We start from the raw sequence: 50,270 nt of genomic DNA, 5'->3' as shown, positions 1-50,270 counted from the left end.
GACGCCGAGTTAGCCGCGGACTGATATCTACCTGATGTATGGAGATCAAATTGTGGGAGGGGGCTTGCCCCCGATAGTAGTGGGACAGCCACAGATGCATCAACTGACACACCGCCATCGGGGGCAAGCCCCCTCCCACATTTGAACCGCGATCGACAATCGCAATACCGGTCGGCTTTAAGGCCGCCGCGCCCTGCCTTGGCTTTTGACCTTCGGCGCCCCGTAAACCCACGCTGGCCGAACACAGGCTTTAGAGCGTGGGTAACCCGGCAGGACGCCGAGTTAGCCGCGGACTGATATCTACCTGATGTATGGAGATCAAATTGTGGGAGGGGGCTTGCCCCCGATAGTAGTGGGACAGCCACAGATGCATCAACTGACACACCGCCATCGGGGGCAAGCCCCCTCCCACATTTGGACCGCGATCGACAATCGCAATACCGGTCGGCTTTAAGGCCGCCGCGCCCTGCTTTGGCTTTTGATCTTCGGCGCCCCGTAAAACCACGCGGGCAGAACGCCGGGTTAGCCGCGCTGGGCCAAGGATGGCCCAGCGCGGCGGCCCACGCTCCAAAGCCGGAGTGAGGGCATGCCGAGCCTAGGCGAGGCACCGAGTGGTGGGGCGAAGGCCTTTGGGTTACTTTTGGGCCTTTCCAAAAGTGACCCGCTGTAAGAGCGAAACCATAAGCCGCCGTTACCGCAGCAACGGATATGTACCCCAAGCAAAACCTCAAGACACCACCTCCCCAACCACAACCCCACCCAACCACCACCGCGCCAACCCAAAAACATTCGGCGCCTTGAGCAACGTAAAGTGATTCCCCCCGCCATACCAAACCTGCAACCCACTCCCCTGTCGCCGCCACCCCTCAATCATCCCCCCCTGCTCCCGCTGATTCCCCGCCGCATCCAGCGCTGGGTCTTCAGCCAATACCAACCGCACCATCCCGTTAAAACGCTGAACAGGCCGATACGCCGTGCGCAAAGCCGCCGCATACGTCCGCCCCGGCCCATCCATCGCATCCACCGCCGCGCGCCCCGGCAACAACCCAACGCCGACCATCCCTGCGTGTAGCCGCTGGCGCTGCGTCACCTCATCACACCCGGCAAAGTCGACCCGATCAATCCCCAGCGATTTCCCGGCCGACAACTGCATCGCCTCAATCAAGCGCATCAACGCCGCCGTGGTGGTGTAAACCTTCGCGGCGCCCCCAGGCGACTCACTGTCGATCACCGTCAACGACGCCACCTCCCGCCCGGCCGCCTGCAACCGCAACGCCATCTCCAGCGCGACCCAACCACCAAATGAGTGCCCGACCAAATGCACCGGCCCCTGCGGACACGCCTGTTCCAGCGCCGCCAAGTAACACCGCGCCGCCGCTTCCACCTGGCTATGGGGCACCGCCTGACCCTCCAACCCGCGCGGCTGCAAGCCGAACAGCGGCCAGTCGCGCCCCAGCGCTTCGCCCAGGCCCACAAACCCGGTGACGCTATCTCCGGCCCCCGGCACGCAGAACACCGGCGCATACCCCGCCCGGCCACTCTGAATTCGCAGCAACGGTTGATGCTGCGCCTGAACCACCGGCGCACTCGTCGCCAAGGCCTCGGTCAGCGCCTGCCCCAGCGCCTGGATATGCGGCGCCTGCATCATGCTCTGGTGATCTCCCGGCACCTCCACCTGGCGCAATTGCCCTGGCGCCAAGGCATCGATCCAACCCAGCGAATCACTGCGTCGTGACAACTCGGTCGGACGCTCACTCGCGCTGAACAGATGCACCGCAACCGGCAACGGGAACACGCTGTAGTGCGCCAGCGCATGCCCGTGCCCGACTTCCCGTTCGATAAAGCTCAAGAGGTCCGCGTCCGCAGCCGCCGCCATTTGCGCGTATAGCAGACCTTGATCGCGACAGCGTCGCAGCAGGCCCGCAAAGTCCAGCTGTCCAATCTGCGACTCCAATTGCCCAAGGCTCGCCAGTTCATCCACACCTCCCTGTGCTTTCCAATACGCCGTGCACTGCAACAACAAGTGCCGCTTAAGCGCGTCCGGCCCGCTCCAGCGCGCCTTGCCCTGGTCGGTCATGCGCGGCACGTAGCTGTCGATCAAACCGAGGAATGCCACCGGTTCATCCAGCCCCAATAGTTGCATTGCCACTTCATAGGCCAGCACCCCGCCGAACGACCAGCCGGCGACCCGGTAAGGCCCATGGGGTTGAATGCCGCGAATCAACCCGACCAGCCGCGCCGCCAGGCCTTCCATGGTGTTCAGGTACGGCTCGCCCAGCGCTAAGCCCGGCAGCCCGTAAATCGGATAGTCACCGGGCAGATGCTGGCCCAGCGCCGGGAAATACACGTCCATGCCACTGAACTCATGGACCAGGAACAACGGCGCTTGCGTCCCGCTGCTGCGCACCGTGATCACCGAGGTGTCGCGCACCGGCGCATCCGTACGCTGGCGCAGCATCGCGGCCACCGAGGCCACGCTGGCGTGCTGGAACAGCTCGGCCAGCGACACCGCCAACCCCGCTTCGTCCATCAGGCTGACCAGCCGGATCGCCAGCAATGAATGCCCGCCCAACTCGAAGAAGCTGTCATGACGACCGACTTGCTCCACCTTCAACACCTCGGTCCACAGCGCCGCCAGGCTCTGCTCCAGTGCATCGGCTGGCGCCTCGAAATCGCGGCGGTTCAAGGCTTCCAGGGCAGGCACCGGCAAGGCTTTGCGGTCGACCTTGCCGTTGGCCGTCAACGGCAGGTGCGCCAGCGGCACAAAGGCCGACGGCAGCATGTATTCCGGCAGTTGGCCCTGCAGGTAGGCGCGCACACTGTCGATGGCGACGGGTTCATCGGCCCAGGTGAAATACGCCACCAGGCGCTTGTCTCCCGGCGCGTCCTCGCGGGCCAGCACCACCACATCCTGAATACCCGCGAAGGTCGTGAGGCGCGCTTCGATCTCGCCCAATTCAATGCGGAAACCACGGATTTTCACTTGGTCGTCATTGCGCCCGATGCATTCCAGCAGGCCGCCCGCCGTCCAGCGGCCGAGGTCGCCGGTGCGGTACATCAAGGCGTCTGCGTCGAATGGGTCGCGCACAAACTTTTCAGCCGTCAGCGCCGGTCGATTCAAGTACCCCTTGGCCACGCCATCCCCGCCGATGCAGATTTCACCGGTCACGCCCAATGGCACCGGCTGCAACTGCGCATCCAGCACATGGATCTGTGTATTGGAAATCGGTCGACCGATGGGCACGCTGTCGGCGTCCTCCGCAAGCGACCGGACTTCGTAGGCAGTGGCGTAAGTGGTGGTTTCAGTCGGTCCGTAGCAATGCACCACGCGCAACGCCGGCGCACGCGCCAACAGGCTGCGGAATGCCGCCGGGTCGGCACGCTCGCCGCCGCACAGCAGGATGCGCAAGCCCGCCAGGGCCTGGGGAATCAGTTGCACGTACTGGTTGAACAGCGCCGTGGTGACAAACAGCACCGTCACATCCGCCAAGGCCACCCCAAAGGCCGTCGGATCGAGCAAGGTGGCGTGGTCGATCACCTGCACCTGGCCGCCGTTGAGCAACGGCCCCCATACGTCCATGGTGCTGGCGTCGAACGCCGGGTTGGAGGCAAAGGCCACGCGGTCGCTGGCGTTGAAGTCGGCGTAGCCGTTGTTGAGCACCAGGCGCGTGATGCCGCGATGGGGCACCAATACGCCTTTGGGCGTGCCGGTAGAGCCAGAGGTGTACATGATGTACGCCACGCTGTCGGAGGACTGCGACAGGTCCGGGTTGTGGCTCGGTTGCGGATCGAGGACCAGAGTGTCCAGGTCCAGGCGCTGCGCCGGGTAGTCAACGGAGGCGTCGCTGCGGGTCAGCAGCCACGCCGCACCACTGTCCTGCAGCATGAAGCCCTGGCGCTCGGCGGGGGCGTTGATATCCAGCGGCACATACGCGGCAGCGCATTTGAGCACGGCCAACTGGCTGACCAGCAGGTCCAGCGAGCGCGGCAGCAGGATCGCCACATGATCGGCGGGACGCACCCCAAGGCCCATCAGATGATGAGCCAGGCGATTGGCGCGCGTGTTGAGTTCGCCGTAACTCATTGTCACGACGCCGTGTGACTGCTCGCCCTGCAGCGCCGCCAACGCAGCAGGACGGGCCTGGGCCTGGGCTTCGAACAGGCGTTGCACCGTGTGCTCGCGCGGAAAGGGCCGCGTGGTGGCATTGAAATCCAGCAGCTGCTGGCGTTCGGCGGCGGGCAGGATCGGCACGTGGCTGATGGCAGTCGTACCGCCCTGTTCTAACGCCTGCACCACCTGCTCCACGGCAACCTGCAGGTAATCGCACAAACGGCGGGCGCCCTGCCCCACGGCCTTGAGGGAGAACCCCTGACCCAGATCATCCACGCTCAACGACAGGCCGTAGTTGCTGTGCTCTTCGGCCTTGAGCAACTGGATACCCTGTAACGCCTCGGTTGCCGCTTGCGGCGCGCTGTGGCGATAGTTGAACAGCGTATTGAACAGTGGCGTCGTTGCGGGCACGCCACTGCAGCGCTGGGCCAATGCCAACGGCGCCTGCTCATGGCTGAGCAAGTGGGTCAGGCGCGTGTGAGTGGCCCGCAAGGCGTCGCGCACCGAGTGCTGGCCCAGGTCGACCCGCAGCGGCAGGGTGTTGATGAATACGCCCATGGCGCGCTCGGCGCCTTCACCGCCTTGCAGGCGGCCGAGCATCACAGTGCCGAACACCACCTGCTCGCGGCCCGAGACCTTGCCCAGCACCTGGGCCCAGGCCAGGTGCATCAGGCTGGCGGCGCTCACCCCGGACTGGCGCGCCTGAGTACGCAGGCGTTGGCTCAACGCCGGGTCGAGGGCCCGTTGCACTTGCTCCGTGCGGCCCAGGCTGTCGACTTGTGTCGGTTCATCGATCTCGCCGAGCATCTCACGAAAGAACGCCTCGTGATCGTCAACGCCCACGCGGGTCTGGGCCACATAGTTGCGGTACGGCACAGCCGCGCCCAACGTGTGCTGCGTGCCCGACAGGAACGCCTGCAGTTCGTGTTGCAGGATCTCCAGGGCGACGTGGTCCATCACCAAGTGGTGAAACAGCAACGTGGCAGTGTCCTCGGTGCACACCAGGCGCATCAGCGGTGCCTGGGCCACATCGAGCCGTTCCGGCACCGGCCCGTTTTCGACGCACAGCGGGGCTTCGCGCCATACCACCTGCACCGGCTCTTCCAGGCCGTCCCAATGGAACGACGAACGCAGGATGTCGTGACGCTGGATCACCGCCTGCAAGGCCAGGGCAAACGCGTGCATCCGCTGCGGGCTGTCGAACGCAAACTGCGCCCGCAGCACATAGTCGTCGCCGGTCTGCACCGCGCGATGGTGATAGAGCATGCCGGCCTGCAACGGCGCCAGCGGGTAGATGTCCTGCACATTCGCCGCACCGCCGGGGATGCAGGCGACGATACGCTCGATGGCCGGCTGATCCAGCGGTATCAACGGCAACATGTCCGGGGTGATATAAGCGCAATCGGCCGCAATGCCGTTGTCCGGCACCACGACTTCACGACCACCGCCCAGTGCCGCCGCCAAGGCCGACAACGTGGGCTGGCCGAACAACACCTTCACATCCGCTGACAACCCGAGGCGGCGCATGCGTCCCATCAGGCTGACCGCGAGCAGCGAGTGCCCGCCCAGCTCGAAGAAGTTGTCGTGACGGCCCACGCGCTCAACGTTGAGCAGTTCGGCCCAGAGGCTGGCCAAGGCAATTTCGGTATCGCCCTGGGGTGCTTCGTACTCACGCGCCACCACTGAATCCAGGCCCGGCGCGGGAAGTGCCTTGCGGTCGAGCTTGCCGTTGGGGCTCAGCGGCAAGGCGTCGAGATGCACGAAAATGGCCGGCACCATGAATTCCGGCAGATGGTTCAGCAGGTGAGCGCGCAACGCGTCGATGTCGCTGAACGTGCCTGTGTAGTAGGCAATCAGCCGATTGTCGCGGGCGATCACGGCGGCTTCGCTGACCGGCGGGTAGTCGGTGAGGCGTGCCTGGATCTCCCCCAATTCAATACGCAGGCCACGGATTTTCACCTGATCGTCATTGCGTCCCAGGTACTCCAGCGTGCCATCCGCCAAGTAGCGGCCGACGTCACCGGTGCGGTACAGGCGGCCATCGGTGAACGGGTCCTTGAGGAAACGCTCGGCGGTCAATTCAGGCCGGTTCAGGTAGCCGCGTGCCACTTGTACGCCGCCGATGAACAACTCGCCGACCACGCCCAATGGCACCGGCTGCAGGTGGGCATCCAACACGTACATACGGGTATTGGCGATCGGTTTGCCAATCGGTGTGTTGTCCGGCGTCACCGCACCGGCGCAGTTCCAGGCCGTCACATCGACGGCGGCTTCGGTCGGGCCATACAGGTTATGCAACTGGCTGCCTGGCAACTGCTGCTTGAAGCGCCGCACGAGGCTGCCGGGCAAGGCTTCGCCGCTGCACATCACGCGGACTAACCCTTCGGCCTGGCTCACATCGCCATGGGCCAGGAACACATCCAGCATCGACGGCACGAAGTGCAGCGTGGTGATGCGCTCAGCCGCAATCACCTCGCACAGATAGGCCGGGTCTCTGTGGCCGCCAGGGCGCGCCATCACCAGGCAGGCGCCGGTGAACAGCGGCCAGAAGAACTCCCACACCGACACATCGAAGCTGAACGGGGTTTTCTGCAGCACCCGGTCATGGGCTTGCAGGCCATAGGCGTCCTGCATCCACAGCAGGCGGTTGACCACGCCGGGGTGGTCGTTGATCACGCCCTTGGGCTGGCCGGTGGAGCCGGAGGTGTAGATCACGTAGGCGCTGACGCCAGCCACTGGCAGGTTGTCGACGGGTTGGTGCTGCCAGGTCGGTTGGTCCAGGTCGACCACCGCCACGTCCCCCAGCAATGCACGTGTCGCGCCTTGGGCCAGCACCGTGACAGGTGCGCTGTCTTCCAGCATGTAGGCGATACGCTCCAGCGGATACGCCGGGTCCAGCGGCACATAGGCGGCACCGGCCTTGAGGATCGCGTACAGGCCGATGACCATGTCCAGGCCCCGTTCGACGCAGATCGCCACCCGTGAATCCGGCTGTACGCCAAGCGCCAACAGGTGGTGAGCGAGCTGGTTGGCCCGCGCATTCAGCTCGGCATAGGTCAATACCTGGTCACCGGCCTTGACGGCCACGGCATCCGGCGTACGCATCGCCTGCCCTTCGAACAGGCCATGCAAGGTCTGGTCGAGGTTGTACGCCACATCGGTGGCATTGAAGTCGAACAGCAGATGCTGACGCTCCCGCTCGTCCACCAGCGGCACCTGCTCCAGCACCGCCTGGTCGTTATCGACCATGGCCTGCAGCACCCGGGTGAAGTAACCGATATACCGCTGCACTGTCGACTCATCGAACAGCGCTACCGCGTATTCCAAGGCACCGATGATCGTGCCCTGCACTTCCCCCAGGTCCAGGGACAGGTCGAACTTGGCAAAGTGGCTGTTCTCGACGATACCTTCCAAAGCCAGGTCGCCCAGGGCCAGGGTCGGCGCGCTGCTGTCCTGCCAGGTCAGCAGGGTCTGGAACAGCGGGCTGTGGGCCAGGCTGCGCGGCGGGCGGGTAACTTCCACCACTTGCTCGAACGGCAGGTCCTGGTGGGCCTGCGCCGCCAGGGCCTGGGCCTTGACCCGCGCCAGCAGCGCCTCGGTGCTCGGCTCGCCGGAGGTATCGATGCGCACCGCCAGGGTGTTGACGAACAGGCCGATCAGCCCTTCCACCTCGCTGCGCGTGCGATTGGCCACGGGTGAGCCGATCACCACATCCTGCTGCCCGGACAACCGCGCGAGCAACGAGGCCCAGGCGCTCATCAGGGTCATGTACAGCGTAGTGCCGTGACGTTGGCTCAACGCCTTGAGCCCGGCGGTGAGGCGTTCGTCCAGGCGCACGTCGACGCTGCTGCCGGCGTAGTCCTGCTCTGCCGGGCGCGGGCGGTCGGTGGGCAACGTGAGCAAGGCCGGCGCACCCGCCAGCGTCTGCTGCCAATAGGTGCTCTGGCGGTGCAGCACTTCACCGCTGAGCCACAGGCGCTGCCACACGGCGAAGTCGCCGTACTGGATCGGCAACGGCGGCAACGGGTCCGCCTGGCCGTGGCTGAACGCCTGGTACAGCGCCATCAGTTCACGGGTGAGCACGCCCATGGACCAGCCATCGGAGACGATGTGGTGCAGGGTCAGCAGCAACACATGGTGATCGTCAGCCATGACCACCAAACGCCCGCGCAGCAGCGGGCCGCGCTCCAGGTCGAAGGGTGCCGAGGCTTCGCCGTGGATCAACGCGTCCAGCGCCTGCTGGGGTTGCGGGTGACGGCGCAGGTCCTGCACTTGCAGGGGCAGCACGTCTTCGGCGGGTACGATTAATACCTGGGCGTCATCGCCGTGCTGGGCAAAGCGGCTGCGCAGGGTTTCGTGGCGCGCGACGATGCGGGCCAGCGCGCGTTGCAGCGCCTCCACGTGCAACTGCCCACGCAGACGCAGGCCGATAGGAATGTTGTAGGCGGTGTTGGCGCCTTCCATCAGCGCCAGGAACCACAGGCGCTGCTGGGCGAAAGACAGCGGCGTGTCTTCGTCACGATTGGCCGGGAGGATATCCGGCAAGGCGCTGCGACCGGACTGGGCCAACACCTCGGCGACCGCCGCGAGTTCGGCATTGGCAAACAAGTCGCCGAGCAGCAACTCCACTCCCAGGCGCTGGCGGATCTGCGAGACCATGCGCATGGCCAGCAGGGAATGCCCGCCCAGCTCGAAGAAATGATCGCGACGCCCCACCCGCTCCACTTGCAGCACATCGGCCCAGATCTGCGCCAGCACGTTTTCGATTTCACCTTCGGGGGCCACGTACTCGCGGGTAAACACGGCGGCCATGTCCGGCGCCGGCAGGGCCTTGCGGTCGAGCTTGCCGTTGGCGGTCAGGGGCAACGCGTCCAGCTTCACGTAGGCGACCGGCACCATGTAGTCCGGCAAATGCGCCACCAGGTGGGCGCGGAGTTCGGCCACCACCAGCGGGTCGAGTTGGCGGTTTTCGGTGAAATACGCCACCAGCCGCTCTTCACGCACCAGCACCACGGCTTCCTGGATACCCGCCAACTGGTTGAGTTGGGCTTCGATTTCGCCCAGTTCGATGCGCATGCCACGGATCTTCACCTGGTCATCATTGCGGCCCAGGTACTCAAGATTGCCGTCCGGCAGCCAGCGCGCCAGGTCGCCGGTGCGGTACATGCGCCCGGCGTTGAACGGGTCGTGCAGGAAGCGTTCGGCGGTCAGCTCCGGGCGGTTCAGATAGCCGCGCGCCACACCTTTGCCGCCGACGTACAACTCTCCCGCCACACCCAGCGGCACCGGCCGTTGCTGCTCATCCAGCAGGTACACCGTGGCATTGGCGATGGGTTTGCCGATGTGCAACGGCTGGCCGGCCTCGACCTTGCCGGAGGTGGCGACCACCGTGGCTTCGGTGGGGCCATAGTTGTTGATCAGGTCAAAGCGCTGCGCCCGGCCGAACTGGCGCAGGCGATCACCGCCGATCAACAGGGTGCGCAGCGTCGGGTGTTCGATCTGCTGGCTGAAGGCGTACTCGGCCACCGGCGTGGGCAGGAAGCACACGTCCAAGGGCTGCGCGCACCACCAGGCCAGCAGCGCGTCGACATCCTCGGCGCCGTCATGGGCCGGTGGCAGGTGCAGGGTCGCGCCGACGCAGAGCGCCGGCCAGACTTCCCAGGCCATCGCGTCAAAGCCGAACCCGGCAACACTGGCAGTGTGGCGCCCGGCGCACAGGTCAAAGGCGTTGCAATGCCAGTCCACCAGATTGGCGACGGTGTGGTGCTCCACCATCACGCCCTTGGGCAGGCCGGTGGAGCCGGAGGTGTAAATCACATAAGCGAGGTTGGACGGCGTGACCGCCACCTTGGGGTTGCTCGCCGAATGGTGCTGCCAGGTGTAGCGATCGAGGTTGATCACCGGCACATCCAGGGCCGGCAGGCGTTCCAGCAAGGCCTGCTGGGTCAACACCGCCACCGGGGCGCTGTCGCTGAGCAGGTAGTTGAGGCGCTCGGCCGGGTGCGACGGGTCCACCGGCACATAGCAGGCGCCGGCCTTGAGAATCGCCAACAGGCCGGCCAGGGTGTCCAGGCCACGGCGGGCAACGATGGCAACGCGGTCGTCGGGCATGACCCCCAACGCCAGCAAGTGATGGGCCAGCAGGTTGGCTTGCTGGTTGAGTTCGGCATACGTCTGCTGGCGGCCCTGGTGCACGGCGGCAATCGCATCAGGCGTCAGCGCGGCCTGGGCTTCGATGCGCCCGTGCAGCGTGGTGCCTCGGGGGAAATCCGTGTGGGTGGCGTTGAAGTGTTCCAACAACCACTGCTGCTCGGCGAACGGAAGCACTGGCACTTGGTTGAGCGCAGTGCCTGGCGCCTGCTCCAGCGCGGTCAACAGGTTCTCCAAGGCGGTTTGCACGTAGGCACACACGCGCTGCGGATCGACCAGGTTGCTGGCCAGCAGGCTCAGGGCAAAGTCATCGCCAAGGTCGTCGACACTCAGGGTCAAGGGGTAGTTGGTACGTTCCTCTGCGCTCAGCGCAGCGATCCCCTGCCAGGCCGAGATCGCTTCGTCACTGGCGGCCGAGGCACTGTGGCGATAATTGAGCAAGGCGCTGAACAACGGCGTCGGCGCCACCACGCCACTGCACCGCTGGGCCAGCGCCAACGGTGCGTGTTCATGCCGCAGCAACGTCGTCAGCCGCGCATGAGTCGCCTTGACCCCGGCGCGCACGTCCTCGCTGCCCACGTCCACGCGAAACGGCAAGGTGTTGATGAAGATACCCAGCGCCCGGTCTGTGTCATGACTGCCCTGCATGCGGCCCATCAACACCGTGCCGAACACCACCTGTTCCTTGCCGGCCAACACCCCCAGCACCTGCGCCCACCCCAAATGGAACAGGCTGGCTGCGCTGACCCCCAGGTGCCGTGCCTGTGCGCGCAGCCGTTGCGACAGCACCGCCGGCAGCGCCAGGTGTACCTCGTTAATGCCCCGCGCATCGCCCTGCACATCGCTCAAGCCAAACGGCAAGGTGGGTTCGCTGATGTCGCCAAGCATCTGGCGAAAGAAGTGTTCGTGTTCCTGCTCGCTGATCCCCAACCGCGCCTGAGCCACATAATTGCGAAACGGCACGGCCTGGCCCAACGCCGCGCCCTGCCCTAACAGGTAGGCCTGCAGCTCGTGGCACACCACCTCCAGGGCGCTGTGATCAAGGGCCATATGGTGGAACAGCAGGCTGGCAACGATACGTTGATTGGCCACGTCTTCGGCCCGCACCAGACGCAGCAGCGGCGCCTGGGACACGTCGAGGCGATAGTGGCGAGCATCGAACAGGGCGTGCAGTTGCGTGGCGATGTCGCCGTCGGCCGGGTCCAACGCCAAGGCCTGCACCGGCAGGCGCGCGCGGCGCCACACCACTTGCGACGGTTGCTGCACGCCCTCCCAGACCACCCCTGTGCGCAGGATGTCGTGACGGTCCATCACCGCTTGCAGCGCCTGGGCAAACGCCTCGAAACGTTCCAGGCTGTCGAAGGAAAATTGCGATTGCATCACGTACGGGTCGCCCCGCTCGGCACTGACGTGGTGGAACAGAATGCCTTCCTGCAACGGCGCCAGCGGGTAGATGTCCTGGATATTCGCCACGCCACCGTCGACGCTGGCGACGATACGGTCGATCTCGTCCTGGCTCAGCGTCGACAACGTCAACATCGCCGGCAGGATGCGTTCGGCGTCCGCCGGGATGCCATTGGCGGGCACGTCGACCACGCCCGCCTTCGTCGCCGAGTATTCACCGGCCTTGATCAGTTCGATCAACGCCGGTTTGTGCTCGCGCAAGGCGGCGAGGATTGCCGGGTCGCTCAAGGCTTGCTTGTTGCCCTGCACCGATAGCTGTTCGCCCTTGAGCGCCAGCTGGATGTCCTTGGTCTTTAGCGTCGCCAGCAGTTGGTTGATGCTCACAGGACGATCTCCATTCGTTCAGTCAATGCGGCGTAGCCAGCCAGGGTCGGCTGTTCGAACAACGCGCGCACGTCGGCTTCCATGCCTTCCTGGCGCAAGCGCCCGATCAGGCTGACGGCGAGCAGCGAGTGCCCACCCAGTTCAAAGAAATTGTCATGCCGCCCTACCCGCTCCACGTTGAGCAGTTCAACCCAGAGCCGGGCCAGCAGGATTTCGGTGTCCCCTTCGGGGGCTTCGAACGCGCGTACCCGCCGTGCGTCCATGCCCGGTGCCGGCAGGGCCTTGCGGTCGAGTTTGCCGTTGGGGCTCAAGGGCAGCGCGTCGAGGTGCACGAACAGCGCAGGCACCATAAAGTCCGGCAGGTGCAATAGCAGTTGGGCACGCAGGCTTTCGACGGGCGTGTGCTCGCCGGTGTAGTAGGCGACCAGGCGCTCGTCGCGGGCCACCACCACGGCGTCCTTGACCGATGCGTGTTCGCTCAAGCGCGCCTGGATTTCCCCCAGTTCGATACGCAGGCCACGGATTTTTACCTGGTCGTCGTTACGCCCCAGGTACTCGATATTGCCATCGGGCAGGTAACGGCCCACGTCCCCTGTGCGGTACAGGCGCCCGCCGGTGAACGGGTCCTTGAGGAAACGCTCGGCCGTCAGTTGCGCACGGTTCAAGTAACCCCGCGCCACCTGCACCCCGCCGATAAACAACTCGCCCACCACGCCCAATGGCACCGGTTGCAACTGTGCATCCAGTACGTACATGCGGGTATTGGCGATGGGTTTGCCAATCGGTGTGTTGTCCGGCACCTCGGGCCGCGCACAGTTCCAGGCGGTCACGTCCACCGCCGCTTCGGTGGGGCCATACAAGTTGTACAGGCCGATGCCCGGCAATTGCTGCTTGAAGCGCCGCACCAGGCTGCCCGGCAGGGCTTCGCCGCTGCACATCACACGGACTAACCCTTCGGCCTGGCTCACATCGCCATGGGCGAGGAATACGTCGAGCATCGACGGCACGAAGTGCAAGGTGGTGATCCGCTGCGCCTCGATCACTTCGCACAGATAGGCCGGGTCCTTGTGCCCGCCCGGACGCGCCATCACCAGGCGCGCACCGGTAAACAGTGGCCAGAAGAATTCCCACACCGACACGTCGAAACTGAACGGGGTTTTCTGCAGCACCGCATCCTCCGCGTTGAGCCCGTAGGCGTCCTGCATCCAGAGCAAGCGGTTGACCACCCCGGCGTGCTCGTTGATCACCCCCTTGGGCTCGCCGGTGGAGCCGGAGGTGTAGATCACGTAGGCGGCATGGCGAGCGGTCAGGCCCGGGACCTGGGGGTTGGTCGCGGGCTGGTGCTGCCACGTGACGTGATCAAGCTCGATCACCGGCACGTCGCCCAGCAGCGCATGGGTGGTTGCTTGCGCGAGGACCACCACCGGCGCGCTGTCCTGCAGCATGTAGGCGATGCGCTCCTGGGGGTAGGCCGGGTCCAGCGGCACGTAGGCGCCGCCGGCCTTGAGGATGGCGAACAGGCCGACCACCATGTCCAGGCCACGCTCGAGGCAGATCCCCACCCGTGTATCCGGCAGTACGCCGCGCTCACGCAGATGATGGGCCAGGCGATTGGCGCGTTCGTTGAGTGCCTGGTAGGTCAGCCGTTGCTCTGCGGCAATCACCGCCACCGCCTCCGGCGTGCGCTCGGCCTGGGCTTCGAACAGCCCCTGCAGGGTCTGATCGAGATCGTACGGCACCTCGGTTGAGTTGAATTCGACCAGCAGCTTATTGCGCTCTTCGGCGCCCAGGATCGGCAAACGATCGAGCGCGTGTTGCGGCGCGTGCTCCAACGCCTCGACCAGGCCCGACAGCGCGGTCTGCAGGTAATCGCACACGCGTTGCGCATCGACGCGTGCCAGGGCGGTGATGTCATAGCCATCGCCCAAATCGTCCACGTTCAAGGTCAACGGGTAGTTGGTACGTCCGTCGTTGACCAGGGTCTGCATGCCTTCCCAGGCCTGCTGCGCCTCTTGCGAGCGGGTGGCCGCGCCACGGTGACGGTAATTAAGCATTGAGCTGAACAGCGGGGCCGGGGCAGCGACCCCACTGCAACGCTGGGCGAGCGCCAGGGACGCGTGTTCATGGCCGAGCAAGGCGCTGAGCCGTTCGTGGGTCGCCCGTACGGCGGCACGTGCGCCTTGACCGTCGATGTCCAGGCGCAGCGGCAAGGTGTTGATAAATACCCCAAGGGCGCGGTCTGCGCCCTCGCCGCCTTGCAGGCGTCCGACTAATACGGTACCGAACACCACGCTGTGGCGGCCCGATGTCGCCGCCAGCACCTGGCCCCACGCCAAGTGAAACAGGCTCGCCGTGCTCACCCCCATCAGCCGGGCCTGGGCCCGCAAGCGGCGGTTGAGGTCGCTGTGCAGGCGCAGGCTGTGCTCCTCGATGGCGCTGCCGTCGCCGCGGACGTCCTGCCAGCCGAAGGGCAAGGTCGGCTCGTCGATGTCGCCAAGCATTGCGCGGAAAAAGCCTTCGTGCTCCTGTTCGCTCACGCCCAACCGCGACTGAGCCACGTAGTTGCGGTACGGCATCGGTGCAGCCGCTGGCACTTGCCGGCCGAGCAGGAAGCCCTGCATTTCCCGCAGCACGACGTCAAACGCGGTGTGGTCGAGGACGATGTGGTGGTACAGCAATACCGCGACCACCCGTTGATGGGCGGGATCCTGGGCATACATCAGGCGGATCAGCGGGGCCTGGCTGATGTCCAGGCGATAGCGTCGTGCATCGAAACGTTCGTGCAGGCCGGCCAGTACATCGCCTTGCAGGTGCAGCGCCTGCACCTGCAGTTCGGCGGTGCGCCACACCACTTGCAGCGGTTGCGCCAAGCCCTCCCAGACCACGCCGGTGCGCAGGATATCGTGACGATCGATCACCTGTTGCAACGCTTGGGTGAAGGCGTTGAGACGTTCGAGGCTGTCAAACGCCAGGTGCGTTTGCAGCAGGTACGGGTCGCCCTGCTCAGCGGTGATGTAATGGTAGAGAATGCCCTCTTGCAACGGCGCCAGCGGGTAGATGTCCTGCACATTCGCCGTACCGCCGGGTACTTGCGCGACCACTTGGTCGATCGTTGCCTGGTCGAGTTCCACCAAGGTCAGCAGGTCCGGCGTAATGCGCCGGCAGTTGGCGGGAATGCGATTAACCGGCACCTGCACTTCGCGACCACTGCCGACGGCGGCGGCCAGTGCGGCCAGGGTCGGCTGGCTGAACAGCACGCGCACATCGGCACTCAGGCCGACCTGGCGCATGCGTTCGATCAGGCTGACGGCCAGCAAAGAATGGCCGCCCAGCTCGAAGAAGTGGTCATGGCGCCCGACCTGCTCGACGTGCAAGACCTCGGCCCAGATGCGCGCCAAGGTGGTTTCAACTTCGCCTTGGGGCGCTTCGTATGCGCGGGTCAGCAGCGCGGCGTGATCGGGTTCCGGCAGCGCCTTGCGGTCGAGCTTGCCGTTGGCGGTCACCGGTAATGCGTGCAGCTTCACATAGGCGACCGGGACCAGGGCATCGGGCAATTGGGCTTGCAGCTGCGTGCGCAGGGTGTCGATGTCCAGCGGTTGCTGTGCGGTGAACCAGGCAATCAAGCGACCTTCGCGCACCAGTACCACCGCTTCGCCGACGCCGTCCAGGGCGGCCAGGCGGCTTTCGATTTCCCCCAGTTCCACCCGTACGCCACGCAGTTTGACTTGGTCATCGTTACGGCCCAGGTACTCGATGTTGCCATCGGGCAGCCAGCGCGCCAGGTCGCCGGTGCGGTACATGCGCCCGGCGTTGAACGGGTCTTGCAGGAAGCGTTCGGCAGTCAGGTCGGGCCGGTTCAGGTAACCCCGCGCCACACCGCTGCCGCCCACATACAGCTCGCCCGTCACCCCCACCGGCACCGGGCGCAATTGCGCGTCCAGCAAGTAGACGCTGGCATTGGCGATCGGCCGACCGATATGCAACACCTGCCCCGCGCGCACGCGGCCGGAGGTGGCAACCACAGTGGCCTCGGTGGGGCCGTAGTTGTTGATCACCGCAAAGCGCCGCTCGTGAGTGAACTGACGCAGGCGATCGCCGCCGATCAGCAGGATGCGCAACGTAGGGTGTTGCAGCTGCTGGCTGAAGGCGTATTCGGCCACCGGCGTCGGCAGGAAGCTGACGTCCAGCGGCTGCGCCAGCCACCAGGCCAGCAGTTCATCGATGTTTTCATTGCCGACGTTGGCCGGCGGCAGGTGCAAGGTGGCCCCCACGCACAGTGCCGGCCACACCTCCCAGGCCATCGCATCAAAACCAAACCCGGCGACGCTGCTGGTGTGGCCCGCGGCCCCCAGGCCAAAGGCTTCGCAGTGCCAATGCACGAGGTTTTCCACGGTACGGTGTTCCACCATGACGCCCTTGGGCTGGCCGGTGGAGCCGGAGGTGTAGATCACGTAGGCCAGGTGCGCCGGGGTAAGCGTGTTGAGTGGTGGGTTGGTGACGGCGAGGTGCTGCAAGCGTGGGTCATGCAGGTCTACGCTGGCGACCTCGCCCAATAACGCGCGAGTACTGGCTTCGGCCACCGCCACCACGGGTGCGCTGTCGTGCAGCAGGTAGGCGATGCGCTCGGCGGGATACGCCGGGTCGATGGGCACGTAACCGGCACCGGCCTTGAGGATGCCCAGCAAGCCCACCAGCATCTGCGGGCCGCGACGGCAGCAGAGCGCGACACGGTCGTCGGGCTGTACACCGAGTGCCAGCAGGTGATGGGCCAGTTGGTTGGCGCGTTGGTTGAGTTGTTCATAGGTCAACGCCTCACCGCCTTGCAGCACCGCGACGGCCTGGGGTTGGCGTTCGGCCTGGACCTCAAAGGCACCGTGGACGGTCTGCCCCTGCGGGAAATCATGGACGGTGGCGTTGAAGTCGCGCAGCAGGGTTTCGCGCTCCGTTGCCGCCAGCATCGGCAGTTGGTTGAGCGCGGTCTGCGGTGCACTTTCCAAGGCGGCCACCAACTGCTCCACGGCGTTGTGCATGTAGGCGCACAGGCGCTGGGCGCCGATCTGCGGCAGCGCCAACACGGTCAGGCCGAAGCCCTCACCCAAGTCGTCCACGCTCAAGGTCAACGGGTAGTTGCTGCGCTCTTCACCGCCGAGCAATTGCACGCCTTCCCAGATGCCATGGCCATCGCGGGCCATTTCGTCGGGGCTGCTGTGACGGTAGTTGAGCAACGCACTGAACAACGGCGATGCGTTCGCCACGCCGCTGCAACGCTGGGCCAGCGCCAGGGACGCGTGTTCATGGCCGAGCAAGGCGCTCAAGCGCCCATGAGTCGCCTTGACCGCAGCAGCGGCAGTCGCCGCCACGTCGACGCGCAGCGGCAGGGTGTTGATGAACATGCCCAGCGCGCGGTCCGCACCGTCACCGGCCTGCATGCGGCCCATCAACACGGTGCCGAACACCACGTCGTCACGCCCGGACACCAGCCCCAGCACCTGTGCCCAGGCCAGGTGCATCAGGCTCGCCGCGCTGACCCCCAACTGCCGCGCCTGCTCGCGCACCCGCCGAGCCAGCGCGGCGTCCACCGGCTGTTCGGCCTCTTCGATATCACGCCCATCGCCCTGCACGTCCTGCACACCAAACGGCAAGGTCGGTTCCTCCACGTCGGCGAGCATGTCGCGGAAGAACGCCTCGTGCTCCTCCACGCTGACGCCCAGGCGCGCCTGGGCCACGTAATTGCGAAACGGCGCCGCCACGGGCAAGTCCTGGGCCTGGTTGAACATGAACGCACGCATCTCCTGGCCCACCACGGCCATGGCGGTGTGGTCCAGCGCCAAGTGGTGGAACAGCAGGATCGCGGCGACCCGGTTGTGCTGCGGATCCTGGGCATACACCATGCGCAGCAACGGCGCCTGGGTGATATCCAGACGGTAGTGGCGAGCGTCGAAGCGTGCGTGAAGCTGCTCGATGATGCCGCCGTCCGCCGGGTCCAGGGCAACCTCCTGAACCACCAGCTGCGCCTCGCGCCACACCACTTGCACCGGGCTGTCCAGGCCTTCCCAGACCACGCCGGTACGCAGGATGTCGTGGCGGGCCACCACCTGTTGCAGCGCGCCCATGAACCCATGCAGACGCTCCAGGCTGTCGAACGCCATGCGCGATTGCAGCAGGTACGGATCGCCCTGCTCGGCGCTGATGTGGTGGTAAAGAATGCCTTCCTGCAACGGCGCCAGTGGGTAGATGTCCTGCACATTCGCCGCACCACCCGGCACGTTCGCGACAATACGCTCGATGGACGCCGGGTCGAGCTGCACCAACGTCAGCATCGACGGGGTGATCTGCGTGCAACCCAGCGGAATACCATTGGCCGGCACCACGACTTCCCGGCCGCTGCCCACTGCAGCGGCCAGCGCCGCCAGGCTTGGCTGGTTGAACAAAACGCGTACGTCACAGCTCAGGCCGACCTGGCGCATGCGCTCGATCAGGCTGACCGCCAGCAACGAATGCCCGCCCAGTTCGAAGAAATGATCGTGACGCCCGACCCGCTCCAGCTTGAGCACGTCCTGCCAGATCTGCGCCAGTTGGGTTTCCACTTCGCCTTCCGGGGCTTCAAAACCGCGACTTAACAGCGCGCTCTGATCCGGCACCGGCAGACCCTTGCGGTCGAGTTTGCCGTTGGCGGTGAGCGGCAACAGCTCCAGCCACACATACGCCGACGGCACCATGTAGTCCGGCAACTGGCCCTGCAAATGCGCACGCAGGGCTTCGATCTCCAGCGCCGCACCGGCCGTGTAATAGGCGACCAGGCGTTTGTCGCCCGGCTCGTCTTCACGGGCCAGCACCACGGTGTCTTTCACGCCAGGGAAACTGGCCAGGCAGGTTTCGATCTCGCCGGGCTCGATACGGAAACCACGGATCTTCACCTGCAGGTCGTTGCGCCCCTGGTACAGCAAGGTGCCGTCGGCCTGCCAGCAAGCCAGGTCACCGGTGCGGTACAGCACGCCGTCGCCAAACGGGTTGGGGATGAATTTCTCGGCGGTCAGTTGCGGCTGGTTCAAATAGCCCGTGGCGACGCCCGCACCGCCGATGTAAAGCTCGCCGACCACGCCCAGCGGCACCGGTTGCTGGCGCGCGTCCAGCACGTAGGCCTGGGCATTCGCGATCGGCTTACCGATGGGAATACCGCCCTCGCCGACCCGAGTGATTTCAAAGGTGGTGGAAAACGTGGTGGCTTCGGTGGGCCCGTAGCCATTGAGCAGGTGCTGGGGTTTGCCGTGTTCGAGCACCCGGCTGATCACCTGCGGGTCGAGCACGTCACCGCCGACAATCAGGTAGCGCAACTGGTGGAAGACCGGCATCAGCGCATCGGCGTACTGGTGGAACAGCCCCGCGGTCATCCACAGCACGCTGACGGATTGCTCCTGCAACAGCGCAGCGAACGCAGCCTGGGACAACAGCACCGCGTGCTCGACCACCACCACGCAACCGCCATTGAGCAACGGCGCCCACACATCCAGGGTGCTGGCGTCGAACGCCGGGTTGGAGGCGAACGCCACGCGGTCCCGCGCGTTGAACTCGGCATAGCCGTTATTGAGCACCAGTCGCGAGATGGCGCGGTGCGGCACTTGCACGCCTTTGGGCGCACCGGTGGAACCGGAGGTGTAGAGGATATAGGCGACGCTCTCCGAGGACTGGGGCAGTTCAGGGTTACGCGGCGACAGGCCGTCCAGGTTCAGGTCGACCAGGCTGCTGAGCACCCGATGCGCGCCACTGTCTTGCACGATAAATGCCTGGCGCTCGACCGGCGCATTGACGTCCAGCGGTACATACACCGCCGCGCATTTGAGGATCGCCAGTTGGCAGATCAACAGGTCGAGCGAACGTGGCAGCGCAATCGCCACGCTTTCGCCCGGCTGCACGCCCTGGTTGAGCAGGTGATGGGCCAGGCGGTTCGCGCGCCGATTGAGGTCGCGGTAGCTCAACGACAGCGGGCCATGCACCGCTGCCACCGCTTCCGGACGGGCCAGCGCCTGGGCTTCGAACAGTTGATGCACGGTGAGGTGCGCTGGGTAGTCACGGGCGGTGGCATTGAAGTCCACCAGCAATTGGTGGCGCTCGGCGGCCGGCAGGATCGAGACGGCCTGCAGCGGTGTGGTGGGCGCCTGCTGCAAGGCGGTCACCAGGTGGCGCAACGCGGTGAGCATGTAGTCGCCCACGCGCTGCACGTCCAGGCTCGCCACGCCTTGTACGGTCAGGGCAAAGCCTGTGCCCAGGTCATCGACGTTGAGCACCAGCGGGTAGTTGCTGCGTTCTTCGGAACTGAGAATCTGGATGCCGGAGGCCGCGAACGGGCTGTGCCCCGGCGCCTCGCCCGGCGCGCTGTGACGATAGTTGAGCAAGGTGCTGAACAACGGCAGCGAACCCGGCACGCCACTGCAACGCTGGGCCAGGGACAACGACGCGTGCTCATGCCCGAGCAACTGCGCCAGGCGCGCGTGGGTGGCGCGTACACCGGCTTGTACGCCGACGCTGCCCAGGCTGACGCGCAGCGGCAAGGTGTTGATGAACATCCCCAGCGCCCGGTCAGCGCCCTCGCCGCCCTGCATGCGCCCCAGCAACACGGTGCCGAACACTACCGCCTGCTGGCCGGACACCTGCCCGAGCACCTGCGCCCAGGCCAGGTGCACCAGGCTCGCCGTGCTCACGCCCAATTGCCGCGCCTGTTCGCGCAGGCCCAGGCTCAAGGCCGGTTCCAGTGGCAGGTGGGCTTCAAGGATGCCGCTGCCGTCGCCATTCACGTCCTGCAACCCGAAGGCCAGGGTCGGCTCGTCGATATCGCCAAGCATCTCGCTGAAAAATGCTTCGTGCTGCGCCTGGCTGACCCCAAGCCGTGCCTGGGCCACATAGTTGCGGTACTGCACCGCGTCGGGTAATTGCGCGCTGTTGCCGGACAGGCTCGCGCTCATTTCTTCCACCAACACCTGCAGGGCGGTGTGGTCCAGCAGGATATGGTGCAGCAGCAGGATGCCGACGAAACGGCCCTGTTCCTCGGCGTAGGCAAAACGCATCAGCGAGGCACGGCTCAGGTCGAGGCGGAAGTGGCGAGGATCGAAGCGTTGCTGCAGTTGCTCAAAAGGCTCGTCGATACGCTCGACGGCCAGCGCGGCCTGGCGCAACACCACCTGCACCGGCTCATTGAGGCCTTCCCAGAGGATCGCGGTGCGCAGGATGTCATTGCGCTCGATCACGCTGTGCAGGGCCTGGATAAACGCGTCCACCGCCGCCTGGTCGTTGAAGCTGAACTGCACCTGCAACACGTAGGGATCGCCCTCGGTGGTTGCCAGGTGATGATAGAGAATACCGGCCTGCAACGGCGCCAGGCCGTAGATGTCCTGCACGTTGCTGATGCCGCCGGGCACGCGCTGGATGATGTGGTCGAGGGCCGCCTGGTCCAGTTCCACCAGGGGCAGCATGTCCGGGGTGATGTGCGTGGTGGCGTGGGTTATCAGGTTGGTCGGGACCTGCACCTCTTGCTGCCCGCCCACCGCCGCCGCCAGTGCCGCCAGGGTCGGCTGGCCGAATAGCACACGCACGTCGGCGCTGAGGTCGACCTGGCGCATGCGTTCGATCAGCTTGACCGCCAACAGCGAATGGCCGCCCAGTTCGAAGAAGTTGTCGTCACGCCCCACGTGCTCGAACTTGAGCAGGTCTTGCCAGATCGCCGCGATGGCGTTTTCCACCGCGCCTCGGGGGGCTTCATAGCCCCGTCGAGCGAGGGCATCGGCGTCCGGTGCGGGCAGTGCCTTGCGATCAAGCTTGCCGTTGGTGGTCAACGGGAATTGATCCAACTGCACGAAGGCGCTGGGCACCATATGTTCGGCCAGGCTCAGCAGCAGGTGGTCACGCAGGTCGGCGGCGCGCAGTGCGCCTTCGGCAATCACGTAGGCCACCAGGCGCTTGTCACCCGGCGCGTCTTCACGGGCGATCACCACGGCGTCACGCACACCCTCGGCGCTGGCTAGGTGCGCTTCGATCTCGCCCAGTTCGATGCGGAAACCGCGGATTTTCACCTGGTCATCGTTGCGGCCCAGGTATTCGACGCTGCCGTCGGCCAGCAGGCGACCGAGGTCACCCGTCTTGTACATACGCAGACCGGTGGCCGGGTCGGGCAGGAAGCGCTCGGCGGTCAGCGCGTCACGGTTGAGGTAACCGCGCGCCACACCGGCGCCGCCCACGTACAACTCACCGACCACACCCAGCGGCAACGGCTCGCGACGCGCGTCGAGCACATACAGTTGCAAATCGGGAATGCGCACGCCAATCGGGCTGACACCCACCAACTGCGCGTCCGCCGCCTCCAGGGCGCGGTAGGTCACGTGCACGGTGGTTTCGGTGATGCCGTACATGTTCACCAGTTGCGTGCCGGCGTTGATCGCCCGGGCGTACCAGGGCTTGAGCATGCCCGGCTCCAGCGCTTCGCCGCCGAAGATCACCTGGCGCAGGGAATGGGACTGCGGGTTCTGGCCTTGTGCGGCGATCAATTGGCGGAAGGCGCTGGGCGTCTGGTTGAGGATGCTCACGCCCGCTTCGCACAGCAGCGTGTAGCACTCGTCCGGTGAGCGGCTGACCAGTTGCGGCACGATCAGCAACTGGCCGCCGTGCATCAGTGCGCCCCAGATTTCCCAGACCGAGAAGTCGAAGGCGAAGGAGTGAAACAGCGCCCAGACGTCGTTGCGGTTGAAGTCGAACCAGTGCTCGGTGGCCGTGAATAAGCGGGCGACCTGGCGGTGCTCGATCATCACGCCCTTGGGCTGGCCAGTGGAGCCGGAGGTGTAGATCACATAGGCCAGGTGGGCCGGGCTGACGTTGACCCGCGGGTTGACGATGGATTCACCGCGCAGGCCGTTGAGGTCGACCTGTGGCAAGTCGCCAACCAGATGGCGCGTGTTGGCTTGTACCAACACGGCCAAGGGTTCGCTGTCGGCCAGGGTGTAGGCGATGCGCTCCAGCGGGTACGCCGGGTCGATCGGCACGTAGCCGGCGCCGGCCTTGAGGATGCCCAGCAGGCCGATGATCATTTCCGGGCCACGCTCCACGCAGATCGCCACGCGGTCATCCGGGCGGATGCCCTGGGCCAGCAGGCGGTGGGCGACTTGGTTGGCGCGCTCGTTGAGCTGGCGGTAGGTGAGGCGCTGGTTGTCGAAGCGCAAGGCAATGGCTTCAGGCTGGGCGGCGGCGTGGGTTTCGACGTGTTGGTGGATCAGGGCGGTGTCGGCGTAAAGCGCGGGGCTGTGATTGAAGCGATGCAACAGGCTCTGGCGTTCGGTGTCGGGCAGGATAGTCAGGCCGCTGAGCGGCGTATCCGGTCGCTGTTCAAGGGCCTCGGCCAGGCTTTCCAGAGCGGTATGCAGGTAGGTGGCGACACGTTCGGCACCGATGGACGCGTCGACCATCACGGTCAGGGCGAAATCTTCACCCAGGTCATCGACGTTGACCGTCAGCGGGTAGTTGGTGCGTTCCTCGCCGCTGAGTACGCGGATGCCCTCGGCGATCTCGATCACCTCGGCCATGTCCGTGGCGGCGCTGTGGCGGTAGTTGAGCATGGCGCTGAACAGCGGCGTCGGTGCGGCAACGCCACTGCAACGCTGGGCCAGCGCCAGGGAGGCATGTTCGTGGTTGAGCAAGGTGGTGAGGCGTTCGTGAGTCGCCTTGACCCCGGCGCGCACGCTCTGCTCGCCCACGTCTACGCGCAAGGGCAAGGTGTTGATGAACATGCCCAGGGCCCGCTCACCGCCCTCGCCCGCGCCCATGCGGCCGAGCATCACGGTGCCGAACACCACCGCGTCGCGCCCAGAGACCACGCCCAATACGCGCGCCAACGCCAGGTGCATCATGCTCGCCACGCTCACGCCAAGCGGCCGCGCCAGGGTGCGCAGACAGCGGCTCAGCGCGCTGTCGACGGCAAGGCGTGCCTCATCGATACCCAGGCCGTCGCCCTGTACGTCCTGCAAACCGAAAGGCAGTGTCGGTTCCTCGATATCCGCCAGCATCTCGCGGAAAAAGGCCTCATGGGCCTGCTCGCTGACGCCATGGCGCACTTGGGCGATGTAGCTGCGAAACGGCACCGGTTCTCCCGCCTGGGCTTGCTCGCCAGCCAGGTACAACTGGATTTCATGGCGCACCACATCCAGGGCGGTGTGGTCGAGGATGGTGTGGTGAAACAGCAGGGTTGCCGCCACACACCCGGTGAGCGAATCCTGGGTAAACACCAGGCGCAGCAGCGGTGCCTGGCCCAGGTCCATGCGGTCGTTGCGCGCATCGAAATCCACGGCTTCGCACGCCAGGCTTGCCTTGCGCCACACCACTTGCAGCGGTTCGTCGAGACGCTCCCAGACTATCGAGGTGCGCAGGATATCGTGGCGATCGATCACCCATTGCAACGCTTCGGTAAAGGCGTGCAAACGCGCGCGATTGTCGAACTCGAAATGCGCGTGCAGCACGTAGGGGTCACCCTGCTCCGCCGACAGATGGTGGTAAAGCATGCCTTCCTGCAGCGGCGCCAGCGGATAGATGTCCTGCACATTCGCCGCGCCCCCAGGAATGGCCGCGACGATACGGTCGATAGCCGCCTGGTCGAGGCTGACCAGCGGCAGCATGTCCGGCGTAATGCGGTAGGCCGGACTCAGCCAGTCACCGCCATGCTCGGCCACCAGTTCCAGCAGCCGGGGTTTGTGAGCAATCAGTTGATCCCACAGCGCATCATCCAACGCCTCGTCGTCACCGAGGATGATCAGGTCGCCTTCTTCCAGTTGCAGACGGATCGCATGGGTGGAAATCGCTGCCAATAATTCGCTGAACTGCATGGGGTAACCTGCCTGGTAAGTCACGGTTGAGGAGAAAGTCCGTTTTCAGCTGCCGCGTAAATCGGGTGCTGGGCGCCGCGCGCCCAAAAAAAGCGGGCGCAGCCGGGGGCCTGGAGAGGCTTCCGGCAGGCTTGGAAAATTAAGGGATTTGGCAGGCGGGGGGTGACATGGTAAGCGGGGACAAGAGAGATCAGGGTTGGTTCAATCTCAATGAAAACACCTTACGCCTGTGGCTGGCGGGACCTTGTGGTGAGCGGGCTTGCTGTGATGAGCAGGCTCGTTGTAGTGAGCGGGCTTTTTGTGGTGAGCGGGCTTGCCCCGCGCTGGGCTGCGAAGCAGCCCCAACACGGCCACCGCGTTCTTTCAGGTAAAACGAGTTGGCCGGATTAGGGCCGCTTCGCAGCCCAGCGCGGGGCAAGCCCGCTCACCACAAAAGGCCCGCCCACCACAGCAAGCCCGCCCACCAAAGATTCAGGCAGAGGGTAATTTGAGGTGGCGGGCGTACCACGGTCGTCTTGGCACGCGCTTGAACAGGCCCTGTAATAGGTTTTCGTCTTCACCAAAGGTAATGCGCAGCGCCAGCTTCATGGTCTCCGGGTCCATCTCCATCGACCGGCCCATCTGCAGGCCCGGCGTGGTGCTGCAGCCATGGGTGTCCGGGCCGAGCCAAGGGTCGCCGACTTCCACCCAGCGTCCCGGTGCGAACCAGGCTACGCCGTTGACCTCCATGCGCCTGACTTCGCCTGGATTGAAGCGTTCATGGGCGCGGAACCAGTCTTCGATACGGTCATCGATCCAGCCGTGGAAGTGCCAGAACACCGGGTTGACGTGCGAGGAAAACGGGTCGCCGAGGAAGTCGTTTTCCGCCGCGTACCAGCGCGGGGCGAAGTCGGAGGGGTCGCGGGCGAAGGGCACGGGCGCGCCGTTCGACGGGTCGCGCGGCACTGAGGCCCAGCGCATGTGCAGCCAGTCGTGCAGGCCCAGTTCCATCTCGGAGCCCAACTGCCCCAGGGTGAATTTGGCCAGGTAGCGCGGATCGCGGTATTGGGACTCCCAGACCTGGAAGTTGCTGTGGTAGGTCTCGGCGCTCTTGATGTCGCTGACCCACTGGGTGTAGTCGCCGTCGTCCGGCGCCAACCAGGTCGGTGGCAGCGCGAAGCCGTCGTGGTTGTCGAAATAGCGCAGAAAGCCCAGGCGATCACGTTCCAGGGCCGGTTGCGGCTCGGGGAACTGCGGCCATGAGGGCAGGTCCTGCATTGAGCGCGCGGTGCCGAGCATGTGCCGGTGCATGAAGAAGAAGTCGATTCCCGAGCCGTTACGGTCCTTGCGTTTGCCCCGTGCGTCGCGCTCCTGGCCACGCGGACCGGGCTGCCAGCCGATGCCACGCAGGGCGTCGCGTTTTTCTTCGGAGAGTTTGTGCCACTGGTCACGACTGGCGTGCCACAGCTGGTGGAACAGGCGGTGCTCGGGGGAAATCAGCCAGGCCAGCAGGGTCGGGTTGAGGCCGATACGCTGGCGGGCTTCGGGGAACCACTGTTTATGGGCGATGAAACGGTTGTCGCGCTCAACGAGCGCCAACGGCCGGTCGAGGTCGAGGATCTGCCCGCTGAGGGTGCCACTGCCGGCGTTGCCGAAGTCGGCCCAGACTTCGTCGAGGGTCATCTTGAATTCATAGGCCGGCGTGCCATCGGTCGAGTCCCGGTCGATCAACCGCCAGTACAGCACGGCGCTCTCCCCGGTCAGCAGATCACCGAGCACGCGGTAACGCGGTTCGCCTTCGGCGCGCAGGTTGGCGGCGGTGTCCAGGTAGCCGCGCAGGCCACGCCCACGGGGGGCGATGTCGAGCAACAGCGCCAGGCCTTGCAACGGCAGGCCCTTGAGGCCGGCATCGCGGCCTTCCAGGCGCAGGTCCCAGACCCCGCGCAGCGTGTTCGCCAGGTGCTGGCCGGCGGTGTCGGCCAGGTCCACGGTGGCTTCGCCGGGGGTGATGGGGAATTCTTCTTCGCGCGTCAACTCGCGATGGGCATAGAAGGCTGCCGGCACAGCGGCGCCTGTCAGTGCCAGGCCTGCGATGAACCCACGTCGAGAGATGGTCATTGTCTACCTTAGGAAACGGCTTTATCAGAGCTAGAACGTTTGCACGCCGGGGAAATTTACCGCCGCGCCCTGCCCGCCTAAATTTCCCCGCCCATCACTCGTTCTTCCCTGATAGCGAAGGCCTCAACTGACTGAGATGGCAATGACAAAACCACGTTCGAAAAAGGCGCTGTATATCGGCTTGCCGCTGGCATTGGCCATCGGTGCCGGGGCCGGTTTCCTGGTCTGGGATCACTGGTTCAAGGGCAATGCCGGTTACCCGCTGGAGGTGATCAAGCAGGCCAATGAAATGCAGGATCGGCTGCTGTCGTTCGACAGCCACATCACCGTGCCGGTGGATTTCGGCACCGCCGGCAACGAGGCCGACAAGGACGGTGAGGGCCAGTTCGACCTGGCCAAGGCGGCACGCGGGCGCCTGTCCGGTGCAGCCCTGACGATTTTCGGCTGGCCGGAAATCTGGAACGGCGCCAACGCGCCGCACAAGCCCACCGACGGTTTTGTCGAAGCCGCGCGCCACGAACAGGAAGTGCGCTACAAGATTATCAGCGGCATGGTGCGCGACTACCCCAACCAAGTCGCCATCGCCTACACCCCGGATGATTTCCGGCGCCTGCATGGCGAGGGCAAGTTCGCGATCTTCATCAGCATGCTCAACGCCTACCCGCTGGGCAACGACCTGAACCAGCTGGACCTATGGGCGGCACGCGGCATGCGCATGTTCGGCTTCAGCTATGTGGGCAATAACGCCTGGTCGGACTCGTCGCGACCGCTGCCGTTTTTCAATGACTCCACCGACGCCCTCGACGGTTTGTCGGAGATCGGCAAGCAAGCGGTGCACCGCCTCAATGACCTGGGGGTCATCATCGATGTGTCGCAGATGTCGACCAAAGCCTTGGAGCAAGTGGCGCAATTGAGTCGTACGCCGATGGTGGCGTCGCACTCGGCACCGCGCGCGGCGGTGGATATCCCGCGCAACCTGAGCGACAAAGAGCTGCAACTGATCAAGCATAGCGGTGGCGTGGTGCAGATCGTGGGGTTCTCCGCCTACCTGCGCCCACTGAGCCAGCCGACCCAGGACAAGCTCAACGCCCTGCGCGCCCGCTTTGACCTGCCACCCCTGCCCAACCTGGCCATGGCGCTGATGCCGGGCGACGCAATCATCGCCGCCTGGCCCGAACACAAGTTCGGCGAGTACGCCAGCGCGCTGTACGCCATCCTCGATGAGGAACCCAAGGCCACCCTCAAGGACCTGGGGGATGCCATCGACTACACCGTGCGCAAGATCGGCATCGACCATGTCGGCCTGGCGTCGGACTTCAACGACGGCGGCGGCGTCGAGGGCTGGAACAACGTCGGCGAAATACGCAACGTCACCGCCGAACTGATCCAGCGCGGCTACTCCGAAGCCGACATCGCCAAGCTGTGGGGAGGCAACTTCCTGCGGGTGTGGGACCAGGTACAAAAAGCCGCCAAGCCCTTGGCCAACCGCTAATTATCCAGAAGCCCGTCCATGACCGACCGCCGTACGTTCCTCAAGCAGGCTGGTGTATTTGCCGCCAGCCTGCCACTGGGCGCCGCCCTGCTCCCGCAGGCCGTCGCCGCCAACGCAACCAATGACCCATGGACGGGGCTCAAGCAACTGTTCAACCAGGACCCGGACTACCTGCACTTTTCCAATTTCCTGGTGGCTACGCACCCCAAGCCGGTGCGCGAGGCCATTGAGCGTTACCGCGCACAGATCGACCGCAACCCAGGGCTGGCCATGGACTGGGACCTGCAGGAAGCCTGGAAACGCGAAGGCCAGGTACGCGAGTGGGCCGGCCGCTACCTGAAGGCCGCACCGGCGCAGATCGCCCTCACCAGCAGCACCTCCGAAGGGCTGGCGATGATTTATGGCGGGATCAAGGTACGGCCGGACCAGGAGATCCTCACCACCGTCCACGAGCACTATGCCACCGAGTACAGCCTGGACTTTCGCGTGCGCAAGGAGCAGACCCAGGTTCGCAAGATTCGCCTGTTCGACAACGCCAACCGCGTGTCCATCGACGAGGTGCTGGGCAACATCCAGCGCAATATCCGCCCCAACACCCGCGTACTCGGCATGACCTGGGTGCAGTCCGGCAGCGGCGTGAAACTGCCCATCGGCGAAATCGGCAAACTGGTGGAAGAACACAACCGCAACCGTGACGACAAGGACCGCCTCCTCTACGTGGTCGACGGCGTGCATGGTTTCGGCGTGGAAAACCTCGATTTCCCGGACATGCACTGCGACTTCTTCATCGCCGGCACCCACAAGTGGATGTTCGGCCCACGCGGCACCGGACTGGTGTGCGCCCGCGACCCGCAAAACAACTACGTGACCCCCATGGTGCCGACCTTCTCCGAAGACAAAGACTTCGCCACCAGCATGACCCCAGGCGGCTACCACGCCTTTGAGCATCGCTGGGCAGCGGACGAGGCCTTCAAGCTGCATCTGCAGCTGGGCAAGGCGCCGGTGCAGGCGCGCATCCATGCGCTGAACACCGAACTGAAAGAGCAACTGCTGGCACACCCGCAGATCGAACTGGTGACCCCGCACAGCCCCGAACTGTCGGCCGGTTTTACCTTTTTCAGGGTCAAGGGCCAGGACAGTGACGCCGTAGCCGCCTACATGATGAAAAACCGTGTGGTGATTGACGCGGTAGACCGTGATGTCGGCCCGGTGATCCGTACCGCGCCTGGCCTGCTTAATACTTCCGCAGAGATCCAGCGCTTCATGACGTTGCTGGGCCAGCGGGTGTAACGCATACCTTTTCCACGTTGAATGAGAGGACTCCATGAACAAACCCCTCACGGCATTGGCACTCACCGCCCTGTGCGGTGCCTTGCTGCCAAGCCTGGCCCAGGCCGCCGCGCCACAACCCGGCAAAGTGTTCAAGGACTGCAAGGACTGCCCGGAAATGGTGGTGCTGCCCGCCGGCACCTTCACCATGGGCACGCCAGAGGATGAAGTCGGCCGCGAGCCGGATGAAGGCCCGATGCACGACGTGACCTTCGCCAAGCCGTTCGCCATGAGCCGCTTCCACATCACCGCCGGCGAATGGGACAGCTACATCCGCCAGACCGGAGTGAAGATCGCCGACGGTGACACCCGCCCCGGCCGCGAGTGCATCGCCAGCAAGCCGCGCTACCCCCAGGGCCCGCGCCAGCCGGCAGTGTGCATGGACATGGAGGACATCAAGCAGTACGTGGCCTGGCTGTCGAAAAAAACCGGCCAGCAGTACCACATGGTCAGCGAAGCCCAACGTGAATACGCTGCGCGCGCCGGTTCTACCGGGCCGTTCCCCTTCCCGTTCGATGAGGGCAAGGGCTACAGCATCGCCAAGCACGCCAACACCTATGGCCCGGCCGATGGGTACAGCTACTCATCGCCTGTCGGCAGCTACCCGCCGAATGCGTTTGGCATGTACGACATGCATGGCAACGTCTACGAACGGGTGGCCGACTGCGAGCACGCCAACTACATCGGCGCGCCTACCGACGGCAGTGCGTGGATGGAGCCGAACTGCGAGGGCTACATGATTCGCGGCAATGACTGGGGAGAAGCGCCGGTGTTCTCGCGCTCCGGCAACCGCAACAACATCTACCCGCAGACGCGGGGGGATTGGATTGGGTTTCGGGTGGTGCGCGACCTGTAATAACGCAGGAGATCAAATGCGGGAAGGGGCTTGTCCCCGATGGGGGTGTATCAGTACCTGACCTACCGCCATCGGCGGCATAAGTATCTACACAACGCTGTAGCAACCACGGCAACCACGATGCGAAGCGAGTCGCTCTTGATCTTGATCTAGCTTTTGATCTCAGGCGCCCCGTCAAACACGCTGGCCGGAATTCGACAGGGATTTGGGGGGTAAACCGGCAGGGATGCCGGTTTAGCCGCCCCGCGCCATGGATGGCGCGTGGCGGCGGCCCCCCAAATACCTGGCGGATTACGGGCACACCGAGCGTGAGCGAGGTGCCGAGTGTTGGGGCAAGAGCGTTTTGCTTACTTTTGCGCTTTTCAAAAGTGAGCCGCTGTAAAAGCGGAATCCATAGTGGCCGTTACCTAAATAACGGATATGTACCCGGTCTGATCCAACATCCAGGCCAGCTGTCAGGCCGCCACGGGAGCAAGCTCCCTCGCCACAGGTCCTGCGCCATAGCCAGAATTGTGTAGATACCGATGCCCCGATGGCGCTGAATCAGTCACCTGATGAATCGTCTGGAACACCGCTATCGGGGGCAAGCCCCCTCCCACATTTGGATCGCGGTCTAACCGTTAGATGGTGGTCGGCTGTCAGGCCGTCAGCGGGAGCAAGCCCCCTCCCACATTTTTAACTGTGCCCGCTTTAGAGTTCCTTCCGTGCCAACAACGCCAACCCTTCATGCAGCGCCGGAAACAGGCTGTTGTTGAAGTTGTTCCAGCGCAGTTCGAGGATGGTGTCCTCCGGCGAGATCTCGGTCTTGAGCACGTCATGGAACACTTCACCCGAGTCGATGCCGTTGTCCACGTAGTGGAACGACGCGCCGGTGAGGTACAGCGGCTCCGATGGCGTCGTGGCCTTGGTCGTCCAATCGGTGACCGTCAGCCCACGCGCACCGTACAGGGCGTTCCAGGTCGCGTAGGCGCCACGGCGCTCGTAGGGCGATTCGATGCGGGTAATGCCCGGGTGAATGTTCATGATGCGGCGGGCAAACGGTGCACCGGGACGCACCAGCTCGTCGAGGATCACCAGCAGGCCGTCCAGCACCACGATATCCGCCTTCAGTTCCACCAGCGTGTCGTGCAGGCGGCGTTCGAAGTCCTGCTTGCCGGCGATGTGTTCCGCGCTGCCCCGTGGCAGGCGGCGATAGGTGGACGGCACGCTCAACAGCAAGTCATTGACCAGGCGCCCCTGCACCCGCAGGTCGGCCGGGTACAGCCACTGGCGGCCCGGCGTGTAGGTAAAACCGTAGTCGCTGACCAATTGCTGGTCACGCGGGTTCTGCTCGTCATCGTCATACACCACCCCCACCAGGTTGTAGGCCTCGCCCAGCGGCGTGTCGTTCAGTGCCCCCGCCAGGGATTCCAGCACCGACATCATGTAGCGCTCGTGGTCCTTGTAGGCCACCGGCTGCCCAGCCTTGTCGGCAGCGGCATTGCGCAGGGACCACACATACACCAGGTTCTTTTTCGTCATTGTTTCGCTCTCACTGGATAGATCAGGCACGCGCCGATACGCGTGCGCCTACACCACAAGAACGAACCAGGCCCCGCCCAATTTATCCATCGCGGCCACCGCCTGGCACGCCGAGCTAAATAGTCGCGCCGACACTTCGTTTGTCATGGGTAAGGGTCTGTGTGCCCAGCCCCCTCTTTTTCACTTTCCGGGAAGTATTTATGACCGACCCCAAGCGCGGCGCCTTCAACGGTTTGCTCGCATTGCTCAGGCCCTTTCGCACCCTCGTGACCGTCTCCGTCGCCCTGGGCATGGCCGGCGGCCTGGCCATCACGTTGCTGCTGGCGACGATCAATAATGCCCTGCACTCGCCACAAGGCATGACCCAGGGCGTGATCCTGACCTTTGCAGCCTTGTGCGTGCTGGCGCTGGTCAGCTCGATCATTTCTGACATCGGCACCAACTACGTAGGCCAACGGATCATTGCCGCCCTGCGCAAAGACCTGGGTGAAAAGGTGCTGTCGGCGCCCATCGGGCAAATCGAGCGCTACCGCTCCCACCGACTGATCCCGGTGCTGACCCACGATGTCGACACCATCAGCGACTTCTCCTTCGCGTTCACGCCCTTGGCCATTGCCGCCACGGTGACGCTGGGCTGCCTGGGCTACCTGGCGTACCTGTCGGTGCCGATGTTCTTGATGATGATCGTCGCCATCGTGATCGGCAGCGCCGTGCAGTTCATCGCCGGCGGCAAAGGTATCCAAGGCTTCGACCTGGCACGCAGCCATGAAGACGAATTGCAGCGTTATTACAACGCCATCGCGTCCGGCGCCAAGGAACTGCGCATGCATCGGCCACGGCGCTTTCGCATGAACACCCACCGTATCCAGGAAACGGCGGACCGCATCAGCGATATCCAGGTGCGTTCGGTCAACATCTACATCCTCGCCAAGACCTTCGGCTCGATGCTGTTCTTCGTGGTCATCGGCCTGGCCCTGGCGATGCAGGCCTATAACCCGAACCCGGACCCGACCGTGATCACCGGCTTCGTGCTGGTGCTGTTGTACATGAAAGGCCCGCTGGAACACCTGCTGGGTTACCTGCCCGTGGTGGGCAAGGCGAAGATCGCCTTCGGGCGTATCAGCGAGTTGTCGGAGCGCTTCTCCTCGCCTGAACCGCACCTGCTGATGGATGACAGCGAGGCGCCGACACCGATCGTCAACAGCCTGGAACTGCGAAACGTGAGCTACAGCCCACCGGCCGTGGAAGGCAGCGAGCCGTTTCACCTGGGGCCGATCAACCTGAGCATTGCCCAAGGCGACATCGTATTTATCGTCGGCGAAAACGGCAGTGGCAAGACCACGCTGATCAAATTGCTGCTGGGGCTCTACCCGCCGCAGTCCGGCGAAATCCTGCTCAACGGGGAGGCCGTGACCGACCCCGAGCGCGATGACTATCGCCAATTGTTCACCACGGTATTCGCCGACTACTACCTGTTCGACGACCTGGTCCAGGGCAGCGCCACCCAGTCACTGGACAGCGCCACTAAATACCTGGAACGCCTGGAGATCGCGCACAAAGTCAGCGTCAAGGACGGTGTGTTCAGCACCACCGACCTGTCCACCGGCCAGCGCAAGCGCCTGGCACTGGTCAACGCCTGGCTGGAGGAACGCCCGGTGCTGGTATTCGACGAATGGGCCGCCGACCAGGACCCGGCCTTCCGCCGGATTTTCTATACCGAGCTGCTGCCGGACCTCAAGCGCCTGGGCAAAACCATCATCGTGATCAGCCATGACGACCGCTATTTCGACATCGCCGATCAGTTGGTACGGCTGCGCGCCGGCCAGGTGGTGCATGAAATGGAGCCTGCATGAAATTTTCTTTTCCGGTTTTCCGAAGTAGGAACGTCTCACTAGTGGTAATGAGAACTAACCTCAATAAACATTAAAATTTGCCCACTTAAAACATAGAAGAGAAACCATCCATGTCAGCACGACTCGGTCTCAGCCCACTGAGCAAAGCGCTAACCAGGGCCCTGAACATCAACCTCCTGCCGAGCGCGCTTGCCCTAGCGGTATCGCTGCCGGTTGCCGGCTATGTGCAGGCACAGGAGATCGAGTTGGATATTCCAGCACAGGCACTGGGGAGTGCACTGCAGGAATTCGGCCGCCAGGCCAACCTGCAGGTGCTGTACAGCCCGACCGACGTGGCGGGAAAAAACAGCACGGCGATCAAAGGTAAACTGGATCCGCAGCAGGCGATCAACACCTTGCTGGCAGGCACTTCAACCACCCACAGCCTCAGTGGCAACGCGCTGACCGTTACCGCCGCCGGCGCGTCCGCCGGGCTGGAATTGAGTCCGACCCAAGTGACCGGCAACGTGCTGGGCAACATCACCGAGGGCTCCGGCTCCTACACGCCGGGCACCATTGCCACGGCCACGCGGCTGACCCTGACCCCGCGGGAAACCCCGCAGTCGATCACGGTGATTACCCGCCAACATATCGAGGACTTCAGCCTCAACAGCGTCGATGACGTGATGCGCCACACGCCTGGCATCACCGTATCGGCCTATGACACCGACCGTACCAACTATTACTCGCGTGGGTTCTCGGTCAACAGTTTCCAGTACGACGGTATTCCGTCCACCGTGCGCAACGTCGGCTACTCGGCGGGGAACACCCTCAGCGACATGGCGATCTACGACCGCGTCGAAGTGCTCAAGGGGGCCACCGGCCTGCTCAACGGCGCCGGCTCCCTGGGCGCGACCATCAACTTGATCCGCAAGAAGCCGACGTCGGAGTTCAAGGGCCATGTGCAATTGGGCGCCGGCTCCTGGGACAACTATCGCAGCGAAGTGGATGTGAGCGGCCCGTTGACCGACAGCGGCAATGTCCGGGGCCGTGCAGTGGCGGCGTACCAGGACAAAAAGTCCTTCATGGACCACTACTCGCGCAAGACCGAAACCTACTACGGCATTACCGAGTTCGACCTGTCCCCCGACACCATGTTGACCGTCGGCTTCGACTATCAGGACAACACGCCCAAAGGCTCCAGCTGGTCCGGTTCGTTCCCGCTGGTCAACTCCAACGGCAGCATCAACAAGATGCCACGCTCCTACAACAACGGCGCCACCTGGAGCTCCTGGGAACAGAACACCCGCACCGCCTTTGCCATGCTTGAGCATGATATGGGTGACGGCTGGGTCACCAAATTCCAGCTCGACCACAAGATCAACAGCTACCATGCCGACCTCGGTTCGATCCAGTTTGTCCAGCCGGCAGCCGATGGCACCGCCGAGATCAACGGTCAGAAATACACCGGCGAAACCAAAAGCACCTCCGCCGACCTCTACGCCACCGGGCCCTTCAGCCTGTTTGGCCGCGAACATGAACTGGTGGTGGGCGGCTCGATCGGCACGTCGCGTTGGCAAGGCAAGGGGTACTGGTCGCCGGAATGGCCAGGCGGCAATAAAGTCGATTTCTATAACTGGAATGGCCACATTGCCAAGCCGATCTACGGCCCTGTCCAGCAATACAACGACGATACCATCCGCCAGACCGGCTACTACATGACCACACGCTTGAACGTGATGGATGACCTGCACGTGATCCTCGGTGGGCGCGTCGCCAACTACCACGTCACCGGTATCAACCCTTCCTACAAGGAAACCGGCCGGTTCGTGCCGTATGCCGGCGTGATCTACGACCTGAACGACAATTTCTCGGTGTACACCAGCTACACCGATATCTTCCAACCCCAGGAAAGCACGTACAAAGACCGCAACCAGACGTTGCTGGAACCGGACGAAGGCCAAAACTACGAGCTGGGCCTGAAGGGCGAGTTTCTCGACGGTCGCTTGAACACCAGCATTGCCTACTTCGAAGTGCATGAAGACAACCGTGCCATCCCGGACGATGCCTATAACAACCAGACTCCTTCCCCGCAAAACTATGCGTTCAAGAGCTCCAAGGCCGTCACCAAGGGTTACGAAGCAGAAATCTCAGGTGAGCTGGCGCCGGGCTGGCAAGTACAGGGTGGCTACACCCACAAGATCGTGCGGGACGCAGACGACAAGAAGATCTCCACCTTCGAACCTGAGCACCAGGTCAACCTGAACACCACTTACAAACTCAAGGGCGACCTCGACAAGTTCACCATCGGTGGCGGCCTGCGCTGGCAGAGCAAGGGTTGGAATGAAATCTACAACTCGCCGCTCAACACCAACCAGGACATCACCCAGAAGTCCTATTGGCTGGTGGACTTGATGACCCGCTACCAGGTCACCAAGAACCTCTCGGCGACTGTCAACTTCAACAACATCTTCGACAAGTCCTACTACACCAACGTGGGCTTCTATAACTCGGCTGCCTACGGTGAGCCGCGCAACGTGATGTTCAGCACCCGCTGGGACTTCTGATGTGATGCCTTGATCGCCCTGGCGGCGATCAACCAAAAGCCCGATGGAAGCGCTGCTTTCATCGGGCTTTTTTGTGCCCCGCCCTCCCCTGTGGCGAGTCCCCTGTGGCGAGTGAGCTTGCCCCCTCGCCACAGGTTCAGTGTTCATCACTTGAGGTGTTATTCCATGGCGGCCACCAAGCTACGGATGAACTCGGCACTGTCGATGATCCCGTCGTGATCAGTCTCGATCACCACTGAACGCTCGATCCGCCCCTGAACAAGGGTGCTTGCCATGTGCTGCTCGATGAGGTCCTTGAACTGCCCGGCGCGGCTCATGGACGCCCACCAGCAACTGACCGGGGCCTTGATCGGCTTGAAGTCCGCCGCCGACAGACGCTCACTGAGCGCGCGGTCGACCTCCCAGGAAATCTGCGCCTCATTGCCACGCAGCAACTCGTCCTTGATACCGGTAAAGGCCTCGCCCAGGGTCTGCTCGGCCCAGGCGATAAACCCTTGCCATTGCCCCGCTTCGTCTTGGGCATCGCGTTGACATTGCTGCCAGGCCGCCTGAATCCGCTCGGCAAACGCCGGGAACATCACGCCCAACAAGGCCGCACGCCGCTCGTTCGCCGAGACTTCACGGTCATCCTCGGTGACGACCGCCTGCCAATAGGGCGTGAGCCACTGCGGCGGCGCGGCGTCGATCCAGCCGACAAACTCGACGTCGCGTCCCGCTTGCTCCAGCACGTAGGCGACTTCCATCGCCAGGTTGCCACCCAACGACCAGCCTGCCAGGCGGAAGGCGCCCTGGGGTTGGGCCAACAGGAGTTGCTCGGCGTAATCCTCGACCATGGCTTGCCATTCGGGCACTGCTGCACCCTCCTCGGCCAATGCACGGCAAATCACCCCGAACACCGGACGCTGCTCCCGGAGCGCGAGGGCAATCGCGGTGTAGCAATGCACCGAACCGAAGCTTGGGTGGAACATGAACAACGGTGTGCCTTCGGTCTGGCTGTTGAGCTTGACGATCAACGAGCTGCGCGCGTCGCCCTGCAGGCAGTTGACCTGGCCGCGTACCGTCGGGTTAAGCATCAACTGGCTGACGGACAAGCCGACACCGCTGACTTTACGGATACGCTCCTTGAGCATCAGCACCAGCAAGGAGTGACCGCCCAACTCGAAGAAGTTGTCGTTCAGCCCTACGCGCTCGACACCGAGGACATCACGCCAGATCGCCGCGACTTGCTGCTCGATGGCGCTTTGCGGGGCCTGATAAGCGTCCGCGCCTTGCGCCTCCGGTTTAGGCAACGCCTTGCGATCCAGCTTGCCATTGGGGCTCAGCGGCATCTGTGTCAACACCACCCACTGCGCCGGCACCATGTAGTCCGGCAACTGCGCCGCCAGGTGCATCGCCACCTGTGCTTTCCAATCCTCGCTCGGCGCCTGCAGCACCAGGTAGCCCACCAGGTGCGTGCCGTCCACGGCGAGCACCGCCGCTTCACGCACGTACGCATGCTCCAGCAGGCGGGCCTCGATTTCACCCAACTCGATGCGCAAGCCACGCAGCTTGACCTGGTGATCGATGCGCCCGGCGTACTCGATCACCCCATCGTCGCGATAACGCGCCAAGTCCCCGGTGCGATACAACCGGGTGCCACTGCCGAACGGATCGGTCACAAAGCGTTCGGCGGTCAGCGCCGGCCGACGGTGATAACCACGCGCCAGGCCGACGCCGCCGAGATAGAGTTCACCCAACACGCCAACGGGTGCCGGTTCCAGGTTGCCGTCCAACACGTAGCAGCCCAGGTTGGCGATCGGCCGACCAATCGGCACGGCGTCACCCCCTTCGTCGACGCAGGTCCAGTGGGTCACGTCGATTGCCGCTTCGGTCGGCCCATACAAGTTGTACAACCCGGCACGTGGCAGTTTGGCGAACACCTGTTGCTGGGCATCCACCGGCAGCGCCTCACCGCTGCACACAATACGCTGCAGGCTGTGACAGGCGCCGACGCCGGCATCCTGCAAGAAGGCCTGGAGCATGGACGGCACAAAGTGCAACGTAGTGACTTGCTCGGCGGTGATCAGGCTCACCAGCCTGGCCGGGTCACGATGGTCACCCGGCGCTGCCACCACCAGGCGCGCACCGGTCATCAACGGCCAGAAGAACTCCCACACCGACACGTCGAAACTGAACGGCGTCTTCTGCAAGACCGTGTCACTGCCGTCCAGGCCATACGCCTGCTGCATCCAGCACAGTCGGTTGGTCAGCGCCGAATGGCGGTTACCCGCACCTTTGGGTTGGCCGGTGGAGCCCGAGGTGTAGATCACATAGGCGAGGTTTTCGCCATCGACGACGACCTGCGGATTCCGCTCGGCGTAGGCCTGCAACCCCTCATCGCCCTGCTCCAGCACCAGGCTGTGCAAGCCCGCTGGAATCGGCAGTTGCTCCAGCAAATGCGCCTGGGTCAACAACAGCTTCACGTCGCTGTCTTGCAGCATGTAGGCCAATCGATCGCGGGGGTATTCCGGGTCCAGCGGCACATAAGCGCCACCTGCCTTGAGTACCGCCAGCAGGCCAACGACCATTTCAATCGAACGCTCAACCGCCAGCCCCACGAGGACATCCGGCCCGACGCCGGCCGCCATCAGGCGATGCGCCAAGCGGTTTGCCCGGCGGTTAAGCGCGGCGTAACTCAATACCTGCCCGGCAAATACCAGCGCCGGTGCGTCCGGCGTGCGCACCACCTGGGCTTCGATCAACTGATGCACCGGCAGGTGCAACGGGTAGTCCGTGGCCGTGGCGTTCCAGGCATGCAGGACCGTTTCGCGCTCGGAACGGGCCAGCGAAGGCAACGTTGCCAGACGCTGGCCGCCATCCACTGCCAATGCCTGCAACACCTGCTGGAAGTGCTCGGCCAACCGTTCGATATGCGCCGCGCTGAATGCCTGGCGGTCGTAATTGAACTCCAGGCCCAAGGTGTCACCGATGCCCAGCAAGACGGTCAACGGATAGTGGGTTTGCTCCAGGCTGTGGACGGCGCCAAACGTGAGCCCCGAAGGTGCGCCCTGCTCCAGCGCTTCGGACACCGGGTAGTTCTCAAACACCAGAATGCTGTCGAACAGCGCCTCGCCACCCAGCCCGGCCCAACGCTGGATCTCGAACAGCGGCGTATGCTCCTGCTCACGCAAGCGCACGTTTTGCGCCTGGATCTGCTGCAGCCACTGGCTGACCGTCATCTGTGCATCCGGCGTGGCCACGACGGGCAAGGTGTTGATGAACAGACCGACCTGTTGCTCGATACCGCGCAATTGCGCCGGACGGCCTGCCACGGTGGCGCCGAACGCCACGGTGGACTGCCCGGTGTGATGCTGCAACAGCAGCAGCCAGGCGCTTTGCACCAGCGTATTGAGGGTGACTTTATTGCGCTGGGCGAAGGCCTTGAGCTGAGCGGTCTGGCTGGCGTCGAGGTTCAGACGATGCTCGCCGTTGACGGCCAGCGCCTCGCTGTGCGCAGCCTGTAGGCCACGGGCCAGGCGGGTTGGTTCTTGCAGGTTGAGCAGTTGCTCTTTCCAGAATGCCTCGCTGACCGACTTGTCCTGTGCCTGCAGCCAGGCAATGTAATCGCGGTAACGCCCGATGGGCGCACGCAGCGGTTCACCGGCGTAATGTTGCAACACCTCGCCAAACAACTGCGAACCACTCCAGCCGTCCATCAAGATGTGGTGGTTGGTGTAGATCAAGTGATAACGGGACGCCCCCGTACGGACCACCGTCAGGCTCAGCAACGGCGCTTGTTCCAACACGAACCCCTGGGCCCGCGCCGACTCGGCCAGGCTATCGAGTGCCGCACTGCTGCCGGGCCGATCTTGCCAGTCCAGCTCGGCGAACGGCATGCGCATCTGCTTGTAGACCACCTGCAACGGCTGCTCAAGCTCGGTCTGCCAGAGAAAACCGCTGCGCAGGATCTCATGGCTGTCGACCGCCGCCTGCCAGGCCTGGCGGAAACGCGGTACATCCAGGCCCTCGACATCGATGCGCATCTGGTTGATGTAGTCACCCGAGCCTTCGCCGTACAGCGATTGGAACAGCATGCCTTGCTGCATCGGCGACAGCGGGTAAACGTCTTCGATGTCAGCCACCGTCACCGGCAAGCTGTCCAGTTGCGCCTGGGACAAGCGCGCCAGCGGGAAGTCCGAAGGCGTGACACCCTGGTTGACACCACAGTGCTCGATCAACGCCTTGAGTTCCGCGGCGTAGTCATCCGCCAGGCGTTGTACGGTCGCCTCATCGAACATCTGCTGGCTGAAGCTCCAGTTCAACTTCAATTCGCCGGCGTAGACCTGGCCGTTGATTTCCAACCAGTTGCCCAGCGGTGCCTCGGCACTCTGTTCGGCACCACTGCCATCACCGGAGGGGACGAACAAGCCTTCTTGTTCGCCGCCGTCAAAACTGCCGTCGAATTGCCCCAGGTAGTTGAAGGTGATGCGTGGGCGCGGCAGTTCACTCAGGGCCTGTTGAGCCTCGGCATTCCCCAGGTAACGCAGGGCACCAAAGCCCAGGCCCTTGTCGGGAATCGCACGCAACTGCTCCTTGATTTGCTTGAGGGAGCCGGCCAGCGAATCGGTCGGCACCAGCTTCACCGGGTAGAGGCTGGTGAACCAGCCGACGGTGCGGGTCAGGTCGATCTCGTCGAACAGGTCTTCACGGCCATGGCCTTCCAGGCGGATCAACATCGACGCGTCACCGGTCCAGCGCACAACGACGCGCGCCAGTGCGGTCAGCAACAGGTCATTGATCTGGGTGCGGTAAGCACTGGGGGCGTCCTGCAACAGACGCCGTGTGAAGGCCTGATCCAGATGGGTGGTCACGCTCAGCGCATGCCGGTTGCTCACGCTGGCCTGTGGATCGGCCCCCGGCAGGCAGGTGGGGCTGCCTTGCAACTGCGTCTGCCACCAGGCCAGTTCCTGCGCCAGTGCGGCGCTGCGTGCATAGGTTTGCAGACGCTCGGCCCAGGCCCGGGTCGCGCTGGTCTTGGCGGGCAACACGACCGTGGCACCTTGGGCAAGCTGGCGGTAAGCCGTTTGCAGGTCTTCCAGCAGGATGCGCCAGGACACACCGTCCACCACCAAGTGATGAATCACCAGCAGCAAGCGCTGGGAGCCGTCGGCCAGGTCCACGAGCACTGCACGCAGCAGCGGCCCCTCGCTCAGGTCGAGGCTGCGCTGGGCTTCCTCACCCAGGGCCTCCAACTCTTCGACCGCATTCAAGGTGGTCTGCCACAGGACCTGTTCGGCCTGATGCTGCTGCGGCCCGCGATACGCCGCGCTCCAGCCTGCCGCGCCCTGGATGAAACCGATGCGCAGGGCGTCGTGATGCACGATCAAGGCCTGCAGCGCCGCCACCAGCAGCGGCGCCTGCAACGCCTGGTGTGGCTGTAGCACCACCGACTGGTTCCAGTGGTGACGCTGGGGAATGTCATCGGCAAAAAACGCCTGCTGGACAGGCAGCAACAACAACTCGCCGGTCAATGCCGACTGATCCAGCACCACCGCGCCCTCGCCTTCTCGGGCCACGGCCGCCAGGCTCTGGACCGTCTGGTGCTGGAACAGATCCTTGGGCGTGAAGCGCACACCGGCCTGGCGGGCACGGCTGACCACCTGGATCGAGATGATCGAGTCACCGCCCAACTCGAAAAAGTTATCGTGCAAACCGACACGTGGCAGACGCAGCACGTCGGACCAGATCGCCGCGATCTTCTGCTCCAGCTCACTCTGTGGCGCCACGTACACCTGCTGCATCTGGCTGACATCCGGGCGCGGCAGGCCCTTGCGGTCGAGCTTGCCGTTCGGCGTCAGCGGCATGCGCTCAAGGAACATCAGGTGCGTGGGCACCATATAGTCCGGCAAGCGGGTTTTCAGGGCGCGGCGCAAGGCTTCGCGGCAGGTCGACTGCGCCACGGCGTCGTCGACGAGCAACGGATCCAGCGGCACCACATAGGCGACCAGTTGCTTGCCGCTCGGCCCTTCCTGGGCCACCACCACGGTTTCGCCGACACTGTCCTGCTCGCGCAGGCGCGCTTCGATCTCGCCCAGCTCAATACGGAAGCCACGGATTTTCACCTGATGGTCGACACGGCCGAGGTAATCCACCACGCCATCCGGACGGCCACGGGTCAGGTCGCCGCTGCGATACACCCGGCTGCCGGGCTTGCCGAACGGGTCCGGTACGAAGCGCTCGGCGGTCAGGGCCGGACGCTCCAGGTAACCCCGGGCCACGCCCTCGCCGCCCAGGTACAACTCACCGGCTACGCCGATGGGTTGCAGGTTGAGTTGCGCGTCCAATACGTAGCCGCTGCGATTGCCCAGCAGTGTGCCGATCGGCGCGTAGACGGCACCGCACGGGTCACCACGGCGGGCTTTCCACAGCAACGGCGTGACCACGGTTTCGGTCGGGCCGTAGCCGTTGAACAGGTAGGTCGGCTTGAGTGCACGCCACGCCAGGTCATAGCTGGCCTGGGCCACGGCATCACCGCCGAAGCAGTACACACGAACCTTCGGCGGGTTACCGTCGCGTTCGGCATGTTCGGCCAGCTGCTGCAGGTACACCGGCGGAAACACGGCCATGGTCACCTGATGGCGATGCATTTGCTGGTAGGTGTACTCCGGCAGCCACAGGCTGTCATCGCGAATCAGCACGCTCGCGCCGTTGATCAGTGGGTGCATCCAGCCTTCGTGGGAGCCATCGAACGCGAACGACATGAAGTGCAGTTCGCAATCGGCCGGCGACGTTTCATAACGCTCGCCGGTGGCAATGATGTGCGCCACCAACGGGCCGTGGGACACCGCCACGCCTTTGGGCATGCCGGTGGAGCCGGAGGTGTAGATCACGTAGGCCAGGTTGTCGCCGTCCAGCGCCACCTCGGGTGCGGTGTCGTCGTCAGCGGACCAGGCTTGCGTCTGGTCCACGGCAAGGGCTTCCAGGCCGTCTGGAATCGGCAAGCGCTGTTGCACCGCCGAATGGGTCAACAGCAATCGGGCGCGGCTGTCCTGCATCATGTACAGCAGGCGGTCACGCGGGTATTCGATGTCCAGCGGCACGTAGACGCCACCGGCTTTCATCACTGCCAGGAACGCCACCATGATCTCGGCGCTGCGTGGCATGGCAATCGCCACGCGCACTTCGGGGCCGACGCCACGGGCGATCAATGCATGGGCCAGGCGGTTGGCCTGGCGGTCCAGCTCGCCGTAAGTCAGCTGTTGCTCGCCAAATTTCACCGCCACCGCCTCGGGGGTTTCCCCGGCGCGGTCGGCCACCAACTCGTGCACCAGACGCTTGGCCGAGAAGCCGGCGTCGCTCTGGTTCCACAGTTGAAGAATCTGTTGCCGTTCGGCGTTGTCCAGCAGGTTTAATTGGCTGAGATTCTGCCGTGGGTCGGCAACCATGCCTTGCAACAGGTTCTGCCAGTGTCGCGCCATGCGTTGCACGGTACTGGCCTCAAACAGGTCCTGGGCATAGCCGAGCGTGGCCCAGATACCTTCGGTGGATTCCTGGATATCCAGGTCCAGGTCGAAATGCGCCGTCTTGCTGTCCCACTCCAGCCCTTCTACCGAAAGATTCGGCAGTTGCTGCTGAACCTGAGCCTGGCCCACATCGGTCTGGTGGTTGAACATCACTTGGAACAACGGGTTGTGGCTCAGGCTGCGCTCGGGTTGCAGCGCTTCCACCAGTTGTTCGAAGGGCAGGTCCTGGTGGGCCTGGGCGTCCAGCGCCCGTTGCCGGGCCTGTTGCAACAGTTGCTCGACGCTCATCTGGCCGTGGAGATCGGCCTTGAGCACCTGGGTGTTGACGAAGAAGCCGATCAGACGCTCGGTCTCGCTGCGATTGCGGTTGGCGATCGGCACCCCGACACGGATCTCTTCCTGGCCACTGTAGCGATGCAGCAACGTCTGGAACGAGGCCAATAGCAGCATGAACAAGGTCACGTCCTGCTGCTTGGCCAGGGCCTTGAGGCCTTGGGTCAACGCGCCGGGCAGTTCGAATGCCAGGCGCGCGCCACGATGGCTTTGCACAGCCGGACGCGGGTGGTCGAACGGCAACGCCAACACGCTCTGCTCACCGCCGAGCATGTCGCGCCAATACGCCAGTTGACGGGCCTTCTCGCCCGCCTCCATCCAGTTGCGCTGCCATACGGCGTAGTCGGCGTACTGAATCGGCAGCGCCGGCCATTGCAACACCTGTCCCTGGCTGTAGGCCGCATACAGTTGCACCAGCTCTTCAACCATCAGTTGCATCGACCAGCCATCGGACACGATGTGATGCTGCACCAATACCAATACATGTTCATCAGCGGCGATGCGCAGCAACGAAACCCGCAGCAAAGGCCCTTGCTCCAGATTGAAGGGTTGGGCTATTTCGGCCTCGACCCGCGCCTTGAGCTGCGCTTCCTGCACCTCGGCGTGCGCTATCTGCAACGACACCTGCGGTGAAATGATTTGAACCGTGCGGTCGCGCTCCTGGCGCAAATGGGTGCGCAGGCTTTCATGCCGGGCCAGCAAGGTATCGAAACTGCGTTGCAGTGCACCCAGATCAAGCTGCCCTTTCAAACGCAAGGCGCTGGGGATGTGGTACGCGGCGCTTTGCGGCTCCAGCTGCCATAAAAACCACTGGCGCTCCTGGGCGTAGGAAAGCGGCAACGGCTGGTCCCGCCCTACCGGCAACAGCGCGGGCGCGGTCGGCGCGCCTGGGGCCTGGGTGGTCAGTGCGGCGACAAACCCCTCCAGGCGCGGCTGCTCGAACAGCAATTTGAGCGGCACTTCGCGCTGCAATGCCTGGCGAATGCGCGAGACCACCTGCATGGCCAGCAGCGAATGCCCGCCCAGTTCGAAGAAGTGGTGGGTCAGGCCCACACGCTCGACGCCAAGAATATCGGCCCAGATCGCCGCAACCTGCTGTTGCAGTGGCGTAACCGGTGCCTGCCAGGCCTGTTGCACCGCGCTGCCATCGGGTTTGGGCAGCGCCTGGCGGTCAAGCTTGCCGTTGGGGTTCAACGGCATGCGGTCGAGGAAGATCAGGTGCGCAGGCACCATGTAATCGGGCAGTTGCTCACGCAAGGTGGCCTTGAGCGTTTCGCCCACCGCCGCATGCTCGGCGGCGGACAACGGCTGGGCCGGCACAAGGTAGGCCACCAACTGGTTGTCAGCCGCCAGCAGGAAGGCTTCGCGCACCGCCTCCTGGGCCAACAGCAGCGCTTCGATCTCACCCAACTCGATTCGGAAACCGCGGATTTTGACCTGATGGTCGACGCGACCGACGTATTCGATCACCCCGTCGGCGCGATAACGCGCCAGGTCACCGGTGCGGTAAAGACGCTCGCCCTGGGGGCTGAACGGGTCGGCGACAAAACGTTCGGCGGTCAGGCTCGGGCGTTGCAGGTAATCACGGGCCAAGCCACTGGCACTGGCAATGTACAGCTCCCCCACGGCGCCAACCGGCAACAGGTTAAGGTCACGGTCCAACACATACAGGCCACGCCCCGGCAACGCGCGGCCAATCGGGCTGGCAGTGGCGCCAATCACGGCGTTGTCATCGCTGCAATCGAGCACGCTGGACACCACCGTGGCCTCGGTCGGCCCGTAGGTATTGAGCAGGCGTACATGCCCCAGCCCCGCGCGCCGCCACAGCACCGGGCCATCCAGCGGCATCGCTTCGCCGCCGATATGCACCTGGCGCAATGCGCCATAGGGCCGTGGCCCCGCGGCCAGGCAATCCTGCAGGAACAGTTTCCAATAGGCGGTGGGCAAGTCGGCCAGGGTGATACCTTGATCGATAATCTGCCGGTACAGCTCAGCGCCGCCCCACAACTGCGGCCCGCGCAACACGACCGTCGCGCCCAGGGTCAGAGCCGGGTACAGCTGCTCGACAAAACCATCGAAGTTCAGGGTCGCGAACTGCAGTACGCGGTCGTCCGCGACCAGGCGCGAATACTCGGCCGCGATACCGGCGAATTCGCTCAATGCCGCATGGCTGATGGCAACGCCTTTTGGCTTGCCGGTGGAGCCGGAGGTGTAGATGACATATGCCAGGCTGCGGGGCTCGAACGCGGTAGGCGGGTTGTGCTCGGCACACTGCGCCAACTGCGCGTCGGCCAGGTCGATGTCCAGCGCCGTCAGATCGGCCGGCAATGGCAAGCGGTCGCGCAGGTGGGATTGGGTCAACACCAGTCGCACACCACTGTCATCGAGCATATGCACCAGGCGCTCACGCGGGTATTCAGGGTCAAGCGGCACGTAGGCGCCACCCGCCTTGAGCACGGCCAACAGGCTGACCACCATGGCAAAGGAGCGCTCGACCGCGATGCCCACCAGCACCTCCGGGCCTACGCCCTGGGCGATCAGGTAGTGCGCCAGGCGATTAGCCTGGCGGTTCAGTTCACCGTAGCTGAGCGTTTGCTCATCCAAGGCCAGTGCCTGGCGCGCCGGATGTTCGCGGGCCTGCGCCTCGAACAACTGGTGCACGGCATCCGGTGCGGCGACGGTGGCGGGGGCATTCCAGTCCTTGAGCATCCGCTGTTGTTCGGGTGCATCGAGCATCGACAGCGCGCAAAGACGGCTGCGTGGTGCACTCACTGCCGCCTGGAGCAGGTTCTGCCAATGCTGCGCCAAGCGTTCGATGGTTGCGCTTTCGAACAGGTCGGTGGCGTAGGTCAGCGCCGCCCAGAGGCCTTCGGCGGACTCATGGGTGTCCAGGCTCAGGTCGAAATGCGTGGTCTGGCTCTCCCAATCCAGTTCCGCCACCCGCAGGCCAGGCAATTGCTGGCCATCGCGCCCGCCCTGAGCGTCGGTCTGGTGGTTGAACATCACTTGGAACAGCGGGTTATGGCTCAGGCTGCGTTCAGGTTGCAGCGCCACCACCAATTGTTCAAACGGCAAGTCTTGGTGCGCCTGGGCTTCCAGGGCGCGGCGCTTGGCCTGTTGCAGCAGTTCGGCGAAGCTCATCTGCCCGTCAAGGTCGGCCTTGAGCACTTGGGTGTTGACGAAAAAGCCGATCAGCCGCTCGGTTTCAACGCGGTTGCGGTTGGCATTCGGCACGCCGATGCGGATGTCCGACTGGCCACTGTAGCGAAACAGCAGGGTCTGGAACGAGGCCAGCAACAGCATGAACGGGGTCACGCCCTCTTGCTGGGCCAGGCGCTTGATACCGGCCACCAGGTCCGCCGGCAGATGCACCTGCAAGCTGGCGCCGCGATGACTTTGCTGCGCCGGGCGTGGATGGTCGAGGGGTAATTCCAGCACCGGTTGCTCACCGCCCAGCAGGTCCTGCCAGTAGGCCAATTGACGGGCCTTCTCCCCGGCTTCCATCCAGCTGCGCTGCCACAGCGCGTAGTCGGCGTAGTGGATCGGCAAGCCCGGCAATTGCACCTCCTGGCCTTGGCTGTGCGCGGCGTAGAACTGCACCAGTTCCTCGACCATGACCTGCATCGACCAGCCATCGGAAATGATGTGGTGCTGCACCATCACCAGCACATGCTCGTCTTCGGCCAGTTGCAGCAAGGTCACGCGCAACAACGGCCCCGCCTGCAAATCGAAAGGCCGGGCTATCTCGGCTTCGATGCGCGCCATCAATTGGTGTTCGTCGGCAACGTCCAGGTGTATCTCGATGCGCGCTTCGGGCGCTACGTTTTGCAGCAGGCGCTCGCCGTCCTGTACCAGGCGTGTGCGCAGGCTTTCATGGCGGGCCAGCAGGCTGTCGAACGCGCGTTGCAGGGCCGCCAGGTCCAGTCGGCCCTGCAGACGCAGTGCGCCGGGAATATGATAAGTGGCGCTGTCCGGGTCCAGTTGCCAGAGAAACCACTGGCGCTCCTGCGCGTAGGACAACGGCAGACTCTGGCCGTCCTCACGGATCGAGGCAATTGGCAGTTGGGCGAAGCTCATGCCCCGGCTTTGCAGGCGCTGGTAAAACTGCTGGCGCTGTTCCAGAGGCAGGCGAAGAAAGCGCGAAACCAGATCGATATTAGGGTTGGAAAGCATGGGTCAAATCGCCTCTAGTTCGCTCAAAAAGTCACGAAGATCATCAAAATCTTCCGCGCTGCCGGCGCGGAAGGTGGCGGCGGCCTGGACATAGGCGCGCAGCGTTTCGGTCTGGAACACTTCCAGCAACGGCACTTCCAGGCCCAGTTCGGCCTGGACCCGCGAGGTGATCTGGATCGCCAGCAGGGAATGGCCGCCCACTTCGAAGAAGTTGTCGTTCAGGCCCACCTGCGGCAGGCGCAGCACGTCGGCCCAGATCGCGGCGACCTGCTGCTCCAGCTCGGTTTCGGGGGCCACATAGGCCTGTTGCAACAGGCTCGCATCCGGTTCGGGCAAGCCCTTGCGGTCGAGTTTGCCGTTGGGGGTCAGCGGCATGTGCGCCAGGAACATGAAGTGCGTCGGCACCATGTAGTCCGGCAGGTGGGTTTTCAGCGCGCGGCGCAGGCTGTCGCGGAACTCGGCTTCATCGGCCAGGTGGGTGTCTGCCGGTACCACGTAGGCGACCAGTTGTTTGCCGGTCGGGCCTTCCTGGGCCACCACCACGGTTTCACCGACATTGTCCTGTTCGCGCAGACGCGCTTCGATCTCGCCCAGCTCAATACGGAAGCCACGGATTTTCACCTGATGGTCGACACGGCCGAGGTAATCCACCACGCCATCCGGACGGCCACGGGTCAGGTCGCCGCTGCGATACACCCGGCTGCCGGGCTTGCCGAACGGGTCCGGTACGAAGCGCTCGGCGGTCAGGGCCGGACGCTCCAGGTAACCCCGGGCCACGCCCTCGCCGCCCAGGTACAACTCACCGGCTACGCCGATGGGTTGCAGGTTGAGTTGCGCGTCCAGCACGTAGCCGCTGCGATTGCCCAGCAGTGTGCCGATCGGTGCGTAGACGGCACCGCAGGGATCGCCCTTGCGCGCTTTCCACAGCAACGGCGTGACCACGGTTTCGGTCGGGCCGTAGCCGTTGAACAGGTAAGTCGGCTTGAGCGCGCGCCACGCCAAGTCATAGCTGGCCTGGGCCACGGCATCACCGCCGAAGCAGTACACACGAACCTTCGGAGGGTTACCGTCGCGTTCGGCATGTTCGGCCAGTTGCTGCAGGTACACCGGCGGGAACACCGCCATGGTCACTTGATGGCGATGCATCTGCTGGTAGGTGTATTCCGGCAGCCACAGGCTGTCATCGCGAATCAGCACGCTGGCACCGTTGATCAGCGGGTGCATCCAGCCTTCATGGGAGCCGTCGAACGCGAACGACATGAAGTGCAGTTCGCAATCGGCCGGCGACGTTTCATAACGTTCGCCGGTGGCAATGATGTGCGCCACCAACGGGCCGTGGGACACCGCCACGCCTTTGGGCATGCCGGTGGAGCCGGAGGTATAGATCACGTAGGCGAGGTTGTCGCCGTCCAGTTTCACCTGCGGCGCCGTGTCGCTGAAGCCTGTCCATTCCTCGGTACGATCAATCGCCAGGCTATCAAGGCCGTCGGGGATCGGCAGTTGCTGCAAGGCACGGGTGTGGGTCAGTAGCAGCTGCGCGCGGCTGTCCTCCATCATGTACAGCAGGCGGTCACGCGGGTATTCGATGTCCAGCGGCACGTAGACACCACCGGCTTTCATCACCGCGAGGAACGCCACCATGATCTCGGCGCTGCGCGGCAT

11 protein-coding genes (1 of these 11 only partly in view) are annotated in these 50,270 nt (G+C 64.2%); 5 read left to right on the top strand and 6 right to left on the bottom strand.

All coding sequences use genetic code 11. From position 1 onward, the window contains the following. Nucleotides 1–727 precede the first annotated feature (727 nt). The 3 genes from AC3ZU9_RS16885 to pvdP form a co-directional block, all read right to left on the bottom strand. The gene (locus AC3ZU9_RS16885; protein WP_490091014.1) at nt 728–12,049 is read right to left on the bottom strand and encodes an amino acid adenylation domain-containing protein; all 11,322 of its coding nucleotides are present in this window, start codon (nt 12,047–12,049) and stop codon (nt 728–730) included. Next, the gene (locus AC3ZU9_RS16880; RefSeq protein ID WP_490091013.1) at nt 12,046–24,906 is read right to left on the bottom strand and encodes an amino acid adenylation domain-containing protein; all 12,861 of its coding nucleotides are present in this window, start codon (nt 24,904–24,906) and stop codon (nt 12,046–12,048) included. Before AC3ZU9_RS16880 ends, AC3ZU9_RS16885 begins: the two co-directional genes overlap by 4 nt. Before the next feature lie 471 nt (nt 24,907–25,377). Next, on the bottom strand, nt 25,378–27,003 hold the full coding sequence (gene pvdP, locus AC3ZU9_RS16875) for a pyoverdine maturation tyrosinase PvdP (RefSeq protein WP_122810719.1): 1,626 nt from the start codon (nt 27,001–27,003) through the stop codon (nt 25,378–25,380). Between the two features lie 142 nt (nt 27,004–27,145). Here pvdP and pvdM point away from each other — a divergent pair, with 142 nt between their 5' ends. From pvdM to pvdO, 3 genes are read left to right on the top strand one after another with little or no spacing between them, the layout of a single operon-like run. Beyond that, nucleotides 27,146–28,495: a pyoverdine-tailoring dipeptidase-like protein PvdM gene (pvdM, locus tag AC3ZU9_RS16870; RefSeq protein ID WP_122810720.1), complete on the top strand. Its 1,350-nt coding sequence runs from the start codon at nt 27,146–27,148 to the stop codon at nt 28,493–28,495. A gap of 18 nt (nt 28,496–28,513) precedes the next feature. Beyond that, on the top strand, nt 28,514–29,785 hold the full coding sequence (pvdN, locus tag AC3ZU9_RS16865; protein WP_490091012.1) for a pyoverdine-tailoring periplasmic protein PvdN: 1,272 nt from the start codon (nt 28,514–28,516) through the stop codon (nt 29,783–29,785). Nucleotides 29,786–29,819: 34 nt separating this feature from the next. Next, nucleotides 29,820–30,680 (top strand): dihydropyoverdine dehydrogenase, encoded by an 861-nt coding sequence (gene pvdO / locus AC3ZU9_RS16860; protein ID WP_046036819.1) that lies wholly within the window; start codon nt 29,820–29,822, stop codon nt 30,678–30,680. 690 nt (nt 30,681–31,370) lie between these two features. Here the strand turns inward: pvdO and AC3ZU9_RS16855 are convergent. Further along, nucleotides 31,371–32,201 (bottom strand): N(5)-hydroxyornithine transformylase PvdF, encoded by an 831-nt coding sequence (locus tag AC3ZU9_RS16855; RefSeq protein WP_102060350.1) that lies wholly within the window; start codon nt 32,199–32,201, stop codon nt 31,371–31,373. Nucleotides 32,202–32,401: 200 nt separating this feature from the next. On the opposite strand from AC3ZU9_RS16855, the gene AC3ZU9_RS16850 reads away from it, so the two are divergent. Together AC3ZU9_RS16850 and AC3ZU9_RS16845 are read left to right on the top strand one after the other, a co-directional pair. Then, nucleotides 32,402–34,054, top strand: a complete 1,653-nt coding sequence (locus tag AC3ZU9_RS16850; protein WP_490091011.1) for a cyclic peptide export ABC transporter — start codon at nt 32,402–32,404, stop codon at nt 34,052–34,054. 110 nt (nt 34,055–34,164) lie between these two features. After that, entirely contained in the window at nt 34,165–36,600 is a 2,436-nt protein-coding gene (locus tag AC3ZU9_RS16845; RefSeq protein ID WP_490091010.1) for a TonB-dependent siderophore receptor, read from the top strand. Nucleotides 36,601–36,758: 158 nt separating this feature from the next. On the opposite strand, the gene AC3ZU9_RS16840 is transcribed toward AC3ZU9_RS16845, so the two are convergent. Both AC3ZU9_RS16840 and AC3ZU9_RS16835 read right to left on the bottom strand, forming a co-directional pair. Further along, complete coding sequence (locus AC3ZU9_RS16840) at nt 36,759–48,608, bottom strand: non-ribosomal peptide synthase/polyketide synthase (RefSeq protein WP_490091009.1); 11,850 nt, start codon at nt 48,606–48,608, stop codon at nt 36,759–36,761. Nucleotides 48,609–48,611: 3 nt separating this feature from the next. After that, nucleotides 48,612–50,270: the 3' end of a non-ribosomal peptide synthase/polyketide synthase gene (locus AC3ZU9_RS16835; protein WP_490091008.1), read on the bottom strand. Its footprint extends 12,381 nt past the window's final position; the window shows 1,659 of its 14,040 coding nt (coding positions 12,382–14,040); its start codon lies off the right edge, out of view — the gene reads right to left on this strand; it ends in the stop codon at nt 48,612–48,614.

The sequence above is a fragment of the Pseudomonas sp. A39 genome, from assembly GCF_058145955.1.
Note: the sequence above shows the minus strand (reverse complement) of the source record. Positions and strands in the feature narration are given on the sequence as shown.

Bases quoted from the DNA above. Each gene is read 5' to 3' on its own strand.
- AC3ZU9_RS16880 (WP_490091013.1), bottom strand. From the start codon at position 24,906: ATGCAGTTCAGCGAATTATTGGCAGCGATTTCCACCCATGCGATCCGT.
- pvdP (WP_122810719.1), bottom strand. From the start codon at position 27,003: ATGACCATCTCTCGACGTGGGTTCATCGCAGGCCTGGCACTGACAGGC.
- pvdM (WP_122810720.1), top strand. From the start codon at position 27,146: ATGACAAAACCACGTTCGAAAAAGGCGCTGTATATCGGCTTGCCGCTG.
- pvdN (WP_490091012.1), top strand. From the start codon at position 28,514: ATGACCGACCGCCGTACGTTCCTCAAGCAGGCTGGTGTATTTGCCGCC.
- pvdO (WP_046036819.1), top strand. From the start codon at position 29,820: ATGAACAAACCCCTCACGGCATTGGCACTCACCGCCCTGTGCGGTGCC.
- AC3ZU9_RS16855 (WP_102060350.1), bottom strand. From the start codon at position 32,201: ATGACGAAAAAGAACCTGGTGTATGTGTGGTCCCTGCGCAATGCCGCT.
- AC3ZU9_RS16850 (WP_490091011.1), top strand. From the start codon at position 32,402: ATGACCGACCCCAAGCGCGGCGCCTTCAACGGTTTGCTCGCATTGCTC.
- AC3ZU9_RS16845 (WP_490091010.1), top strand. From the start codon at position 34,165: ATGTCAGCACGACTCGGTCTCAGCCCACTGAGCAAAGCGCTAACCAGG.
- AC3ZU9_RS16840 (WP_490091009.1), bottom strand. From the start codon at position 48,608: ATGCTTTCCAACCCTAATATCGATCTGGTTTCGCGCTTTCTTCGCCTG.